This window comes from Undibacterium sp. Ji50W (genome assembly GCF_049340445.1).
Taxonomy (GTDB): Bacteria; Pseudomonadota; Gammaproteobacteria; order Burkholderiales; family Burkholderiaceae_D; genus Undibacterium.
Genome location: NZ_JBMPOX010000010.1, coordinates 1 through 57,671, shown reverse-complemented (window position 1 = coordinate 57,671; position 57,671 = coordinate 1). Strand labels below are relative to the sequence as shown.

The 57,671-nt window shown below is 50.9% G+C and carries 47 protein-coding genes (1 of these 47 running past the window's edge); 20 read left to right on the top strand and 27 right to left on the bottom strand.

Translation table 11 applies throughout. From position 1 onward, the window contains the following. On the top strand, positions 1–2,334 hold the 3' portion of the coding sequence (locus ACO0K9_RS15505; protein WP_422986445.1) for a sugar-binding domain-containing protein. Its footprint begins 636 nt before the window's first position; only the last 2,334 of its 2,970 coding nucleotides appear in the window; its start codon lies off the left edge, out of view; it ends in the stop codon at positions 2,332–2,334. An 83-nt stretch (positions 2,335–2,417) separates the two neighbouring features. Further along, positions 2,418–4,301: a polysaccharide lyase family protein gene (locus tag ACO0K9_RS15500; RefSeq protein WP_422986443.1), complete on the top strand. Its 1,884-nt coding sequence runs from the start codon at positions 2,418–2,420 to the stop codon at positions 4,299–4,301. A gap of 79 nt (positions 4,302–4,380) precedes the next feature. Here the strand turns inward: ACO0K9_RS15500 and ACO0K9_RS15495 are convergent, their stop codons facing one another. Both ACO0K9_RS15495 and ACO0K9_RS15490 read right to left on the bottom strand, forming a co-directional pair. After that, positions 4,381–5,250, bottom strand: coding sequence for a HEAT repeat domain-containing protein (locus ACO0K9_RS15495; RefSeq protein WP_422986441.1), 870 nt, complete (start codon positions 5,248–5,250; stop codon positions 4,381–4,383). 24 nt (positions 5,251–5,274) lie between these two features. Further along, positions 5,275–7,311 (bottom strand): ATP-binding protein, encoded by a 2,037-nt coding sequence (locus tag ACO0K9_RS15490; protein WP_422986439.1) that lies wholly within the window; start codon positions 7,309–7,311, stop codon positions 5,275–5,277. Between the two features lie 221 nt (positions 7,312–7,532). On the opposite strand from ACO0K9_RS15490, the gene tviB reads away from it, so the two are divergent. Next, on the top strand, positions 7,533–8,807 hold the full coding sequence (tviB, locus tag ACO0K9_RS15485) for a Vi polysaccharide biosynthesis UDP-N-acetylglucosamine C-6 dehydrogenase TviB (RefSeq protein WP_422986437.1): 1,275 nt from the start codon (positions 7,533–7,535) through the stop codon (positions 8,805–8,807). 18 nt (positions 8,808–8,825) lie between these two features. Beyond that, a complete protein-coding gene (locus tag ACO0K9_RS15480) occupies positions 8,826–9,887 on the top strand; it encodes an NAD-dependent epimerase/dehydratase family protein (protein WP_422986435.1) in 1,062 nt (353 codons plus the stop codon). Between the two features lie 77 nt (positions 9,888–9,964). Here ACO0K9_RS15480 and ACO0K9_RS15475 read toward each other — a convergent pair whose 3' ends face one another. The 4 genes from ACO0K9_RS15475 to ACO0K9_RS15460 all read right to left on the bottom strand — a co-directional run bounded on the left by ACO0K9_RS15475 (position 9,965) and on the right by ACO0K9_RS15460 (position 13,842). Beyond that, a complete protein-coding gene (locus ACO0K9_RS15475; protein ID WP_422986433.1) occupies positions 9,965–10,420 on the bottom strand; it encodes a cache domain-containing protein in 456 nt (151 codons plus the stop codon). Positions 10,421–10,555: 135 nt separating this feature from the next. Then, positions 10,556–11,443 (bottom strand): alpha/beta fold hydrolase, encoded by an 888-nt coding sequence (locus tag ACO0K9_RS15470; RefSeq protein ID WP_422986431.1) that lies wholly within the window; start codon positions 11,441–11,443, stop codon positions 10,556–10,558. 253 nt (positions 11,444–11,696) lie between these two features. After that, on the bottom strand, positions 11,697–12,530 hold the full coding sequence (locus ACO0K9_RS15465; protein ID WP_422986429.1) for a hypothetical protein: 834 nt from the start codon (positions 12,528–12,530) through the stop codon (positions 11,697–11,699). A gap of 67 nt (positions 12,531–12,597) precedes the next feature. Then, positions 12,598–13,842: an MFS transporter gene (locus tag ACO0K9_RS15460; protein WP_422986427.1), complete on the bottom strand. Its 1,245-nt coding sequence runs from the start codon at positions 13,840–13,842 to the stop codon at positions 12,598–12,600. Positions 13,843–13,969: 127 nt separating this feature from the next. Between ACO0K9_RS15460 and ACO0K9_RS15455 the strand changes: the two genes are divergently transcribed. Beyond that, positions 13,970–14,872: a LysR substrate-binding domain-containing protein gene (locus ACO0K9_RS15455; RefSeq protein WP_422986425.1), complete on the top strand. Its 903-nt coding sequence runs from the start codon at positions 13,970–13,972 to the stop codon at positions 14,870–14,872. Between the two features lie 71 nt (positions 14,873–14,943). On the opposite strand, the gene ACO0K9_RS15450 is transcribed toward ACO0K9_RS15455, so the two are convergent. Then, positions 14,944–15,657 (bottom strand): SOS response-associated peptidase, encoded by a 714-nt coding sequence (locus tag ACO0K9_RS15450; RefSeq protein WP_422986423.1) that lies wholly within the window; start codon positions 15,655–15,657, stop codon positions 14,944–14,946. 239 nt (positions 15,658–15,896) lie between these two features. On the opposite strand from ACO0K9_RS15450, the gene ACO0K9_RS15445 reads away from it, so the two are divergent. Beyond that, on the top strand, positions 15,897–16,319 hold the full coding sequence (locus ACO0K9_RS15445) for an Ig-like domain-containing protein (protein ID WP_422986421.1): 423 nt from the start codon (positions 15,897–15,899) through the stop codon (positions 16,317–16,319). 84 nt (positions 16,320–16,403) lie between these two features. Here the strand turns inward: ACO0K9_RS15445 and ACO0K9_RS15440 are convergent, their stop codons facing one another. From ACO0K9_RS15440 to ACO0K9_RS15430, 3 genes are read right to left on the bottom strand one after another with little or no spacing between them, the layout of a single operon-like run. Then, on the bottom strand, positions 16,404–16,982 hold the full coding sequence (locus ACO0K9_RS15440) for a DUF4865 family protein (RefSeq protein ID WP_422986419.1): 579 nt from the start codon (positions 16,980–16,982) through the stop codon (positions 16,404–16,406). Between the two features lie 11 nt (positions 16,983–16,993). After that, positions 16,994–17,398, bottom strand: coding sequence for a tautomerase family protein (locus tag ACO0K9_RS15435; RefSeq protein WP_422986417.1), 405 nt, complete (start codon positions 17,396–17,398; stop codon positions 16,994–16,996). Between the two features lie 3 nt (positions 17,399–17,401). Beyond that, positions 17,402–17,755, bottom strand: coding sequence for a carboxymuconolactone decarboxylase family protein (locus ACO0K9_RS15430; protein WP_422986415.1), 354 nt, complete (start codon positions 17,753–17,755; stop codon positions 17,402–17,404). A 105-nt stretch (positions 17,756–17,860) separates the two neighbouring features. Between ACO0K9_RS15430 and ACO0K9_RS15425 the strand changes: the two genes are divergently transcribed. Further along, positions 17,861–18,760, top strand: coding sequence for a LysR substrate-binding domain-containing protein (locus ACO0K9_RS15425; protein ID WP_422986413.1), 900 nt, complete (start codon positions 17,861–17,863; stop codon positions 18,758–18,760). A gap of 125 nt (positions 18,761–18,885) precedes the next feature. On the opposite strand, the gene ACO0K9_RS15420 is transcribed toward ACO0K9_RS15425, so the two are convergent. From ACO0K9_RS15420 to ACO0K9_RS15390, 7 genes are all read right to left on the bottom strand, one after another. Then, a complete protein-coding gene (locus ACO0K9_RS15420) occupies positions 18,886–20,028 on the bottom strand; it encodes a DUF1624 domain-containing protein (protein WP_422986411.1) in 1,143 nt (380 codons plus the stop codon). Between the two features lie 238 nt (positions 20,029–20,266). Next, the gene (locus ACO0K9_RS15415) at positions 20,267–20,440 is read right to left on the bottom strand and encodes a hypothetical protein (RefSeq protein ID WP_422986409.1); all 174 of its coding nucleotides are present in this window, start codon (positions 20,438–20,440) and stop codon (positions 20,267–20,269) included. Positions 20,441–20,443: 3 nt separating this feature from the next. Then, on the bottom strand, positions 20,444–21,652 hold the full coding sequence (locus ACO0K9_RS15410) for an RtcB family protein (protein ID WP_422986407.1): 1,209 nt from the start codon (positions 21,650–21,652) through the stop codon (positions 20,444–20,446). Positions 21,653–22,102: 450 nt separating this feature from the next. Next, on the bottom strand, positions 22,103–23,149 hold the full coding sequence (gene rtcA, locus ACO0K9_RS15405; protein ID WP_422986405.1) for an RNA 3'-terminal phosphate cyclase: 1,047 nt from the start codon (positions 23,147–23,149) through the stop codon (positions 22,103–22,105). Positions 23,150–23,391: 242 nt separating this feature from the next. Continuing rightward, entirely contained in the window at positions 23,392–24,627 is a 1,236-nt protein-coding gene (locus ACO0K9_RS15400) for an RtcB family protein (RefSeq protein WP_422986404.1), read from the bottom strand. Positions 24,628–24,975: 348 nt separating this feature from the next. Then, entirely contained in the window at positions 24,976–25,407 is a 432-nt protein-coding gene (locus ACO0K9_RS15395) for a zinc-ribbon domain containing protein (protein ID WP_422986402.1), read from the bottom strand. Positions 25,408–26,036: 629 nt separating this feature from the next. Further along, positions 26,037–27,542: a vWA domain-containing protein gene (locus ACO0K9_RS15390; protein WP_422986400.1), complete on the bottom strand. Its 1,506-nt coding sequence runs from the start codon at positions 27,540–27,542 to the stop codon at positions 26,037–26,039. A 727-nt stretch (positions 27,543–28,269) separates the two neighbouring features. Here ACO0K9_RS15390 and rtcR point away from each other — a divergent pair. Further along, positions 28,270–29,883 (top strand): RNA repair transcriptional activator RtcR, encoded by a 1,614-nt coding sequence (rtcR, locus tag ACO0K9_RS15385; RefSeq protein ID WP_422986398.1) that lies wholly within the window; start codon positions 28,270–28,272, stop codon positions 29,881–29,883. A gap of 9 nt (positions 29,884–29,892) precedes the next feature. Here the strand turns inward: rtcR and ACO0K9_RS15380 are convergent, their stop codons facing one another. After that, a complete protein-coding gene (locus ACO0K9_RS15380) occupies positions 29,893–30,813 on the bottom strand; it encodes a GNAT family N-acetyltransferase (RefSeq protein ID WP_422986396.1) in 921 nt (306 codons plus the stop codon). 202 nt (positions 30,814–31,015) lie between these two features. On the opposite strand from ACO0K9_RS15380, the gene ACO0K9_RS15375 reads away from it, so the two are divergent. The 3 genes from ACO0K9_RS15375 (at position 31,016) to ACO0K9_RS15365 (ending at position 35,664) form a co-directional block, all read left to right on the top strand. Next, on the top strand, positions 31,016–31,342 hold the full coding sequence (locus ACO0K9_RS15375; RefSeq protein ID WP_422986394.1) for a hypothetical protein: 327 nt from the start codon (positions 31,016–31,018) through the stop codon (positions 31,340–31,342). Positions 31,343–31,506: 164 nt separating this feature from the next. Further along, on the top strand, positions 31,507–32,733 hold the full coding sequence (locus tag ACO0K9_RS15370) for a Yip1 family protein (RefSeq protein WP_422986392.1): 1,227 nt from the start codon (positions 31,507–31,509) through the stop codon (positions 32,731–32,733). Positions 32,734–33,258: 525 nt separating this feature from the next. Then, positions 33,259–35,664 (top strand): tetratricopeptide repeat protein, encoded by a 2,406-nt coding sequence (locus ACO0K9_RS15365; protein ID WP_422986390.1) that lies wholly within the window; start codon positions 33,259–33,261, stop codon positions 35,662–35,664. A gap of 46 nt (positions 35,665–35,710) precedes the next feature. On the opposite strand, the gene ACO0K9_RS15360 is transcribed toward ACO0K9_RS15365, so the two are convergent. From ACO0K9_RS15360 to ACO0K9_RS15350, 3 genes are all read right to left on the bottom strand, one after another. Then, the gene (locus ACO0K9_RS15360) at positions 35,711–36,151 is read right to left on the bottom strand and encodes a BON domain-containing protein (protein ID WP_422986388.1); all 441 of its coding nucleotides are present in this window, start codon (positions 36,149–36,151) and stop codon (positions 35,711–35,713) included. 36 nt (positions 36,152–36,187) lie between these two features. Continuing rightward, positions 36,188–36,766, bottom strand: a complete 579-nt coding sequence (locus ACO0K9_RS15355; protein ID WP_422986386.1) for a sterol desaturase family protein — start codon at positions 36,764–36,766, stop codon at positions 36,188–36,190. 113 nt (positions 36,767–36,879) lie between these two features. Continuing rightward, the gene (locus ACO0K9_RS15350) at positions 36,880–37,518 is read right to left on the bottom strand and encodes a Crp/Fnr family transcriptional regulator (protein WP_422986384.1); all 639 of its coding nucleotides are present in this window, start codon (positions 37,516–37,518) and stop codon (positions 36,880–36,882) included. Between the two features lie 626 nt (positions 37,519–38,144). Here ACO0K9_RS15350 and ACO0K9_RS15345 point away from each other — a divergent pair. Beyond that, entirely contained in the window at positions 38,145–39,185 is a 1,041-nt protein-coding gene (locus tag ACO0K9_RS15345) for an OmpA family protein (RefSeq protein WP_422986382.1), read from the top strand. A gap of 269 nt (positions 39,186–39,454) precedes the next feature. Here ACO0K9_RS15345 and ACO0K9_RS15340 read toward each other — a convergent pair whose 3' ends face one another. Then, the gene (locus ACO0K9_RS15340) at positions 39,455–39,766 is read right to left on the bottom strand and encodes a BON domain-containing protein (protein WP_422986380.1); all 312 of its coding nucleotides are present in this window, start codon (positions 39,764–39,766) and stop codon (positions 39,455–39,457) included. A gap of 103 nt (positions 39,767–39,869) precedes the next feature. Further along, a complete protein-coding gene (locus ACO0K9_RS15335; RefSeq protein WP_422986378.1) occupies positions 39,870–40,412 on the bottom strand; it encodes a hypothetical protein in 543 nt (180 codons plus the stop codon). A gap of 396 nt (positions 40,413–40,808) precedes the next feature. Here ACO0K9_RS15335 and ACO0K9_RS15330 point away from each other — a divergent pair, with 396 nt between their 5' ends. From ACO0K9_RS15330 to cls, 6 genes are all read left to right on the top strand, one after another. After that, a complete protein-coding gene (locus ACO0K9_RS15330; RefSeq protein ID WP_422986376.1) occupies positions 40,809–40,991 on the top strand; it encodes a CsbD family protein in 183 nt (60 codons plus the stop codon). Positions 40,992–41,041: 50 nt separating this feature from the next. After that, positions 41,042–41,575 (top strand): hypothetical protein, encoded by a 534-nt coding sequence (locus ACO0K9_RS15325; protein ID WP_422986374.1) that lies wholly within the window; start codon positions 41,042–41,044, stop codon positions 41,573–41,575. A 105-nt stretch (positions 41,576–41,680) separates the two neighbouring features. After that, complete coding sequence (locus ACO0K9_RS15320) at positions 41,681–41,980, top strand: hypothetical protein (protein WP_422986372.1); 300 nt, start codon at positions 41,681–41,683, stop codon at positions 41,978–41,980. A 162-nt stretch (positions 41,981–42,142) separates the two neighbouring features. Further along, the gene (locus ACO0K9_RS15315; RefSeq protein WP_422986370.1) at positions 42,143–42,295 is read left to right on the top strand and encodes a DUF3309 family protein; all 153 of its coding nucleotides are present in this window, start codon (positions 42,143–42,145) and stop codon (positions 42,293–42,295) included. Positions 42,296–42,435: 140 nt separating this feature from the next. After that, positions 42,436–42,765, top strand: a complete 330-nt coding sequence (locus ACO0K9_RS15310) for a hypothetical protein (protein ID WP_422986368.1) — start codon at positions 42,436–42,438, stop codon at positions 42,763–42,765. A 115-nt stretch (positions 42,766–42,880) separates the two neighbouring features. Continuing rightward, a complete protein-coding gene (cls, locus tag ACO0K9_RS15305) occupies positions 42,881–44,278 on the top strand; it encodes a cardiolipin synthase (protein ID WP_422986366.1) in 1,398 nt (465 codons plus the stop codon). 33 nt (positions 44,279–44,311) lie between these two features. Here cls and ACO0K9_RS15300 read toward each other — a convergent pair whose 3' ends face one another. The 3 genes from ACO0K9_RS15300 to ACO0K9_RS15290 form a co-directional block, all read right to left on the bottom strand. Next, complete coding sequence (locus tag ACO0K9_RS15300) at positions 44,312–44,887, bottom strand: BON domain-containing protein (RefSeq protein ID WP_422986364.1); 576 nt, start codon at positions 44,885–44,887, stop codon at positions 44,312–44,314. A gap of 103 nt (positions 44,888–44,990) precedes the next feature. Continuing rightward, the gene (locus ACO0K9_RS15295) at positions 44,991–45,899 is read right to left on the bottom strand and encodes an OmpA family protein (RefSeq protein WP_422986362.1); all 909 of its coding nucleotides are present in this window, start codon (positions 45,897–45,899) and stop codon (positions 44,991–44,993) included. 65 nt (positions 45,900–45,964) lie between these two features. Further along, positions 45,965–46,342: a DUF4398 domain-containing protein gene (locus tag ACO0K9_RS15290; protein ID WP_422986360.1), complete on the bottom strand. Its 378-nt coding sequence runs from the start codon at positions 46,340–46,342 to the stop codon at positions 45,965–45,967. Positions 46,343–46,760: 418 nt separating this feature from the next. On the opposite strand from ACO0K9_RS15290, the gene ACO0K9_RS15285 reads away from it, so the two are divergent. Next, positions 46,761–55,442 carry a GH36-type glycosyl hydrolase domain-containing protein gene (locus ACO0K9_RS15285; protein ID WP_422986358.1) on the top strand — a complete coding sequence of 2,894 codons (8,682 nt, stop codon included), beginning with the start codon at positions 46,761–46,763 and terminating at the stop codon, positions 55,440–55,442. Between the two features lie 137 nt (positions 55,443–55,579). Here the strand turns inward: ACO0K9_RS15285 and ACO0K9_RS15280 are convergent, their stop codons facing one another. After that, positions 55,580–56,383: a beta/gamma crystallin-related protein gene (locus tag ACO0K9_RS15280; RefSeq protein ID WP_422986356.1), complete on the bottom strand. Its 804-nt coding sequence runs from the start codon at positions 56,381–56,383 to the stop codon at positions 55,580–55,582. Positions 56,384–57,153: 770 nt separating this feature from the next. Here ACO0K9_RS15280 and ACO0K9_RS15275 point away from each other — a divergent pair. Then, positions 57,154–57,441 (top strand): hypothetical protein, encoded by a 288-nt coding sequence (locus ACO0K9_RS15275; protein ID WP_422986354.1) that lies wholly within the window; start codon positions 57,154–57,156, stop codon positions 57,439–57,441. The last annotated feature ends 230 nt before the right edge of the window (positions 57,442–57,671 follow it).

Genomic DNA, 57,671 nt, shown 5'->3' with positions numbered 1-57,671 from the left:
CATGCGGTATCGGATGCAGAGGGATCGACCTGGAACGGTATGGTTGGTCGCATTGAATTGTCCGCCACCTCGCCGGTGTGGATAGCGGATGCCCAGGTTTTCCCCAATGTGGCTGGCAAATCGGCGCAGATTCGTGTCGAGGTGGGTAATCTGACAGGCAAGGATGGCAGCGGCATGCTGTCGGCTGGCGGCGTAACGACACCGATACGCTGGGCAGCCAATGGTGGCAAAGCCTCGTTCGAGGTGGCGCTGCCCAATTCCACACCCTGGTCAGAATTCACACCGGTGCTGCAACACCTGCGCCTGACACTCACGGGGCAGGATGCTGACGATAGCCGTGAACTGACTTTCGGCATGCGCGAGATCAGGACAGATGGCAACCAGATTCTGCTGAATGGCGAACAGTTTCATCTGCGTGCTACGCATGATGGTGGTGGTTTCCCGCTGACTGGTTATCCCGCCATGGATGTGGAAACCTGGAAGAACATCATTGGCATCTGCAAGGAATGGGGGCTGAATGGCATGCGCTTTCATTCCTGGTGCCCGCCCGAGGCTGCCTTCGTTGCGGCGGATGAACTGGGGTTTTATTTTCAGGCGGAATGCGGCATGTGGAATGCCTTCGATGCCGGACACCAGATGCTTGATCTGCTCAACGATGAAACGGCCCGCTTGCTAAAAGCCTATGGCAATCACCCTTCCCTGCTGATGCTGGGTGCAAGCAATGAACCAGCCGGGGCTTATCATACAGAACTGCCAATATGGGATAAAAAATGGCGGGAAACCGACCCGCGACGACTGTATTGCGATGGCACTGGCCGCTGGTCAGCACCACCAGCCGGGCCGGGCACAGCTTTCGCTGCCGATTTTTTAACCCCTGGTGGCGGTGCCCGCGGGCCTATGGGCTGGTTTGGCGGCGACTACGAAGAAGCACTCAACAAGTTAAGGCTGGGCGTGAAGGTGCCTTGCATAGCACACGAAACCGGCCAGTTTTGCGCTTACCCGAACTTTAGTGTGATCACCAAATTTTCTGGCAAGCAGGCCAGCTATGCGGCTTTCCCCAAAGGCGTGAGCAAAGGTAGCCAGGCATATATGCACCCCGGCAATTACATCATCATGCGTGACTCTGCCGAAGCGCATGGACTGCTGGCAAGAAACAAGGAATTCGCCCACGCTTCTGGCCGCTTCCAGGTCGCCTGCTATAAGGAAGAGATAGAGGCCAACTTGCGTACGCCATCGTATTCCGGCTATCAACTGCTGGATCTGCACGATTATCTTGGACAAGGTGGCGCACTGATCGGCTTGCTGGATGCTTTCTGGGAACAGAAAGGCTATGTGACTGCGGCAGAATTCCGTCAATACAGTGGTGCCACGGTGCCCCTGGTCAGGCTGAAGAAACGCCTGTTCACGACAGACAATACATTGAGCGCGACTGCCGAACTGATGCACTTTGGGCCGCAGGCACTTTCTGCCGTCAAACCTGTGTGGCGCATCATTGATAGCACCGGCAAAGCGGTACTGTCTGGGGCACTGCCAGTGCGCGATGTCCCACGCGGCAAAAATATTGCGCTTGGTATCATCAATGCCGAACTGGCAGCTTTACCGGCACCTGCGTCATACCGGCTGGAAGTGGAACTTTCGGGGACATCATTCCGCAATCAATGGTCGTTCTGGCTATATCCCACTAATCCCACTAATCCCACTGATCCCGCTGCGGTTCCTGCCGGGGCCAATGGTGTGCTGGTGACCACTTCATGGGACGAAGCAAAGGCTGCCTTGTCTACCGGCGGTAAGGTGCTGTTTCTATCCGGCAGCCCGGAACCAGCTTCGCCCGAGCTGGCACTAAGCCGTACACCGATTTTCTGGAACCGGCTGATGAACCCCAAACGCACCTGGATGCTGGGGCTGTGGTGCGACACCCATCATGCGGCATTGAAACAATACCCGACGGAAGCGCACTGCGATTGGCAGTGGGTAGAATTGCTGACCCACACCACGGCGATGAATATCGATAAGCTGCCGCAGGCCTTGTCACCCGTCGTACTTCCTATTGATGACTGGAACCGGAATTTGCGCCTGGCCATGCTGTTTGAATGCGCGGTGGGCAAGGGTAAATTGATGATCACGTCTTTCGACCTGTCAGAAAAAGGCCTGGCGCGACAATCAGGTGCGGCGTCCTTGCGTAAATCTTTACTCGACCATATGGGATCGGCAGCTTTCCAGCCTGCCGTGCAGATCGGCATGGCCGAAATGGAAGCCTGGATGCCACTTCGCTATGTCGCACCGCCGATGATGATCAGCCCACCGGCTACTGGCGATGTGGCAGATCCGGGTTAAACTGTGGTTAAACTAAAGCTGCCATATGCCTGAACTACTGTAATAATCTGTGCAAACAAATCCATTTAACTGAAGCTATCTCCATGAAAAATCTTCGCCTTGCTATTGTCACCGCATGTATTCTTGCCACCAGTTTGTGTTACGCCAATGTACCGGGCGGTGGTAACGGCAGTGGCCCTGATGTGTCACTGAAGGACAATGGCGACAGCTTTGTTCTCGACAACGGCATCGTCGCAATCAATATCAACAAGACTGATGCCACCATCAACAGCTTTACCTATCAGGGCATGAATCTGTTTGGTGGCGGTGACAAGGGTGGCAAGTTTTACTGGAGCTGGAACGCACCAGCCTATGAAGGGCCACATGGCACGGCCACCCTGATGGTGGACCCGCGTTCCAACAATGGCGACTATGCTGAAGTGAAGATACATAGCCCCTGGTCGGGGAAATCGTCCAATGCGGCGATGGACGTTGATGTGTATTACAGCCTGAAACGCGGTGCACAAGGCTATTACGTGACCGCCATGCTGGATCACCCGGCATCCTACCCCAACACTGATGTTGGCGAATGGCGTTCGAATGCGTATGTCAGCCCGGTGTTCGACTGGCTGAGTGTGGATCATTTGCGCCAAAAGAAGATGCCAACCATGGCTGACATGGCTGCCGCCGAAAGCGTGCCAGGTGCCCCTAAAGAAGTGACAAGGCTGACGACCGGCATCTACGCCGGTGAGTTTGAATGCAAATATTCTTACAGCGCAGACCTGGGTAACCTCGATGTCTGGGGCTGGAGCAGTACCAGCAAACGCATCGGCATCTGGATGACCGTACCCAGCCACGAGTATTACAACGGTGGCCCCATGAAGCGGGAACTGACTGTGCATATGAACCACACCCTGCTGAACATGCTCAATGGCACGCACTACGGCATGGGTAACCAGTTGACCATGGCTGCTGGCAGCACCTTCAAAAAGACCTACGGCCCCTATTTTATCTACGCCAACAGTTACCAGGGCAACCCTGCTGATCTGCTGCCAAAAGTGGTCGACGCCCTGTGGCAAGACGCAAAAGCACAGGCAGCGGCTGAACAGTCCGCCTGGCCATATAGCTGGTTCAAAAATCCCGACTATGCACAGGAATCTGAACGCGGCACCGTCAAAGGCATCTTACAAGTAAGTGATAGTGGCAACCCGGCTGCATCCTCGGCAGGAGCGTGGATAGGCCTGGCACCAGACGACCAGGGTACCGACTTCCAGCTACAGGGCCGAACCTATCAGTTCTGGGTCAAGACCGATGCCAACGGCCAATTCAGCATTCCGCATGTTGTGCCTGGTACCTATCATTTATGGGCCTTTGGTGCTGGCAATATCAGCACCTACAAGAAAGCCAATGTCGAAGTGCGCGCTGGCAGCACGCAAGACCTGGGTACGGTAGTGTGGAAACCGTCACGTGTCGCCCCTACGGTATGGGAAATAGGCGTGCCAGACCGCGACTCACAGGAATTCCGCAACGGTGCCTTCAATTATTCCCTATGGGCGACGTATATCAAACCCGACTTCTTCACCGGACTGACCTATACCGTCGGCAAAAGTGACTGGCACAAGGACTGGAATTACGCACAGTTTGGCAACGCGCCGTGGACCATCAATTTCACACTGACCGAAGCACCCACCAAAGATGCGCCAGCATCGCTTTACATAGGGCTGGCATCGTCAGAAACCACGCTGGTGGTCAGGCTCAACGGAACACAGATAGGCAGCTACCAGGCCCCCGTGCCTAGCCACCCTGCAGTCCGCCTGGGCAGCCACGGTGCATTCGCAGAAACCCGTATGGCGATTCCCCCTGACCTGCTAAAGCCAGGTGCAAATTCGATTGTGATCACGCAAAAAACAGGAAGAGGAAACACCGGCACCACGCAATACGATTACCTGAGGCTGGAAGCTGCGGGGACCAGGTTGGCACCGCAGTGATTCATTTATTAGCAGTGGCAATGCATTGAGAATAATGAAATGGGGCAAACATAATATTGCCCCATTTTTTATTTGGTGACTAATAGGTATCCAAGCGCTGCTTTGCAATGTCAACCACTTCTTCAAAAGGTGACTGTAACAAATGGTGAAGGCATTGCCTTATAAGATCAGGACGATCAGAGGCAACACTTTCCAGAGCGTCAATTAAACCGTATGCGCGTTCTGCGTCATAAGCAGGCATCTCTTCACTGCACAGATAATTTGCTATCACTTGCTGTGCCTGTTCTGCTTTGGTATTGAGCATGCCAATAGCAACGCAGGCCTCATAGGCACTCATACTTCGTTTTTCTACCATCTGGCATAAGCTGTCGATCACTGCTGGCGATTTATCGCCAATCGCCGCCAGACAGTTTGCAATCAACACGCCCATATCCGACCATCCTGTCAACTTATCCTGCTGAATGTACTGGGAAGCAAGGTGCAAAATTTGTGGTACTTCCTGTTGAGCAGGTTCACCTATGGTTTCCAAGGCCGAAAGCGCTGCTTCAGAAACACGCCAATCAAAGCCTTCATGATCAAACAAGAGCGCACCTATACGGCCAATTGTGACCGCATCTTTCACCCCCAGCAAGGCAAGAGAAACTGCCGCATTTCCGCGTATGAACCAGTATTCGCTTTGCAGGCAAGGCCTGAGTATGGCGATCGCTTTTTCGGCCAAATCATGACACTTGGCCAGGCCAATAATCGCCTGACTCCATACAGCTATACTATTCTCGTCACTAGCAGTTGAAGTACCGGGCTGTGCCGCCTTGCAAATTAATTCCTGCAAGGTCAAGGGCAAATCCTGCTGAAAGTCGCTTAACAGTTTCAGCCAACTGGCTTTCTGTTCAAGATCGTAGCCATCAAATTGATGAACAACGTCTGTCATCCAAGGGTAAGTTTGACTCATGATGTGCGCGGCGTAACTTAGTCTTTACATCTGATCATCCCGCCGCCGTTCACTGGCTGGCAAGGTGACCCAGAAAACGGTGCGGATACCGGGTTCGGATTCGAAACCGATTTCGCCACCCATTTTTTCTACCAGGTTTTTGGTGATGTTCAAGCCCAGGCCGGCACCACCCAGGTTTTTTTCGCCATGCTCTTCAGCCTGGGCAAATTTTCCAAAAATACGTGAACGAAACATTTCGGGAATGCCAGCACCGTGGTCTTCGACTTCTACTCGGTAATGTTCTTCTACTCTTGTAATCCGGATGCTGATTTTTTCATTCACTGGCGAATATTTGGCAGCATTCGACAAGAGGTTGGCAAATATCTGCATGATGCGGTCGGGGTCGCCCATGGCCCAGGCGAATTTGGGATGCTGCTCAAGCACCAGATAACTTTGGTGCGATTGGGCATAGCTGGCATTTGCCTCGATGGCCTGCATGGCCAGGGCAACCAGGTCTACGCGCTGGATTTCAAACTTCATGTAACCAGAGGCCATTTTTTCGATATCCAGAATATCGTTGACCAGGCTCACCAGGCGTTTGCTATTGTTGTGGGCGATGCGTACCAGTTGCAGGGCCTTGGGTGACAATTCCGTGATGGTGCCAGATTCCAGCAAGCCCAAGGCACCGCGAATCGACGTAATCGGGGTGCGCAGTTCATGGCTGACAGTAGAGACAAAGGCAGCTTTGATCGTGTCAACCTGTTTGCGCTCAGAGATATCACGGGCGATAGTGGATGCGCCGACAATCTGTTGCTCGCCATCGCGCACGGGCGACATCACTACCGATAGCTGGACCTGGCTACCGTCCTTGCGACGCCCGGTGGATTCAAAGTGGCTGACTGGTTCACCCCTGACTATGCTGCCGATGCGGTTCTCGGCAAGCTCAGCCTGCTCATCTGCGTATAGCATAGTGGCTGGCAAGCCTATGGTTTCACTGGCGGTATAGCCAAACAGTTTTGCGGCCCCGGCATTCCAACTGGTAATCACACCTGCCAGGGTTGCACCGACGATGGCATCTCCCGAACTGTCGATGATGGCTGATAATTGCGACAGGCTTGCAGCGGCCTCCATTTTCCGGCTGAACTGGCGGACAATCACACTGCCAAAAATCATCAGCATAATCACCAGCACACCATTACCAATGACTTGCACGATGGCACTGGAACGCCAGCCTTCCAGTATCTCATCCCTGGATAAGGCGGCGACAGCAATCAGGGGGAACTGGTCAAGATGGCTGTAACCAACCACGCGTTCAACCTTATCGAGGCGGGAAGTAACGGCAAAGGTACCGGATTTTGCGACCGAGATTTGCTGGCGGAAAATGGGATTGCTGCTGTAATTTTTACCTATGGCCGTCAGCATCATGGGACGGCGCAAGACCAGGGTGCCATCTTCAGTCAGCATGGCGATGGAACCCTTTTTACCCAGGTTGATGCTATTGAAGTATTTCAGGAAGAACTCTACGTTGATATGGGCAAGTACGATGCCGGCAAAATCACCGTTGGCATGATTAAAACGGCGCGACATCATGAATACCCAACTACCGTCATTCAGCACCTGTGCCGATTTACCGATGTACCATTCGACATTGGCATGGTCACGGTGGTAGATAAAATTGGCGCTTTCCAGCTCACTGATCTGGGTAAATTCTGCTGCGGTGGATACCTGTACCCTGCCTTTTGCATCGGTGACTGACAGCTGTTTTAACTGGGGCAGGCTTTCACGCTGGCGGCTCAAGGACAAAGCCAGTTTCTCGGCATGGCTAGCCAGCACTTCATCCTGCTCCAGCCGATCCACCAAAGAAATGAGTGTGGCATTCACGGCCTTTAAGGTGTCGCCAGAATGCTGGGACATGGCATGTGCCAGATTGCCTGCTGCCACTTCACCCGCACGCAGGGCCATGTCATGCGTCTTCCACATTTGCCAGACATTGTTACCGACAAGTACTCCACAAACCAGCACGACAAACAGAGACATGGCTAACTTGATGGATAGTCGCTTGGGCGGGAAAATTTTCTTCATACGGTATCAAGAAGGCAATAAAAGAAGGCGACCTGTTGGCAATAGGCTGTCATTGTAAGGTGCAAGCCTGGAAATCGGCGTAAAGCGATCACTTTTTCCTACCCTTGCGCGATACGTCCGGTGGCAAAAACGCTAACTTGCACATGAACCCGCACAAAAAGCCTGCTTTCACGCATAATGCAATAAACAACATGCATAGTGCCAAGAACCAAATGTCCGTCATGAAATTAACTGATATAAAACTTGCCGTCGTCGGATTGGGCTATGTGGGCCTGCCGCTTGCGGTCGAATTTGGTAAAAAACGCCCGGTACTGGGCTTTGATATCAATACCAAACGCGTGCAGCAATTGCAGGCAGGTTATGACCATACGCTGGAAACGGAAGAAGCCGAGCTAAAAGCTGCCAGCCATTTAAGTTTCACGACCGATGCTGCGCTGCTGGCAGAATGCAATTGCTTCATTATTACCGTGCCGACACCAATCAATATCCACAAACAGCCAGATCTGTCGCCGCTGTTGATGGCAAGTGAGCTGGTGGGCAAGGCATTGACTGCCGGTGCCCTGGTAATATTTGAATCGACGGTTTACCCCGGCTGTACTGAAGAAGATTGCGTGCCTGTGCTGGAGCGTTTTTCTGGCATGACATTCAACCAGGAATTTTACTGCGGCTACAGCCCGGAACGCATCAACCCAGGCGACAAGGAACACCGGGTCACAACGATCAGGAAAGTGGTTTCTGGTTCTACGCCAGAAATCGCGGATCTGGTGGATGCCCTGTACTCTGAAATCATCATCGCCGGTACCCACAGGGCACCATCAATCAAGGTGGCGGAAGCAGCAAAAGTCATAGAAAATACCCAGCGCGACTTGAATATTGCGCTGATCAATGAACTGGCGCTGATCTTCAACAAGATGGGTATCGATACCGAAGCGGTGTTGCAGGCTGCTGGCAGCAAATGGAATTTCTTGCCGTTTCGCCCCGGCCTGGTCGGTGGCCACTGCATAGGCGTGGACCCGTATTACCTGACCCATAAGGCTGAAAGCATAGGCTATCACCCTGAAATCATCCTCGCCGGGCGACGTTTGAATGATGGCATGGGGGCTTATGTGGCTTCGCAATTTGTGAAGGGCATGACCAAGCGCAGGATACAGGTGGATGGCGCCAATATTCTGGTGATGGGCCTGGCGTTCAAAGAAAACTGCCCTGACCTGCGCAATACCCGCGTGATTGATATCGTCACCGAATTAAGGGATTACCATTGCGAAGTGGATGTGTATGACCCCTGGATCAGTGCTGAAGATGCACAAAGAGAATATCAACTGACACCGGTGACACAGCCCAAGGCACATGCCTATGACGGCATCATCGTCGCGGTGGCGCATCAGCAATTCCGTGAACTGGGCGTGGAAGCAATACGCCAGTTTGGCAAACCCGGACATGTTTTGTATGACCTGAAATATCTGTTCCCGGTTGACGCCACAGATTTACGTCTTTAAGCCAGCATAATAAGTAATATGAGTACCATTAAGACACTGCAGACACTGCAAACACTGGAAGCACAACTCCTGAGCCAGCCCAGGCACTGGCTGATTACCGGCGTTGCCGGCTTCATCGGCAGCAATTTGCTGGAGCATTTGCTGAAGCTGAATCAAAAGGTGAGGGGGCTGGATAACTTTGCCACCGGCTTCCAGAGAAACCTGGATGAAGTACGCAGCCTGGTCAGCACAGAACAGTGGAATAATTTCCACTTCATCCTGGGGGATATACGTCAACTGCCAGACTGTCAGCAAGCCTGTGCCGGCGTCGATTATGTATTGCATCAGGCTGCGCTGGGTTCTGTCCCGCGCAGCATCAATGACCCCATCACCACCAACGCCACCAATATTGACGGCTTTCTCAATATGCTGGTGGCAGCCAGGGATGCACAGGTAGCCAGCTTTACCTATGCGGCCAGCAGCTCTACCTATGGCGACCACCCTGATCTGCCCAAGCTCGAACATAAAATCGGTAACCCTCTGTCACCCTATGCCGTCACCAAACTGGTGAATGAGTTGTATGCAGATGTGTTTTACAAAACCTATCAGTTCAAGGCCACGGGTCTGCGTTATTTCAATGTGTTTGGCAAGCGGCAAAACCCGAACGGGGCCTATGCCGCCGTCATACCCAAATGGGTTGCCGCCATGATGAATGGGGAAGCTATTTTCATTAACGGCGATGGTGAAACCAGCCGTGATTTTTGCTACATACGCAATGCCATCGAAGCCAACCTGCTGGCTGCACTGGCAAATGATGAAGCTCGAGGCGAAGTCTACAATGTTGCCCTGGGTGACCGGACCACGCTGAACCAGTTGTTTGACGCCATCAAACAAACCCTGAATAAGAATGGCGTCACTTATGAGCAGGCAGCGCATTACCGCGATTTTCGTGCGGGGGATGTCAGGCATAGCCAGGCCAATGTGGACAAGGCCAGGACTTTGTTAGGCTACCGGGCGCAGTATAAAATTGCGGATGGAATCAAGGAAGCGATTCCCTGGTATGTTGCAGCCCAGCGCGCCGGTTTTCTGGATTTGGAATAAACGCTGTCAAGCAATGTATTTCAGGTTTGAAATGGCTACGCGTACCGCGTAGCCAGACAGTTTTATTTGCTATGGCCTTATTTGCCTTTATAGATGCCCGCTTCCAATATCACATCACCGTTGCGCACATAATAGGTTGACTTGTTTTCCAGCTCTTTGGTGACCGGATTATTGTAGCGGTAATCGACCCAGCCCTTGCCTTTGGTTTTTGCACCTTCAACGATTTCCTTGCGAAACATCTTTCCATCAGCATCTGGCAAAACCAGCATGTTCTTGCCCACCAGCTTGGGATTTACCGGGTGAGCCAGCGTGGTTCCATCCAAGGCCCGCACATAGAGATACACATCTCCTCTGATAAATTCAGGATTTTTATTATTGACTTCCTTGATCAGTGCTTCGACACTGTTTTTCTTGATATAGGCCAGGCCTTTTTCAACCATATCTATCGCATCAGAAGGGCTGTCTGCCGCCATTGCGCCAGAAACAAACAGGCTGGTCAGTAATGCCAGAACAAACTTTAAATACTGTTTCATGAATGTCTCCGGGAAGGTGAAACAACCAGTGTAGGCAGCAATCAGTGTAGCCAGTAATCAGTGTAGACAGCAATACTAGCTTGCACAAGCTGCACTGCCGCACGGACACATGCCCCCCGAAGCCCTGCCTCAGTTTTAATTAAGAAAGCCTTTGACTTCAGCCTGGAATTGTTCAGGTTGATCCCACATGATGAAGTGGGCACTGGATGGAATGCGCTTGAGCGTGACATCTTTCACACTCGCATAAGCTCCCTTGTAAAACATGTCTATCTGCGCTTCAGTAAGCGGCACCCCGTTAGGCAGCACATACAGGACTGTGGTGGGTGCCAGAATATTTTTCAGTTCCGGTGTCAGGTCGGTGATGATCAGTTCGTGATACGAGCGGGCAGATACATCAGGATCACTCTTTTGCGTATCGTCAAGTGCACCTGGGCGCATGGCAAGCGTATTGATCATGCTGTTGATAGTGGCTTCTGTTCTTTTTGCACGTGCTACCGGTTCGGCATTACGCATTTTGACCAGCAAATCATCTGCCACCGGCTTGATACTTTGCGCAGTAGTACCTGGCGGTCCAAACAGCGCCCCCATGAAAGGAAACATATCCACCACCATCAACTTGCTGATGGCTTGCGGATGCCTTGCAGCCACCATCATGCCTATCGAGCCTCCCATGGAATGCCCGATAAGGACAGGCTTTTGCAAACCCTGCTGCTGGATATAACGCGCGATTTCTTCCGCCACTGGCGCCGCCACAGCACCTTCGGTATTGCCTCCTTTTGCCTGACCGGCAAACCCGGATACCTGTACCAGGTGATAGCGATAGCCAGGCACCGCCTTGACCAGCTCAGCCCAGACGCGCGGTGAAGAGCTCAGGCCGGGCACCAGAATAACGTCCCTGCCCTCACCTTCTGTTTTGACGCTGATGCGATCCGAGCTGAAATCAGCCGCCGAAGCAAGCAAAGGAGTAAGGGTAACGCAACTTACCGCAACTGCGGTAGCCAGCAAACGACGTCGGGTAAACATAGGGGCAGCTCCACAAAGAAAAAAGTAGTGTAGCAGAGAGTGCCTGAAGTGCAAGCTATCGTACAAGCAATCTTGCAAGATTGCTTAACAATACTTATTACTACCGCTATCAATAGATTCTCATGAATATTCTACCGACAACGCACCCCTGTCACCAGATCCGCCACGACAAGCCACATTGCAAGCAGACAGGCACGCAATACATGGTCAATTTGTATGTCTTCGTTTTACATCCCACGAAATTGAATCCAGGTTAAATACAGGAAATTCTCACATTTTCGAACCTGGACCGTAAACGTGTCGTTTGCTGCTCGTCCAGATATATTCCATCCAACCAGATATTCTTCAACGAAGGAAATTTTTCCAGCTTTTGAATTAATTCAGCAGCATTGAAGGAGGGTATATCATCAAAATTACCAAGGGACAAATATTCCAGATGTGGCAAGCCGGTCAGCATGTCCAGATCATCAATGGTGATGTTTGTAGCCCATAAATCCAGCGCCTTCACTTGGACCATGCCGGACAGGTAGGCAAGACCTGCACCTGTGATCTTGGTAGCCCCAATATCCAATGTGTGTATTTGCGTGCTGACGCTGATAGCTTCGGCCATGGCATCATCGAATTCAGTAGACTCGATATCCAAGGAGGACAGAGAAGGATGCGCCAGTACTTTGGCAATAACGCGAGACGACAGCGTCGCTCCCTGTATTCCGACTTCTTCCAAAGATGCGCAATTGAGCACTTCTAAAACATCTTCTTCAGACAAATAGTGGTTCGCTCGAAAAATCTCCAGACTTGATGCATCTGCAAAATGTTCCAATCTCCCTGGTGACTTAATTGCCAATATGTCGAGTACACGCAAGCCGGGAATTCGTACTACATTGCGCATGGCACTACGGGTCACATCACACCAAAGCCATAGTTGTTCCACCGATTGTAAAGTAGGTAAAGGGCGGGTCAACTCAACTGTCAGCGTCGATGATTTCGTAATTTTAAGTTCGTGTATTGGTCCTTTGGCACGCAGGCCACGGATATCGGCAAGCGTGATCTTGCCGCTCAATTCAACGTCGATGTCGCTCTTGTTCAATCGTCTTTTCGCCTTCTAAAGTGACCCCATGTTAGTTCGTGACATGTTAGCACAACATAAAATTATTTCACGCCGCCACCACCGGCAACACCTTACGCAAGCGCAAAGTAATCATCAGCCCGACACTGAGCAGCCCACCCAACAACATGACTACACCTTGCCAGCCGTGTGATGCCCAAATGACGCCTGTGTATGAACCTATCAGGCTGGAACCCAGGTAATAAAAACACAGGTACAAGGCCGATGCGACTGCCTTATGGGCCTGGGCGCGACGGGCGACCCAGCTACTGGCGACGGAATGTGAGGCAAAGAAACCAAAAGTAAACAGGGCGACGCCAGGAACCATGATGAATAATGAATTGGATAAAGTCAGCAGCAAACCACTGATCATCACCAGCAAGACCAGCCACAGCACACTGCGGCGACCGATGCGGTCAACCAGACGGCCCACCCAGACTGAACTGCCCATTCCCAGCACATACATCAGGGCGATGGCACCGGCTGTACTTTGGCTAAAGCCAAATGGTGCACCCTGCAGGCGATAGCCGATATAGTTATACATACTGACAAAACAGCCGGTCAGCATGAAGGCCAGACAGAACAACATGCACAAGCCACTGTCTGACAGATGCATGCGCAAGCCCTTGTTGATGGTGCCCCAGACATCTTTTGCTGACTTGAAGTTACGTGCAAGCGGCAGGCTGCGCCAGAATTCCCACGCAGCATAGATGCCAGCCGCACCCATTGCCGCCATGGCCGTGCGCCATGAAAAATAATCGCTGAGTACCGCTGTCAACAAACGCCCTACCATCCCCCCCATGGCACTGCCGGCAATGTACAGACCAACGGCCAGGCCCATGGAGGTGGCTTCTATTTCTTCCCCCAGATAAGCCACCGCTACCGCGGGCATGCCACCCAGGGCGAAGCCCAACAAGCCGCGCAAGACCAGCAATTGCGAAAAATCTTCTGTCAACGCGCACAAGAGCGTGGCGATTGCAGCCAGGGCCAGCGCCGTCACCATCATGGGCTTGCGGCCTATGCGTTCACTGATGGCGCTGCTGATCAGCAAGGACAGGGCCAGCGACAATGTGGAGATGGACAAGACCCAACTGCTTTGGGCGGGTGTCAGGTGGAATTGCACAGCCAGCAAGGGCATCAGCGGTTGTATGCTGTACAACAAGGAAAAAGTGGAAAAGCCGCCAAACACCATGGCACGATTGATGCGACTGAATGCAGGGGTACCTGCAGCGATACGACTTACTTGCTTGATCTGGCTGATCTGCTGAGGATTATTGCTGCTTGCGACCGTCATGATGCTGTACCTGGACTATCAAAGAGTCGCCATCTTATATTTGCGCTTTTATAGTGTCCAATATATATTAAAGTACTTAGTAATACTTTTTTTAGATAACTAATTAGATAACTACTCAGATAACAATATGGAACTGCGCCATCTCAGGTATTTCATCGCTGTCGCGGAGGAGTTGCACTTTACCCGCGCAGCAGAACGCCTGCACATAGGCCAGCCACCATTAAGCCATGCCATACAGATGCTGGAAGCCGATGTCGGTGCGCAGTTGTTTGAACGCAGCAAACGCTGGGTGCGTCTGACAGAAGCCGGCAAGCTGTTTTTACAGGATGCGCGGCATATACTGGCCTTGTCCGAACAGGCCAGTGAAACGGCACGCCGTGCGCAACGCGGCGAAACCGGCGAGCTGCGCATAGGCTTTACCTTCTCCACCCCTTTCACACCCTTGTTTGCTGCCGTCATCAATAGCTACCGCGAACAGTATCCGGATGTGACGCTGACACTGCGTGAAATGGCGACGAATAAACAGCTGGAAGCGATTAGCCAGCATGGCCTGGATGTCGGCTTCATCCGCCCCCCCGAAGGCGGCGAACTGGCGCGCGGTGTTTCTTCACCACTGCGCTTCAAGGCCCTGCGTGAAGATCCGTTAGTGGTGGTACTACCTACAACCCATGCGCTGGCGAAAAAGAAAAAAATCCCGATGAAGGACCTCGCACAACTGCCCTTCATCATGTACCCACCCAGCGCCGGCACCGGCATTTACCCGCACATTTTGCGCCTGTGCCACGCGGCTGGTTTTGCCCCCAGGGTGACACAGGAAGCCAATGATGCATCCACCATCATCGGCCTGGTAGCAGCTGGTTGCGGCATATCCATACTGCCCGGCTCGTTTTACACCATCCACTTCGACGGTATCTGCTACCGGCCCGTCGCTGATGCCGGTGCCACCACATCACTACTGCTCGCGCAACGCAAGAATGAGATGTCTCCGCTGGTGACCGCGTTTGTCGGGTTGGCGGCGGAACTAGCCTGATGAATCGCATAGTTTTGCAGAAGCGACTCTGCGATTTTTGATGGATATCACATCACAATCTGCTGCCATTTTCAATCAAACAAATCCATCGTCGTCGGCACGATGATTGTTGGCTTTGTCGTCTTTTTTGGTTTGACGGCTTTCACCACTTTCTCTTTCGGCGCTACTTCGGTGTGCATGTACTCAGCCGGATAAGGGCGTAAAAATGCACGTGCGAATTCGGGGTCGCGGCAAGACAGCCATTCGTCAAAGTCTTCTGGTGGCACGATGACCAGCGAACGTTTTTCTTCACCTGGTTTGTGGAAGCGGCTCATCAGGGGGTGTTCGTCAGCATTGATGGTGATCTGGGTGAACGAATAACTGACGCTGCCGTCCGGCTCTGGCCATTCCTTGAACAAGCCGGCCACGGCAAAATCTGTCGTGTCTTTCAGCCCTATACGCCAGCGTTCGGCCACACCATTTTCGTAGTTGGGTTCAAAAAAGTGCTGCATGGGGACCAGGCATAATTTGCCGGTCTGCCATGAGGGTGCATAACTGCGTAATGCGCCCAGGGTTTCTGCACGTGCATTCATGGTGGAAAAACGTTTCACACCAGGCGCTATCTTTGACTTGGGTATCATACTGTACTGACCCAGCAATGCCTGGCGCTGCCCTCTGGCATCATGCAAGATGAAAGGTGCGTCATAATCTTGCCAGGTCTCGCCTTCCCAGTCTGCAAGCGGATTACTGCTCACGTCAAAGTAACCAAGCCCTGTTTTGGTGGAAGGGGTGAAATTGATGCACATACCAACAATCTTTCATGAGGTTTTGTCCAGGCTACCACGGGTATCCAGATAACAACATAACAGCACAGATGTCCTGTGAAGAAAAGCCTTATCTTATACCAGGGTGGAAGAATCTACCGCAGCAGCAGGTGCTGCCTTGACAAGTCTGCCATTCTTGCAAAGTATGCGCATCAAGACTTATATGCGATACTTATAGACACTATTCCCCTTGGGGATTGCCATTACCAGAAAGACGATTGATGATTTTTTACGACATGCCGCAAGATGCAGGTGCCCATGCATCACCACCTGCCATCATTGCCAAAGCCACAGAAAAAAAAGACGTTGCCAAGACCCTGACCATAGGGGGATTTATCGCGGCGGACGCCAAGCAAAAATTTGTTACCTGGGATGTGGCCAAAGTCGCCTGTGATGAATTGCGCTCTGCTGGCTGGTTTCGTGAACCTGCCTACAAAAAGAAAGCCCCCGTTTGCCAGGTAAAACTGGTGGAACAAAAACCTGAACACGGCAAGCTGGAGCAGCTTGCCAGCGGCAGTTATCAATATACGCCAGCCAAGGGTTTTTTCGGCGTAGACAAGGCGCAGTTCATCGTGGATGCTGAAGGAAAGAAAGTACGCCTGATGTGGTCTACTTCAGTGTTGGAGAGTGAGCCGAAGAAATAATCGGCTTCAAACATAGTGCCCTACACAGCGGGGAGATTGCAGGCCATCAAACATGTCCCTCCCCCACATCCACACTAATCCTGCCTATCGCCCCGGTGCTGACACATGTCCCACGTCATAGCACTGCACGTCTGCCGGCAAACCCACAGCCAGGGCAGCACTGGTATCTGACCATAATGTGAAGCACACCAGCGTCCATTCATCCGGATCAAAAGCCACCAGCACTGCCAACGCGCCATCTTGTTGACTGGCAGTTTTTACACTGGCAATTTCAACTTCCCGCAATGTACCCAGGGCACTATAAGGTGCAACGGGAATGACCTGGCGGGTCGCAAACCTGGCGCTGCGGACCTTGTCATCCACATGGCTATGCCATACAGCCCAGTGTTTGACTGCAGGCCAGCCAAAGGCTTGCGAGACCGCCGCAAAACCGTCACCGCAAAGAAAATTGCTCATGCCTTCACTGCCATCCCACAGATAAAACGGGGCGTATACATTGTGCATGGATGGCGTGCTCACGCCGTGTTTGCTGGCATGCAGATAGGCTTTAAAAACCAGGCCAGGGAAGTTGTCCAGCATATGGCCCTTGCTGGCGATACGCTGGCGCACGATATCCATATTGTAGTCAGCTGGCAAAACAAAGTTGTATTGCATGGCAATCATATGAAAGCTCCTTAAGCCCTGGATGCGAATGCGGGCACACCGTCATACATCAGGCCTCCGCCAAACGACCAATCCTCTGCCGCGCTGGTGCTGATGATGACCATGACATCTTGCGGCTGCAAGCCCGGTGACTGCGCCAGCAGGCTGACGAGGCGCTGGTAAAACGCCTGTCTGGTAGCGATGCTGCGCACGCGCGCGACGTTGATCTGGATCAGCACAAAATCAGCCGATCTGGGGCCACCCAGGTAATGACGGTCAAAGATCAATTCATTCGCGTCATGCTGATGAATGATTTGGAAGCGGTCCGTAGGCGGTACTTCAAAAGCGTCGACCAGGGCTTGATGCAAGCCATCAGACAGGGCTTGCAGATAAGCGGGCGATTTGCCCTTTAACAAAGACAGGCGGCTCATGGGCATGATTTATTCCTTCGTGGTGGATGAGGCAGGTTGCGCAGATTGCAGGGGCGACAACTGGCGCAGTGCAGTGACGGCAGACGCTGCACATGGCCAGCCAGCATAAAATGCAAGGTGAGTGATTACTTCCACCAATTCTGCATGGGTCACGCCATTGTCGATGGCGCGGCGCAGATGAAAGGGTAATTGCTCACTACGGTTCAGGGCGATCAATGTGGCGACAATGATCAGGCTACGTTCACGGCTGGGCAAGCCCGGTCTTTGCCACACATCGTCAAACAAGACCTGGTCAGTCAGTTCAGCCAGTTTGGGGGCGATGTCGCCCATTAATTCACGGGCGATGGTACTTGCTGCTCGCATGCTGTGGCTCCTGAAGCGTGATTGACAGCATCACGATACCGGACTATCTTCATCCATAAAATCAGATAATTTCAAACCAATAGTTCATAAAAACAGGATTATCATATGAGTAAGATCACCTTCGACCTGGATGTCATGCGCACTTTCGTGACAGGCATAGAGCTGGGCAGTTTTGCCAAGGCCGCAGACAGGCTGGGGCGATCGACTTCTGCCGTCAGCGCACAGCTCAAGAAATTGGAAGAGCAGGTTGGCACCCCCATCTTGCGCAAAGCCGGGCGCGGCATGCTACCCACTGCGGCCGGCGAAACCCTGCTGGCGTATGGACGCCGCCTGCTGGAATTGAATGACGAAGCCGCAGCAGCCGTGCGTGGCGTTGAGCTGGAAGGCTGGATCAGGCTGGGCATGCCCGAAGACTTTGGTGAGCGCATACTCACTGAGGTGCTGGGCCGCTTTGCCCGCGCCCATCCCAAAGTCAGGATAGAAGCCAAAATCGCCCGTAATACCACGTTGCTGGACCTCATTATCAGCGGCCAGCTGGACCTGGCCCTGACCTGGGATGGCGGCATCACCACTCCACATAGCGAGCACTTGCGCAGCTATCCCATGCACTGGATAGGCGCAGCAGACCCATATCTTCAAGCAAGCAATACGGCTGCAGAACCTTTGCCCCTGGTTGCCTTTGAAGCCCCCTGCCTGATGCGCAGTTGCGCTACCGCTGCACTGGATCGTGCCCACATCCCCTGGCGCCTGGCCTTCACCAGCCCCAGTCTCAGCGGCATCTGGGCCGCTGTCGCCGCCGGTTTGGGAATAACCGTACGCACAGAAATCGGCCTGCCAGCCAACTTGCGCATCATCGACAATCCGGCACTCCCGGAACTGCCAATGCTGGGCTTGAGCTTACATCGCATGGAAGCAGAGCCGGATATGGCTATCCAAAGATTGCGGGAGATTATTCTGGAGGCATTGCAGGCAGATGGCATGGGACTAAAACGTCTGGCGGCATGAATGCATTTCCATTCAACGCAGAAAACGGCAAGCTAACGAACCAAGGCCCTGTGCCCACCGCCTGTCATCTTTCATGCCACTGCCTGAGCAACAATTCACAGGCAACCAACTTTGACAAACTAACCTCACTGCGTCGATGTGACCTGCATGCCGGGGCCTGACTTCTGACGATTCCTGTTCCACCAGTTGGTCAGCCCCCACATCAACACCAGTACTACTATCCAGGCCACATAACAGATCAGCAAAGACGGTTCATAATCAGGAATAACCACGCCTTTGCTGCGAAAATCAATCTGCTGTCCGTAACGTGTCTGCATATATATCCAGCCCAGCACATGGATCAGGGCAATATGAACCAGATAAAAAAACATGGGCGACTTGCCAAACAACATCAGCGTTGGCCAGGGGCGTTGTACATAACGTTCCAGCAATCCCAGTGCGGCCAACCCTATACTTAGGGTAATGCATAGGTACAACAATGAAGGCGGATATTTATGCACCTTCACAAAGGACATCAGGTCAAACAAGAAGTTTTTCCCTTGCGCACTCCACGGGTCGGGGTCGCCATAAAAATTACCGCTGCGTAAAATGATGAAACTGAATAACAAGACTGCTGCCGCTGCAAACAAGAGATGCTGTCTGCGTCTTGCATCCCACAGCATGACGGGGCCAATCGCATAACCGCCTGCCATCAAGCCTATCCACGGCATGAGGGGGTAGGCAAAATAAATGCCGACATCCCCCACCAGAGGGTAATACCCGCCCTGATGCCAGGCCATGAAAAGTACGCCACTATCCTTGCCATGCAAGGCATCCAGCAGATTGTGCGGCAAGATCAGGGCCATAGCGCAAACGATCAAGGCCCAGCGTGGCAGCCAGATCAGGCCAGCCAATACCATCATGGCGACACCTATGGCCCATATCACTTGCAAAATGAAAGTCGTGAAACCGAATTGCCAACTAAAGCTGACCCAGGTCCATTCCAGCAATACCAGCAGGGCTCCACGGCTTAACAGATAGCGCGACATGTCTTTCTTGTCTCTGTGCTGGCTGCGTAAAAATGCCGACATACCGGCCAGCATGACAAAAATGGGGGCGCACAAATGTGTGATCCAGCGCGTCCAGTACAAACCCGGAGAACCGAGTTGCAAATCCAGCGGATCGAAAGCCGTCGGGGCAAAAAAATCGCGGGTATGGTCCAGCGCCATCAGCACAATCACCAGTCCGCGCAATAAATCGATAGCCTGCAGGCGCGATTGCTTGTTCATGAGATATTTTCCCGTTTTCAAGGAAGCATGGTTATGTCTTTTTGATGCACAGATTTTACCGATGTCCGCTGGAAAACCACAAAGGATTTCCCATTCTTTCATGCCAAATCGGGTCAGACTGTTCCTTTTATGCCTATCCTGGCCATGCCAGAAAATTGTCGACAAGAAAAAGCCCTCTATCTTGTCCAGACAGAGGGCTGATTCAATCCACTACGGAAATCAGTGCATGGCAAGCCAATCAGTCGCCATCCACATCTTTCGCGCGTCCGCTCAATACCTTGTGCAGACTTTGCTTTGCTTTCCTGCGTTCTGCGCGTTCGACACGGTAGCTGCCATGGGCACCGGCCTGGCGTTGCTTTGCCAATACAGCCAGGGGGTTCCTGGGTTTGGGTAATTTAATACGGATTTTCATCTTTTACCCTTTCACACAAACAACCTGGCGCAGCGTATGCACTACTTCTACCAGGTCATGCTGATGTGCCATCACCTGGTCGATATCTTTATACGCTGCCGGAATTTCATCCACCACACCACCATCCTTGCGACATTCTATACCAGCAGTTTGTGCTGCCAGATCGAAGCGGTTGAATTTGCGCTTGGCTTCAGTACGGCTCATCCTGCGCCCTGCCCCGTGTGAACATGAACAGAAAGATTCAGGATTACCCTTGCCTCTGACAATATAACTGCGCGCCCCCATGCTGCCAGGAATGATGCCCATTTCGCCTGCGCGGGCAGAAATCGCACCCTTGCGTGTAATGAACAGCTTTTCATTTGCATGGGTTTCCTGTGACACATAATTGTGATGGCAATTGATCGCCTCGCCATCCAGTTTGAAGCTGGTCACCTGCTGTGCCAACACATCCAGCGCACGCCGCATCATTTCGCTACGGTTGACGAGGGCATAGTCCTGCGCCCAGTCAACTGCTTCGACATAATCGTCAAACAGTTCAGAGCCTTCGCTGAAATAGGATAAATCCTTGTCCGGCAAATGAATCTGATGTCTTAGCATATCCTTCTTTGCTGCGGAAATGAAATAACGTCCTATGACATTTCCTATACCGCGTGAACCGGAATGCAGCATGATCCAGACGCGCTGCTCTTCATCAATACAGATTTCGATGAAATGGTTGCCACCACCCAGTGTGCCCAACTGACAGATCCAGGTTTGAGCAAACTTGTGCTGCATTTTCATGATGCCCTTGTGTCTGGCCACTATCCTGTCCAGCCTGTCATTCAAGGGCCTGCCAACACGGGCATGGGCCGAACCACGTACCTTGTTCCATTCATGCTGTTCAAACCCGACAGGAATGGAAGCTTCCAGCGCACTGCGCAGTTTGGCCAGATTGTCAGGCAACTGGCTGGCCGTCAACGTCGTGCGCACGGCATTCATGCCGCAACCGATATCCACACCGACGGCAGCAGGAATAATCGCCGACCGGGTTGGTATCACACTCCCCACCGTTGCGCCTATACCGGCATGCACGTCAGGCATGGCAGCCACATGGGGGTGAACAATGGGCAGGTTGGCGATATTCAGCAACTGCTGCAAGGCAGTGTGATCAATATCGTCTGTAAAAATATGCACAGGGACACGTCCCTTATGCAAACTCTTTGCTATAGGCATACATATTCTTTCTATGATGCCGGTGTTTTTCTTTGCTATATCATGCTATATCAAGCAATATTTTCTGATACCCATATGCTTTTCTTTGGGATGAGCAAAGCCCGCCCCGCCATGGAATCATTCCATGACAGTGCTGCTTGCTCAAACCACCATACAGGTCCGGAAATTGAAAAACCCCGACGAGTTTCCTCACCGGGGTTTTCGAAAAAAACGACCGGCTCGGGTAGGCTGTGCCTTAACCCCGAGCGTCGCGCACAGGGCTAAGAATCTTGATTGTTGTTAGCCGTATTCCGTGGCATGGTCGTTCCTTTCTTTGAATTGGGGTTGATAAAAAATCGAATTGCAAAACTGCTGCATCTCGAAGAACTTCTATTCTGCATGAAAAGAAATCGCTATGTCAATCAATTTAATGCAGCTTACGATTCCGTCCACATAGAACACATCATTTTTTCAGAGCACGTTCTCAACTGGCGAATGCATACAGCACAGGAAAGCGCGTTCCTCGACCGAGAATTCAGTAAGCACAGCTAAAAACTTGCTGATTACCTCGGCATTAGTCTTTGCATGGTCGGACACCTGACTCGTAGTAAAACTGCCGCCACCGGCCAAGGCAAACAACAACATGATCTGATCTGCTAAATGTTCGCCCACTGCTGCACCAGACGCAACGTACTCACGCAATTCCTGTACTGTTCTTTTGGCGACATTTTCTGCCTTGACTGCTTTTTCTCCGAAGCCACAAAACACCTCGGTGACATGCTGATGTTCGAGCGTAATCAGCAACACATTGCCTGGCCCCTGATCATTGCTCAGACCTCGGATCAACAACTGATCTTGCGACCAACCCATGTCGCTGCCCACGCATTGCAGTTCGCGCTTGGCTACGTCTGCCGGCACGCCAGCAATAAAACTTTCGGCATAGCCTTTAAGTCTTTCGCCACGCTCCAGCATATCCAGTTTTTTCAACCGCTTGCAAGGCGAGATTCTGGCGATGATTTCACCGCCCCCTGCCGGGAAAAAGCCATAACGCTTCAGTTCAAAACTGACTTCAGCGCCCATCTGTTGCAGCACACGGCCATAGGCTTTTTGCAAAAACTGTGCGGGCGGTGCCATGTCGTTGTGGGTACCACCTGTGATACGGATAGTGCTTGGCGCATCCGCATACAGCAAGGCTGGCACCAGGGTCTGCAACACCAGGGTACAACTGCCGGCACTGCCTATGGCAAACTGATAATCACCGCCACGTATTGTCGATGGAATAAATTCCAGCATCGTCGAACCCAGTTGCGTACCCGTCACCTGGGCGCCACTGATGCCAGCCGCTGCCTGCACGGCCACCAGATGCTGACGCAACAGGCCGGGCTTGGCACGCCCGGCACGGATATTCACGATGCGGAACGGCTGACCGGTAATCATAGACAGGCTGAGGGAAGTACGCAAAATCTGGCCACCACCTTCACCCAAAGAGCCATCCAGCTCTATCATTTTTTTGTTCATTATTTTTATTTTCAAATCAAAATCAAGACCTCTCAACACAGAGGCACAGAGGAAGGAAAGGCTGCTTGCAAGCAGCCTCCGTTACGCAGGCGTGCGGCATGCCGCACAAATTCCCTGCTACACCACAGAGAAAAACATGAGAAGATTCAGTTTTCTCCAATTGGAGTGAATTTTCATTCCAAAGGTTTTCTCTTTTTCTTCTCTGTGTCTCTGTGCCTCTGTGGTTAATGGTCTTACGTAAATCAACCCTTAACGCACACAACCTGCTTCAATGTATGCACTATTTCCACCAGTGCGCTTTGGGCATGCATCACGGCGTCGATGTCTTTATATGCCATAGGAATTTCATCAATCACATCGGCATCTTTACGGCATTCCACACCTTCGGTTGCGGCGATCTGATCGGCGACGGTATACAGTCTTTTGGCTGCGGTACGGCTCATGGTACGACCTGCACCGTGGCTACAGCTGTTAAAACTTTCTTCATTCCCTTTACCGCGCACGATGAAACTTTTTGCTCCCATGGAACCTGGGATAATTCCCAATTCGCCAGCACGCGCAGACACTGCACCTTTACGGGTTACCAGCACATCTTTACCAAAGTGATGCTCTTTCTGTACATAGTTATGGTGACAATTCACCGCTTCCACATGGGTTTCAAACGGTTTGCTGATCACCGTACGCACAGCGGCAATCAAGTTTTGCATCATCACTTCACGATTCAAGCGCGCAAATTTTTGCGCCCACCCTACGGCTTCGATGTAATCATTGTAATGCTGGGTACCTTCCGGCAAATAAGCCAGGTCCTGATCTGGCAGGTTGATGAAATGGGTACGCATATCCTGCTTGGCCATTTCAATGAAATGGCTACCGATCGCATTACCTACACCACGTGAACCGGAATGCAGCATGAACCATACGGCATTCGCTTCATCCAGGCAAACCTCAACGAAGTGGTTACCGCTACCCAAAGTTCCCAGGTGACGGTAGTTGTTGGTGTTTTTCAAACGCGGGGTTTTCAAACAGATTTCATCGAAACCCTCTTTCAACTGTGCCCAGGCGGTATCCACTGCGCTTGGCGGGCTTTCCCATGCACCTTTATCACGGCCTTTGAAGCTACGGGTCTTGGGCGACATACCATGCGGTATGGCTTTTTCTATTGCAGTACGCAAAGGGCCCAGGTTATCTGGCAAATCATTGGCATGCAAAGTGGTTTTGGCAGCCATCATCCCGCAACCGATATCCACACCGACAGCAGCAGGGATCACGGCACCCAGGGTAGGTATCACGCTACCGATGGTAGAACCTTTACCCAAATGCACATCCGGCATCACGGCAATATGTTTGTAGATGAAAGGCATACGCGCGGTATTCGCCAATTGCTTTTTGGCTTCATCCTCAACCGGAACCCCTTTGGTCCACATTTTGATAGGACGACCATTTTCGTATTGCATTACATCATAATCTTCGTGTTTCATATTTTCTCTTTTTATTCTCAATTTCTTGGGCGGCGACAAGGGATGATGAAACGTCTGTGGTCACCCACAAGCGCTCTACCACTGAGCTACACGGCATCAATGACACCGTGATGGGGATCGAACCCATGACCTCTTCGTTCTTAGCGATGTAGTTTCATCAGCATTCGCCTAAACTTTTACTCACTACAAAAACTATTCCATTTTCAATGACTTGCGGCGACAAGGAGTCGTGAAACGGACGGCCTGGAGACTCTTGCAAGAGTCAGTACCCAGGCTACACCAGACCAGTCATGCATCTGTTCACCACCTTAGGACCGTTGAATGTTCACCAGCATTCGCCTGAAAACTTCAATATTTGTACTTTGCTGCCAGGCCACTCAAATGAATTTCCCTGGCTAACTTCTTTCTTTGTTGCTCTTTCTTCCTGCAAGGACGGCACCGCACAGCTAAACTATTAATATCGCCCTGCATGATTTCATACCACCACTTCTGCTGCTTGCCCGTCCATATCTGGGCACATCCACAGTCACGACAATTAAAGGCATGGTCCACATAAAACAAGGGGAGCAAACTGTAAGTATTATTGTGTCTTAATATTTCACGATCAGCCATAACCGCTCCGGCAGGTGCGGGCATTGCATAGATATCAAAACTTTTTTTCACAGGCATGCGGGCACGCCGCTTTTCCATGATTTCTGTTCGCTTTTGTTTTCCGCTTTTCATCACATCAGCACTGTTAAATAAAACCCCGACAAGTATTACCAGGACCTTCTGACCCATCCTTGCGGTGTGGACCAGATTGGAGTCGAACCAATGTATACCGATGTAATCCTGATTGCATTCGGGTAAAACCTTATTGAACAAGTGTAAGACAAGAGTTTGAAGTGACCGCTGCATTTTCGAAATGTAGTCACGTCTGCATTCTTACATTGTTCAAAACCTTTACAACTAAATATAGCTAAAATTCCTTTGAACCACCCTCTGACAATAATTGCTGTGAACATAGCAAATGTAGTCACATGAGCATTCAGATGGTATTCAAGAAAACGACACACTGATATTTATTGAATACAGCATGGCAAGGGTAAAGCGTGATTGTCATCCTATATGTAATCACGCCAGCATTCATGCCGTATTCAAAACCTGTACTGCGACATTTGACTACCGTGTTGAGAAGCACTGTACGACAAGGTCCGCCTGCGATTGATTTGGATGTAATCGCCTGCGCATTCGTACAATACTTCAAACTCAACGCCATTTTCAAATGGTCCTTGAAGCCCAGCATGACAAGAATTAAAAGTGATTTTACAGTTTCGAGATGTAATCACATTTGCATTCACGGCGGGTTCAAAAACGTTTACTACCAGGCCTGGCAAAGTCTCAACTACACAGACCTCGCCAGAGGTTCTCTAAATATCAATTGCCTTTACTTCACCTACCCAATGCTCTGCACTCAACTGACCGGCCGCAAACGCAGCGATGATCTTGAAAACGGCATCAGAAAAACCACCGACATTCAATACATCATCTCTTTCGGCTGCCTGGCTAGTGCCATACGGCGCAATGTCTATACAAACCAGTTTCGCTTGTGGATTACGTTTTTTAAACGCATTCCATTCAATCATGGTTGCTGTTGAACGGCTGCGGCCTGCATCCATCCAAGATTCATTGTCAGACACAAAGATCACTAGATCGGCCTTGGCGTTTTCTTTGTTCAACTTCACCAGTGGCGCACTGCAGTTGGTTCCACCACCACCTATCGCTGCCAGTTTTTGCGCATTCGTCATCACGCTGTCACGTGGATTCAAATCGCATTTCACGACCTGGTTTTCAAATGGCAGCACCAGTGTAGACGGGTTCTTGCGCAACATGGCTGCCGCAACCAGGGCTGCCAGGTCTATGCAACGGACGGCTGTCGTTGCAGAACCACGCTGACCGCTGACTGGTGAAGACATGGAACCAGACACGTCAGCACACACCACAATCTGACCAAGTATTTCTGGCACATTGCTCAAGGCGATTTCCATCGCATCCTGCAAGGCATTCTTGATTGGCAATGGCACGCCTTCATTGGCTGCCTTGTATGCCGCCATCAACTGGTAAGGAAACACCTTGGCTTTGGCAATAGCTTCTGCATTACGCAATTTGTCGGCAATCAAGTCAACCATGCCCGGCAATTCATAGACGCCATGACGGCCAAAGGTATTCAAGTTCATACGCAACATCTGCCAGCCGGCCTGGCGGGCAATTTGCGCCCAGTCTTCTGTCGTCAATTCCATCGCTGTCAGCATCTGGAAAGGCACGTCCGGCAAAGCCAGGCTACGGTCTTTCTTGTATGCTTCAAACGCTGCCACGACGGGTGGCAAGGCTTCGGCCTTGTATGGCTTGCCTATCAACCAGGCAAAGAAAGCTTCACGCCATGCTTCGACTGGTTTTGGGTGCACCATCTTTACCACGTCGGCCAGGGATGGTGCTGTACCTACGGCTGCCGCCAGCAATTCTTTTTCACTTGCGGTGTTCAACCAGGTTTGTACCAATTTCTTTGGACGTGAACCTAAAGACTTACGACCGATAGCACCTGAACGCAAGATTTGCACAAAGTTACGCAGCATCTTGCCGTTGTTCATCACCCTTTTAAAGGTGCGCGGCAATTCGACTGCGTTGCGCATGGTCAACGCTGCGACCAGCAAAGCCGGCATGTCTTTCATGTAGCCACGTTCACGGCAGTAAATAGCCGTCTGTGCGACAAACAGCGGTGACACTTCTTTTGTCAAATCCAATACCGTTGCCAGTTGCGCTTCTGCACTGGCATAGTAAGTCGCGTTCAAGCAACCTGTTGCTGCATATTGCGCCAGCTTGTGTTCAGGCGTGAACCTGTAGGCAGGCACACCTGAAAAATTTGTTGTGTCAGTCACTGGCAAAAATGTGTTTGCGAATGATGTTTTTAAAGTTTGGAACAATTGTGTATTAACCATTTCATTTCCTCTATTTTCAGGACTTACACAAAACCGCCCCAACTGCGTTGCAGCTCCTAGCCGTACTCTCGTACTGTCTTCGTCGCAGCGCCTTGCTGGGACAATTTTGTGTAAGTCCTGTAACTATCTCTTGGTGGACACGACGGGATTCGAACCCGCAAAACGTGGCAACCAGAGCATTACTTCCGGCTGCTGTGACGATTGGAAACGCACGCCAGTTGACACCCTTACGGGGAGCGGCAACCTGCATCTGCAACCTTGCTCATCACAACACTTGGAACCGTTTACGATCTTACTGCGCGGGCGTGATCGGGGCTCATGCGCTGCTCAAAATGCTCATGTACTTAGAGTACATTCCGCTTTTTGCGCTGCTCTTCACTCCCGCTGACGCTCGCTCGCTACAGATCGTAATCAGGTTCTTAGACCACATCTGGTTTTATCCAGACCACCCAGTCATCATCGTTTTCGGTGGTGGCACTCCCTTCATGCCTGCATGCCCTTCCACTACGGTATTGCAATGGCCGTGCCAGCTTTCCGAAATCCCCATGAAATTTTAATAAGTAATTGATTTATATAAGTATTTTTAATCATCATCCACTTTCATTCTTTTCACTCTTTATCCATAAATAAACTATAATTATCTTTATAGATAAATATTTATCCAAATATGAAACCAAAAAACAAGGTAGTGATAGGATTTATTGGCACTCAGCTAGACAACGGCAAAGGCAGTGGCCGCTGGGAGAAGTGGCGACCTACGGTAGCGCTGACGCAGCGCGACGATATTGCCATTGACCGCATAGAATTGCTGCACAGTGGCCAGCATGATGCATTGATAGGGCAATTGAGAAACGATATTGCTGCCACCTCGCCGACCACGACATTACGCACGCATCAGTTGGCGATACAAGATCCCTGGGATTTTGAAGAGGTGTATGCCAGCCTGTTTGATTTTGCCAGGTCATATCGCTTCGATACCGATACTGAGGAATACTGGATACATATCACCACCGGCACGCACGTGGCACAAATCTGCCTGTTCCTGATGACAGAGGCTAACTATTTGCCCGGCAAGCTATTGCAGACCTCGCCGCCACGTCGACAGATCAAGGGCAATACCGGTGAAATAGCCCTGATTGATCTGGACCTGTCACGCTATAACCAGATTGCCCAGCGCTTTACCCGCGAAAAAGAAGAAGGCGTGGCATTTTTAAAGTCTGGCATTGCTACCCGCAATGCGCGCTTCAATACCATGATTGATGAGATTGAACGGGTTGCCATCAAATCCCGTGCACCTATCTTGCTGATGGGCCCAACCGGTGCCGGTAAATCATTCCTGGCGAAGCGGGTGTTTGAATTAAAAAAAGCCAGGCACAAGCTGGAAGGGAAATTTGTCGAAGTCAATTGCGCCACGCTGCGCGGTGACGGTGCCGGCTCCACCCTGTTTGGTCATATCAAGGGTGCATTTACCGGTGCCATGTCAGATCGCCCCGGCTTGCTGAGAGCGGCGCACAAGGGCTTGTTATTCCTGGATGAAATCGGTGAACTGGGCCTGGATGAACAAGCGATGCTGCTAAAAGCCGTGGAAGAAAAACGGTTCTTGCCGGTAGGGGGCGACCATGAAGTACAAAGCGATTTCCAGTTGGTGGCGGGCACCAACCGCGAGCTTGGCAAGGAAGTCGCTGCCGGTCGCTTCCGCGAAGACCTGTTTGCCCGTATCAACTTATGGACCTATGAATTGCCGGGCCTGAGTGAACGGGCCGAAGATATTGCGCCGAACATGGATTACCAGTTGGCGCAGTTCAGTAACGAGCATGGACAAATGGTGCGCTTCAATAAAGAGGCCCGGGATCGCTACATGGCCTTTGCCACCTCCGCGCAAGCTATATGGACAGGTAATTTCCGCGACCTGTCGGCATCCGTCACCCGCATGGCAACCCTGGCCGATGCGGGTCGTATCAATGACCATATAGTAGAAGATGAAATCAAGCGCCTGCAACGCCTGTGGTCGCATGCCGGGAATAAGGATGGTATTGCATCAGAAATTGACTTGCACACCTACCTCGATACGCAACAAATTTCCGCACTGGATTTATTCGATACCGTGCAGCTCAAGGCGGTACTGGGCATCTGCCTGCACAGTAAATCGCTGTCAGAAGCAGGCCGGAAACTGTTTGCCGCCTCACGCAGCACAAAAGCCAACCCGAATGATGCCGACAGGCTGAAAAAATACCTGCATAAATTCGGTTTAAGCTGGGCAACACTGAATCAGCCGACATAGGCATCCGTGCTAATTATGCCGGTCAATGATGACGTATTCGTTATCCGTGGAACAGAAAAACACAAACCCTCTGCGGGTCAGCATTTTCATCATCTTGGAATCCGGCTTGCAAGCAGCAAACAAGCGGCGATTTTTAAAATGCATACAGAAAAAGTCTGTCATGGCCGAGCCTATACCCAGCCCCAGATAATCATCTTTCACTACCATGGCATGCAATTCGCGCTCCGACCCATTCATGCTGTCCAGACCATACAGCATGAAAAAGCCGGCAACCCGACCGTTGATAATGGATACCCAAAATTCGACGGACACTTTTTGCTTCCCGCCTATCCAGACATCCCGTATCGTCTGTCCCTCAACAATGCCCTGTCTGAATGCCTTGGCAAGCGTCTTTTGCAGCACCGTATTGGACAACTCTTCCGACAAGCCGCCACTCCTGGCACCGCAGACGGCAACCTCGACGATTTCGTCAGCATCCTCTGGCAGAGCGCGCCTGATGCTAGCCTTGATACGTTTTTGCCGACGCAGATGACGCAGATGGGTTTCAAGGAAATCCGCATACCTGGACTGGCGCTGACTGATTCTCTGGATGACTATTACCAGTACAGCGATGGCAGCAAACAGCACAAAACTCTGCGCGATATCAAAGATTATCAAGCTATAACTGCCTGCCGGGAAAGTCTGGCTGAACACTTGCACCCGGGCCAGGCTGCACAAGCTGACAAAGAAGATGGTCCACCGCCGCGACAACAGGCTGGCACTCATCGCCACCGGGAAAACATAGAACGGCGCAAAAAAAGTCAGTTGCCCGGTGTATTCGTCCAGCCAATAAATCAGGCTGACCACCAGTAACAGGCACAGCACTAGCCAGCGTTTATCCAGTGTGATAACTCTGTTTTTTACAACCGTAAGGAAAAGCTGAGGTGACATGACACTTCTAAAAGAGGGGTAAGATTTGTCGCAAGAATGAATCCACACAGGCATACACGGCTTGCAAGACAATCAATGGCAAATATGCCACATTTCCCTAAAAAAAGACGTTTCAAATTGTTACCGATGTAACAATACCACTTGCTAATATGATATTTATTTCATGCTAACGAAGCGAACCATCGGCTTAAGGAAAATGTCGGTGTGGAATGCAGCCCTTTTGCACTATCAAGGTCTACTTCTGTTTTATCTCTTGCTGGCGTCTGTGTCATCCATACCGTCCCTGATCCTTGGCTCACCCTGCGCAGCTAAACCCGCCATGACACCGTCTGATGGCGACATGGCGACATGGCGCTATGTTTTTTACTTAGATTTTCCCTTCTCATACTTAAACAACCCACTTCAGCAACACTCAAGACAAAATCAACACCAAATCATGATTGAAAATGCCGGATGGCAATTAAAATACATTATTATTTTTATATTAATGACGATTTATTACCTGTATTTCACGTCTAAATACCGATAACTGCAACAAACCATCCTGGTTTAATGATTAACTTGCAAGAAACTGTAATTAAATTTGCCAGTTAGTCAAAAGCTAAGTAGCATCTTTTTCGCTCCATTGTTTTCCACTACAAGTACTAGTTCAACACGACCTAGCGCCATACTCTACTTATCGAAGGAAAATCCATGAACCTGATTGAACGTGCGAAAAACATCACGCTGACCCCGCAAACAGAATGGCCAGTCATTGCAGAAGAAAGTACCACTACGGCGAGTCTCTACCAGCACTACATTGCGCCACTGTCTGCTATCCCAGCGCTTGCCAGTTTCATCGGCATGACTTTCATCGGCATGAGCCTGCCCTTTATCGGTACAGTACGCACCCCTATCCTGATCGGTATCACGACGCTGGTACTGAATTTTGTACTGGGCTTGGTCGCTACTTATTTGATCTCCCTCATCATCAACGCGCTGGCCCCCAATTTTGGCGGCGAAAAAAATCCCATGCAGGCGCTCAAGGTCACTGCTTATGCATTTACACCAGCATGGGTAGCCGGAATATTGAACATCATTCCCTCACTGGGCATGCTCGGCCTGATCGCCGCGTTCTATAGCGTTTATGTCCTGTACCTGGGCTTGCCTGTGCTGATGAAAGCCCCCAAGGAAAAAACCGCTGCCTACACCGCTGTATCGGTGATTTGCTCCATCGTCCTGATGGTGGTGATAGCTACCGTGGTTGGTGCGGTCGGCGGTGCGTCCCTGTTTGGTTCAGGGGCATTGCGCTCGATATCCAAGTCAGAAGAAGCCAATGGCGCTCTGGGTGAATTGGCAAAAATGGGTAAGCAGATGGAAGAGGCCAACAAAAAAATGGAAGCCGCAAAAAAATCGGGCGATCCGCAAGCTGAAGCGAAAGCAGCCACCGAAGCCCTGGGTACCGTCATGGGTGCCGGCAGCCAGGCTGAAGTGGTCGATAAAGACAAGCTGAAAGCCTTGCTGCCAGATGCCATAGGCGGCTTGAAACGCAGCAGCCTGGAAGGGGAAAAATCAGCCATGGGTGAATTCAAAATCTCCAAAGCGGATGCGCGCTATACCGACGACAGCAACCGCCAGATCCAGGTATCAGTGACCGATACCGGCGGCAGCAAGATGTTCGGTGCCATGTTTGCCTGGGGCATGATGGAACAGGATAAGGAAACCGATGGCGGTTACGAAAAAATGGGCAAGGTCAATGGCCGCCCCACCCATGAACGATTCCAAAAAGATGGTTCCTCTGGCGAATACAGCTTGCTGGTAGCAGGCCGTTTCATTGTTGAAACCCGTGGCCAGAATGTCGATATGGCAGCAATCAAGGCTGCCTCTGCCGCAGTCGGGTATGACAAGCTGGAAGCGATGAAGAACGACGGCGCAAAATAAAGCTTGCTAGTGTAATGTTGCACGCAGATTGCCGCTTATAAAATCGCGAATTTTTCGTTGAGACAAGGAAAAAACCGCAGCAATACAGAGGTATTGCGAGGATTTTTGACGCAGTATCGGCGGAAAAGGCGCATTTTATAAGTGGCAAGAAGTGTGCAGCACTACACTAGGGTACCTATGGCGGCACCCCGAAGGTGTCGCCAGTATCAGCATGATCAGATTATCTTCTGATATTGCCTGAAATCAGAATATATCCCCGCCACACTCTCCACACACGACGATTGCCAGTCTCGCCAGAACGTATATCCTGATTTGCCCACCTAAGCCGTATGGGCCAGGTTTTCGGTATCAAATACAGTCATGCCGCCTTTCCAAAAAGCAAAATGACGTGGATGCAGGTTATACTATTTGCCGACATGGATTGAAGCCTTTATCTGAAATATCAACTTAACCACGCTGCGATATTCCGCAACAAAACCACCCAAACGTCAATCAACATTAATCTTGCATACATAGACAAAGACGATGCTGAACAAGATCAAACAACTTTTTTCCGGCAAAAAAACAATTCCTGATCCAGCGCCATTGCCGACACTGGCACCAGCCGGCTTGCATTCAGTGGCCGCAGAAAAAGACGCCGCCGAACACAAAAAACAAGGTGATCTCTATCTTGCTGATGGAAACCTTACCGCCGCCGAAGCCAGCTACCGCCAGGCAATTGCGCTTGATTCTGGTCTGGCAAAGGTGCACAGTAATCTTGGCTTTGTGATTAAAGAACAGGGCCGCATGGAAGAAGCAGAACCGTATCTGCAAAAGGCGCTGAGTCTTGATCCATCCATCTCGGATGCCCATTATTTTCTGGCTGGCCTGTATCAAGCACAGGGAAAAGCTGCGCTTGCAAAAGCCAACTACGAAAAAGTCATTGCACTGGCACCGGACTTCGAACTCGCTTACCGGGAACTGTGTTTCTTGCTATTCCAGACCGGTCAGATGGAAGAAGCCAGGCAGGTCGTCATCAAGGCACTCGCAATCAGTCCGCAGTCTATTGAATTGCACTCTTACCTGGGGAATATCGATTACGAAAGCAATCAATTTTCTTCGGCAGCAGAAAATTTTAAAAATGCCCTGCGCATTCAGCCAGACAACGCCGACATCCTGACCAATCTTGGTCACGCCCTGTTCAAGATGAATGACCTCGACCAGGCTGTTGCCACGCTGAAAAAAGCGACCGCCACCAATCCCGATTTGCCACATGCTTATCTTTGTTTGGGTAGTGCACTGTACGGCCAGGGTAAATTTGCCGAAGCGATTGCCAGCTTTGAACGTTCGATTTCGATCCATCCCCAGAATATTGAAGCCTATGAAAATCTGGCCTTGAGCTTCATTGCCCAGGATCAGCCGGACAAAGCCATTGCCGCCTGGAGAAAAGTACTGGCAATGAATCCGAATCTTGCGCACATACACAATAATATGGGCGCTGCATCACATGACTTGGGAAAATTTGATGCGGCATTGCAAAGCTGCCGCGAAGCCTTAAGAATCCAGCCTGATTTTGCTGACGCGCTGTATAACCTTGGCAATGTCCAGCATAAACTGAGGCAATACCATGACGCCATCGCCAGCTATCAGAAAGCACTGACCATTACCCCAGATTCTGCGGATACGCTCAACAACCTGGCAATCGTTTACAAGGATGCAGGGCAACTGGACGAGTCGATCAAGTATTGTCGCCAGGCGCTGGTAATCGACCCCGAGCTGGCAGCGGCCTACAGTAACCTCGGCAGCGCCTTGCATGCCCTTGGCCAACTCGACGAAGCGGTAGCCAACTGTCGCCGAGCGTTAGCACTCAAACCGGATATGGCGGAAGCCTACAACAACCTAGGCATGGCACTGAAGGACAGCGAACAGCTGGACGAAGCCCAAGAAAGTTATCAACAGGCACTGAAGTTTGCTCCAGACATGACCAATGCATCATTCAATCTTGGATTACTGTTACTTGCCAAGGGCCACTATGCAAAAGCCTGGTCTTATCATGAATATCGCTACGATAATCGCACCCAACAATCCAACACCATGATGCCGGATGTCCCGTTTCCTCAATGGAAGGGTGAATCACTGAACGGAAAATCGCTGGTGATCTGGCCTGAGCAGGGTTTCGGTGATTACATCCAGTTTATCCGCTACATCAAATTGCTGAAACAAGGCGGTGCCGCCAAAATCAGCATCTTCTGTAAGCAACCACTCAAGGCATTGCTGGAAACCGCTGAAGGTGTGGACAACATCCTGACGGATGGCGATACCTTGCCAGTACATGATTACTGGTGTTTTGCACTCAGTCTGCCCTTCCATTTCAATACCACACTGGAGAGTATTCCTTCCACCTTCCCCTACCTGAAAGTCTTGCCAGAGAGAGTGGAAAAATGGCGAAGCCGCATACCGGATGCGGGTTTCAAAGTTGGCCTGGTATGGAAGGGTAGCGAAGGGCATAAAAACGACAGGAACCGCTCATTGCCCGGCCTGGCAACGCTGACCCCTCTGTGGCAGCTCCCCCACATCAGCTTTGTCAGTCTGCAAAAAGGCCAGGGTGAGACGGAAGCCTTACAGCCAGCGGCCAATCAGCCTATCCTGCCGCTAGGTATGGATATCAAAGATTTTGCCGATACGGCAGCCATCGTCAATGCGCTGGATCTGATTATTTGTGTTGACACAGCCGTTGCCCATATTGCTGGGGCACTCGGCAAACCATGCTGGGTATTACTGCCCAGAATTGGCAGCGACTGGCGCTGGATGCGCCAACGTGAAGATACACCGTGGTACCCGAATACCATGCGCCTGTTCAGGCAAGCTGAACACGGCGATTGGGATGCAGTTATCAGCCGCATTCAAGGTCAACTGCAAGAGCTGCCCGCCTATACCGCCACAGTATCCTGATCTTGCAAAGGAAATCAGCTCTGGAACTTATTTCATATTGCGTGTTTCAGGGCTTGATTTTTAATTGGTTACACAAACCGCGTAAACCGGTCAAACCGGCAACCCCATGCATCAATTCATTGCGCTGAAATTCCCATTCCAGCGTACCACTTAAAGTCACATTGGAATTTTCGACGGTGAAACTGATCTTGTCCTGGTTCAGATAATCGCTGACTTGAATCAGCCGCTCAAGCGCTTGACCAATATCCCTGTCTGTTCTTGCAGCACTAATCGACAGATGAACTTCCACTTCCGTATTCAATGCGATCACGCCGAAAACCCGCATGACTGCCAGTTCCGCGCATTGCTTCTCGAAAAAACTGGCAACCTTGCCACCGAGTTCAACCACGCCATGTTTCACCGTAACCGCGAAATCGGCTGCGGTAATGCCAGTTTCCCAGGCCAAGCCGGCCTGGACATCCAGCTGTATTTCATTATCCGATCTCATACGCCATGCTCCTGGCTCATTAAAAGACAAGCTGTGCTACTTATTGCTATCTTTGATCTTGACGCGTTCAATGACATTGCTGTGAAAGACGTCGTCCCAAAAACTGGTGGTGACACCAAAGAAAACGGGATGTGTATCCAGATGATGATGGCGGGCATGCTGTATTTTTCTTCGCTTCAGCCATGAAGAATCAGCCTGCCAATGATGTGTTGCATGATGGGTGATAGTGTAAAACAGATAGCCCGTGGTTAGCCCCAACGTCAAAGCACTGGCCCGTAACACGTCGCCCAACAACAATGCGGGCGAAAAAACAAAGAACACAATCAAGGTAATACTTAAAATCGTAGGTGTGCCGATCAGGGCGGTGGGGCGCGCATGATGCGTTTGATGCCAGCGCCTGAAAGGTTGCAAGCCATGCAGTATAAAACGATGCAAGAGATATTCGATCAGCGAAGCAGCAATCAACCCTATGCCAAGCAATGCCAGCATCTGCCAGGGATGTGAAAAAGGCGCAGACCATCCCAAAAAGATTGTCAGGCAAGATACCGCTACGCCATATAAAATAAAATCAGTCAGGTAAGCTGCCTTGCTATGTTCCAAAGAGAAAAACGCCATGCTTATGCCATCCGGTTCAGTAATTGATTCATGTCTGAAAAGATAGGCTGATTAGAAAGGATAGTCAGTACGCTGACGTACATAATTTGTGTGCCAGGAAAATCCGTTCGCTGTCAACGTTTGGAATGCGTGAAAGATTTGGAGGCCCCATGTCCGATGATACGTTGAAAGCACGAGCAGGATACCGACAGCAAACCGCTTGCATCAATGACACTGACCTTGCCGCGACTGTATGAAATCAGTTCACGTTTTTGTAAAACGCTGGCGGCCTTGGTGACACCCACCCGCCGTACCCCTAGGGCCAGGGCCAGATACTCGTGGGTAATAAAGAAATGATCTGACTGTAGCCGCTCCCGCATGATCAGTAAGGACCTGGCAAGACGCGCTTCCAGCAAATGAAAATGGCTGCACACTGCTATCTGACTGGCTTCGGCATACAACATTTCAGCATAAGAAAAACACATTTCCTGTATGGCCCTGCTATGTTCCCGCGCCTGACCGAATTCGGCGGCACTGATACAATCCGCGCTACCTGATTGTTGCACGATTACCCGCAAGCCAGAATGTTGATGACTTGCCAGCCCGGAATAACCTAGCATCCCTTCCCGCCCCAACAAAGCAATTTCCAGTACCTGCTGTTCTTTAACTTCTGCCATCAGAGACAGCAAACAGTCATTCGGAAAATAAACAGTATCCATTTTTTCGTCATGACGGTACAACACCGTGCCTACCACAAATGCGTGTGTATGCATCTTTGTTGCCAACACCTTTTGTTCCGCCGCAGGCAACCTGGCCAGCAAATGATTTTTAGAAGGCAATATCACAAGCAGCCCGATCAACTTTTTTTCGATTATTTTTCAGGAAAAAATGCTTTGTGCTATGCACTGTCAAAATACTCGCTTTCTGCATGGAAAAACCAGATTTCAAATCCATCATTATTCTGTCTCCATTTGCACTATATCTATCAACGCGCAGCATGTATAACCTACCCGGCCCGTTCTGATACCTGCATTTCACACCTGCAATTGAAATGCCACCCAAGACAAAATAAACGCTAACCGCAAAAGCGTATGTGCGCTATGCCACGTAATAACAGATTTAATAAGAGCTCACTTCATCCATGATGATGGCACTCCATTGTGCGACCCGGTTATGCAAAAATTTCCTGGCCTGTCAGTCTTCAGCAACAAGATATGGAAGCGTGCGCTGGCGCACTGATGGAATATTGCCTTTCATTTATTCTTGCCGCAGCTTAAAGAGTACGCAAGTCAAAACACTGCCTGATTCAGCACGCATACAGGTCGGCTAGTCTCATGTATTCAATGGCACTTTTTCAGATATTCCTCTTCCCCGCTATTCCTACACCAGAAAGAACATAATGAAACACTTACGTATACTACCTTGCGCTATCGCCAGTATTTTTTGCACGGGCAGTGCTATCGCAGCTGACTACAATCCATCCTGGTACGTCGGTACCAGTATTCACGCAGCAGAAACAGATGAAACATTTGGCGCTGGCAATCGTGGTTATGGTGTCGGTCTGCGCGTAGGCAAACCGCTGGATGAAATGTGGGATGTGCAACTGGGTGCCAGCTATACCCGCTCCAGTGATGGTGACAGACGCTATCAGCAAAATACCCTTGGGGTCGATGTGCTGTATTTATTCTCGCGCAATGCCATACGTCCTTACCTGGTCATGGGTGTGGCTGCAGAACGTGACAGGACAAATAATCGCTTCAGGCAGGCAGACAGCACTTCTCCTTCTGCCAGCGCCGGACTTGGTGTTCAACTGGTACTGAATGATCAGTGGACAGCTCAGGCTGAATGGCGCAAGGTGCATGGCTACCTGCATGGCAATGACTTCGGTTTCAGTCAGGCCAGCAATTCGCAACTGTCCGTAGGCCTGAACTATAGCTTTGATAAACCTGCAGCACCAGTACGCGTAGCAACCTATACAGCACCGCCGGTATATGAGCCTGCTGCAGTGGTAGTACAGGCACCACCACCACCAGCGCCAACCCCGCCGCCAGCACCACGATATGAAAAAATTACACTGTCAGCGACAGAACTCTTCGCTTTCAACAGCGCTCAATTAAGTACACCGCAACCAAAACTGGACAATATTGCTGCCGCACTCAATAGCAATATGCAGATCAATCAGATCGTCATCACCGGCTATGCGGATCGCATAGGGTCAAATCAATACAATCTGAAACTGTCTGAAAAACGTGCCGTTTCGGTCAAGGATTATCTGCTCGGAAAAGGTGTGGCAAGCGAACGCATGAGCGCCAATGGTAAGGGTGAAAGCAATCCTGTGGTTGAATGCAGCAACAAGAAAAGGGCCGATTTGATCGTATGCCTGGAACCGAACCGCCGCGTCGAAATAGAACAGTTTTCATTTGATCAGCGTACCAGATAAGCTCATGTGAACATCTGCCTGAGCATGATGTAGTGATAAAAGGAGCCCAGGCTCCTTTTTCTTTGACTGCATCGAACAGCGGGCAATCTGCCACACCCGCGCTCAGATCTTGTGCAATTGAGGAACTAAAGACGAGGGTGAAAAGCACCCAAAGTGACAAAAAAAAACAGCCATATGGCTGCTTGCTCCGGTTTCAGAAAAACCCCGCTCTTCCTTGTACAGGAAGAGCGGGACTTGTCTCACAGCTGATTTGAAACCGTATTTCAATCTTATTTCAAACGCATATCGTTCTTGACGGAACGAACACCTTTAACGCCGCGGGCAATGCTGACCGCTTTGTCGATGTTGGCATTAGAAGTAACGAAGCCGCTGAGCTGTACTGTACCTTTAAAGGTTTCGACATTGATCTCCATCGATTTCAAGCTAGGTTCATTCAGTATTTCAGCTTTGACTTTGGTGGTGATGACGGAGTCATCGATATATTCTCCTGTACCTTCACGTGTAGGAGTGGCTGCACAGCCGGCGACGGCCAGCAATGATGCAGAGAGTATTAATGTGATGACGCGTTGAGTGATTTTCATTTTTGACTTTCAGAATGATAGAGGTGAATTTAAAAAACAACAAAGAATAAAGGACAGGTGTCAGTGGACTGCAACAGTTCACCTCTTGCCCTTCAGATCAGAATTACTTACCGAATTTCGTTTTTGCTGCCGTGACGCAATTGTCTTTTCCTGCACCGGCCAGGGCATCGCATTTTTCAATGGCGACCTTGTATTCAGCATTGCGTTTGTCGTCGTTGGCGTCCACGCGTGCTTCAATCACTTTTTTGTCTGCCTTGGCATTGGCAACCGCAGCGATCTTGTCCGAACTGGCTTGTTTGACACAAACATCTTTTTCATTACCGGTCGCGCTGCCGCACTTGGCTTTTGCTACATCGTAGTCAGCATCCGCAATATCCTTGGCGGCACTGGTACGTGCAGCCAGGGTATTTTTGTATTCTGCAGTGGCATTTTCTTCTGTATGCACCCGCGCAGATTTGGCTTCCGCAATACACACATCTTTCGGATTGCCGGCGATAGTGTCACACCTAGCTCTGGCAAGTTTGTATTCCGTCGCAGCCGCATCTTTCGCTGCGGTATAAGTAGCAGATTTTTCTGACGTAGCAGACCAGGCTGCGCTGGAAAATGCAGCCGACAACACCATTAACATGGCCAATTTCTTGTTCATTTTTTGTCCTCTTTAGAGTGAATATCCAGTGAACATGATCTACGGGATATAAATAACGCGTCGGAGAAGTCCGATGCCAAATTGTGCTATTGGACATAGTTCACTTCTGTACGGTATCGAACATAGATCTGTTTATTTTTACAAAACCTGTTTTTTCAAAAAACCATGGCTGTTGTTTTGTGCGGCAACGCACAGACCCGACTAGGGAAACCCAATAACTTCGATATATGTGGAGTGGCAGATAAAAGATGAACAAACGTTTTCATGCAGGACGGGCTAGTCGATCAAAACTGACGAATAATTTTTTACTACACGCCATCGCACTATTTTTTTGGAATTCTGTCATTCATTTCTCTTCCAGAATAGGCAACACCACCTCAACCAAGGAAACAAGTTATGAACAAAAATCAAATCAAGGGCACAGCCAAAAACATTGCCGGTAAAGTGCAAGAAAACACCGGTAAATTGGTCGGCAACAAAGAACAGGAAATAAAAGGCCAACGGAAGCAAATCGAAGGAAAAATTGAAAAACCCTTAGGTGATGCGCAAGAAGCCATCAAAGATATCGTCAAACAATAAGTTGTTGAACTTCGGGATACCAAGATAGTCCTCTCATTGGAGAAACGGTCATGAACACAAGCACTGAAAATATGCAGTCTTTTGATGACGCGTCTGAAGAAATGATGACGCCACCCGTGCAATTCAAACGCCCTTCCACCAGGCGTGGTGATATCAGAAAAAATTCTGGTTGGAAACGGGAAACAAGCAAAGAGCAAAACAATCAATCCGTCTCCTGGGTATTGGAAAGTGAACTGGTATCGAATATGTCGGCCGGCAGTTCCATGGGTATGGCGGTGGGTGGCACCCTGGGCATGATCAATGCCACGCTGGCTGTCTTGATATCGCCATTTGTCATACCTGGAATCAATCTGCTCATCACACAACCTATTGGGGCAGCAGTCGCGGGAGCCCTATTCGGCGTTATCTTGGGTGGGTTGGTAGGTGCCTTGCTCGGTTGGGGTATTTCCGATGTCAGGTTACAACAATTTGAACGAGACCTAGAAACAAAGCAACATTACTCACCTTCGTCCACCAGTACGATGAATGAAGAACATCTTGCGGAAGAATGGAAAAACCAGCGCGGTGAATACGCCCGCATGTAGGTCCAGATGTGGCCACATAAGCCCACATAGTCCTATAAAAGGCCAATGCACAAGCAAATCAGTTGTCTTACGGAAGACCGACTACCGACAGGAAGGGGAGAGATCATGAAAGCCAAGCGAGAAGCGTACATAGCCAGCATCAAGACCCAACTTGACGAATTGAATGTCAACCTGGCAGAGATAGAAACCAAGATAGCCAGCACCACCGCAGCAGCGCATGCGCAATATGCAGAAGAAATGATGAAACTGCACAAGCAATCGCAACAGGTTCAAGATAAATTGGCCGAAGTCAAAGTGGCCAGCGAAGAAACCTGGGAAGGCATGATCAACAGCACCGAAAAAGTCAGGGATGCGTTTATCAATTCATTTCGTTTCTTCAAGGAACAGTTGAAAGACAAACCATGATCTGCGGTTTAGGGCAAGGGCAAGGGCAAGGTCAAGCTCAAAGCCAAGACTACGGGCAGGAAAAGTAATTACCACCTGGATAAACCGAGCTTTTTTTCAGCATGACCATTTGCAATTTTAAAATTTTATTGACCATATCCTGTGGCCAATATGGAGATCTTGATGAGCACTATTCTTCTTGTTGTATTGATTCTGGTACTGATCGGCCTGTTTCCCTCATGGCCGCATAGCAAATCCTGGGGTTACGGTCCCAGTGGCATCACCAGCCTTGTCGTCATCGTACTCATCGTACTGCTGCTGACGGGCCGGATATAACTCAATTAAGGGCTTACGCAAAATCGTGCTGGCAAGGCGTCAGCGACGACGACAGTACTAAAGTACGGCTAGGAGCTGCAACGCAGGCAGGGCGGTTTTTCGTAAGTCCTATCAATGATTCTTCACTCAATGGAGCTAGTATGGAAACGAATACAAAAATCAATGTTATACGTGCACTGATCTTGATGGCACTACTCGGTACCGCAATACTGATGAGTGCGGCGCACGGTGCCGAACAGAATGAAGTGACGCAGCAAGGCGATCCGGCCCGCTGGTATCAGGAAGAAATGACACCGATGGCCTATTTCAAGACGCTGAAAAAAGAAGCAGAAGCGGTATATCAAGAATCTTCCGGTGCATGCAAACAAATGGAAAAAAAGCAGGTAGGCCCGTGCCTGCGTGCTGCCAAAGAAACCTTGCAACAGGATATGGCTGCGGCATATAGCAAATCCGGTATCAAGATGCGTTGATACGCAGAACTCGTTCACACCGGTTCACGTCCAGGCTCCTTGACATAAGCAATACTAACTTGATGCAAACAGGCGCAACATGCGCCTGAACTTCCTTTGATGACAGGAAAACAGCATGGCGCGTCACATCCACTCTATCCGCTTAGCTGTCCCACTGGCCGTGGTGCTGGTTTTAAATGCCTGCGCGACGCTGCCGGAAGTCAATTACCTGGATGCGTCCGATGTTGATACTGTTGGCAACAACAAAACTGTCCCTACTGTCAAAAACGCGAACGGCGTATTAAGCAACAAAAAGACTGTCGCCCTGATGCATCAACGCTGGAAAAATTTCAGCCCGGACCAGGCCGCCCTGGTGGCACAGGAAGAATCTGTCACTGGCAGTCCACTGATATCAGGCAACCAAGTCACGCTGCTATTCGACGGGCCACAAACCATGGCTGCCATGATGGAAGCCATCAAAAAAGCAAAAAGCCATATCCATCTGGAAACCTATATTTTTGACCAGGATGAATTGGGAATAGCATTTTCTGATCTGCTCATTGCACAGCAACAAGCTGGCGTGCAGGTCAGTATCATCTATGACAGTGTGGGGACGATAGGCACACCACAAAGCTTCTTCGACAAAATGCAGGCTGCCGGCATACAAATGCTGGCGTTTAATCCCATCAATCCAGGCAAATTACACGGCCCCTGGGAACCAAACCGGCGTGATCACCGAAAAATCCTGATCGTTGATGGTGAAGTTGCGTTCACAGGCGGTGTCAACATCAGCGCTAGCTATGCCAACAGTTCCCTGTTTCGTTCAAAGAATAAAAACCCGGCTGCGGTAGGATGGCGTGATACGCATATCAGGATAGAAGGCCCGGCGGTGGCTGCATTGCAGTGGGTATTTCTGGACACCTGGACCAATACCGGTGACGTGGCTCTGCCAGAAAAAACCTATTTCCCGCCATTACAAAACCGGGGTAACAAGATGGTCAGGGTGCTGGCCAGCGAACCTGAGGGTAATCCGGCAATTTATAAAGCTTACATGCTGGCTATACAGGAAGCCAGCACGTCGATTCATATTACTTCAGCTTACTTTGTTCCTGACGCCCAGATCCTGCGGGCCTTGATCGCTGCCGCAAAGCGGGGTGTGGATGTCAAAATCATTATGCCAGGCGTCACCGATAGCGGGTTGGTGTTCCATGCGGGACAATCCTTTTATACCGAGATGCTGAAAGCGGGGATCAAGATTTATGAATTGCAGATTGCCGTCTTGCACGCAAAAACCGCTGTCATTGACCAGGTATGGTCGACGGTCGGTTCAACCAATATTGATACCCGCAGTTTTTTGCATAACAAGGAAGTCAATGTCGTCGTGATTGATACAGAATTTGCGTTGTCCATGGAAAATGCGTTCAATGAAGACTTGCGACTGTCCCGCGAAATACAGATGGAGCAATGGCAACAACGGCCCGTGACGACCAAATTGAAGGAATGGCTGGCAAGACGCTTTGAGTATTGGCTTTAAGCATTGCCCGGTCAAACTGCACCGGGCACAGAGCTACTTTTTGATGGCCAGATTATTGACCACACTGGTAACCCCTGAAACGCCTTTGGCAATACTGATGGCGCGCTGCGACTGGGCATCGCTATCAACAAAACCGCTGAGCTGAACCTCGCCCTTGCGCGTGACGACAGAGACATCCATACTTTTCATCTGTGCATCACTCAGCAGTGCTGCTTTCACGCCAGTTGTAATAACACTGTCATCAATCTTGTTGCCGACGGTCTGCACGCCTTCTTTCAGGCTCATTTTATTATCAACTTTTTTGACTCCCTCGATCGTCAGTGCCACGACCACGCTGCGATCGATCTGGGCCTGATTGTCGGCGAATCCACTGAGCAGGACTTCACCTTTGCGGGTTTCTATTTTCACGTCCATACTTTTTACCGTATCATCTGCCATCAAGGCGGTTTTGACCTTGGTGGTAATGACAGAGTCGTCAATTTCAACGCCTATGGTGGTCGCGGCATTGGGTCCATTGGTATCTGCGCCTTTATTACAGGCCATCAGCGTCAATAACAGGCTGACAGAAATAGCAGGCAGAATATATTTGGTTTGGCAAAAATTTGTCATCATTCCTCCTAGTAGACTATTGCGGGATTAAGCTGGCGCTGCTGCATTCCCCTATAGCGGATTTGGCACGTACTTATAGGGGAATGTATCAGTGGACGGTAAATTAACGCGGAGTAGTCTTGCCATTAGCGTCTGACAAAACAATTTCAACGCGGCGATTCAACTGGCGGTTTTGCGCGCTGTCATTTTCTGCTGCCGGATAAGCCTCGCCATAACCACGTGTGGCAATGCGGTCACGTGCTACGCCCATCAATACCAGTGCACTACGCACAGCACCGGCACGTCGTTCTGACAGGTCCTGGTTATGTGCTTTAGAACCGGTGTTATCGGTGTAACCTTCTACCAGCACCGTTCTTTGCATATTACTTTGCAAGACATCAGCCAGTTTCTGCGTCGTACGCATACCGTCTGGTGTCAATTTAGCCTGATCGATACCAAACAGTACGTCACCCAGGGTGATGATGATGCCACGTTCGGTGGTCTTGGCCTTCAAATCTGCCAACTGGGCTTCCAGCGCTGCATTCCGGCCTTGCATCTCATTGGCTTTCGCTTGTTCATCCAAGCTGCGTTTTTGGGCATCGCTTGCTTCGGCTTGTGCTATTTGCGCAGCCAGCCTGGCTTGCTCTGCCTGTGCTTTTGCCTGGTCGGCTTCATTGGTTCGCTGATCCAGACGTATCTGGTCACGTGTTTTTGCAGCCGCAGCGACACTGGCTTCTGCCATTTTCTGTTTGGTCAATTCCTGCGCCACTCCTATCTTCTGCTTCGCCAGATAAGCAAGGCGATCTATTTTTTCCGAACTTTCATCGTTCTTTGCAGCGGTATTGGCGTCATCCATCGCTACAGTTGCCTGACGCATTTCCAATGGTGCAAGGGTAATTATATTGGGATTATTTTGTGCTGCCTGATAATCCATGCGCGTTTGGTCCAGCAAGCTGGTGGTCTTTGGCATGCTGCTACAGGCAGCGAGTACAAGGGTCGTCAGCAATGCTGCTGGCAAGAATATTTTCTTCATGATGGTTTCCTGAGTAATTGGTAGTGAAAAACTGCGAGAGTGGTTATACGTCGCCGGGCTGCTTACTATTTATTGGTATTGGCGCGGTTCAGTTCTTCCCGCAAGACACGGATATCGTCCTGTAAAGCATTGGCTGCTTTTTCTGCCTTGGCAGAATTTGCCTTACCTTGTGCCAGCTTGGCATCAGCCTGTGCCTGGGCGGCAAGATCACTTGCCAGTTTGTAGTCTTTGGCTTGCATGGCTTTATTTGCCAGTGCCATCTTTTCACGTGCCGAATTCATCTCGACAGGCGCAAATTCGGTGCCGCCCGCAACGGCAGCGTTATCTACCGCTTCTTTGGATACTGCCACTTCTGCAGTAGCAGGTGTCTTCATGCTGCTGCAACCAAGCAATACAGTCATTGCGAATGCACCACTGATGCAGTATTTGAAATTTTTATTCATCATTCTCTCCATTAAATATCGACGTATCAATCAGGTGTTCTGTGCTTGTAGCTTATCGTTATAGACCTGGTGCCTGCCCGGGTCTGTACGCTGGCGCACATTCCTGAGCCACGTCATTCATGCCATGCAATGTTCGGTAGCGCACTTACAGAAAAAGGGCTTGCCTATAGCATTCAGATAACACCCATACACAGCATGAGCAACTTCCATTCGCTCCCTTACCCAGGCTGTCTGCCATATCAACTCAAGCAGGAAGACCAGGCATATCGCATACAGGACGGGCAACGTCTGAATAGCTGAGGCTTCTGCAAAACAGAAAGAAGTGAGTGCTTTGAAATCAGCAAAAACAATGCTTTCCGCCAGCCTGCGCTATTTGAAAAATAGTTGGAAAAATGGGCAAATGCGACTGGGTTCGTACATGACTACCAGTGCCGCAGAATTACCCTTGCGGGCAGATCTGTACAGTGCCCTGCAAATGGAACAGCACGGCCGCATACTTGCCAACAGCCATAAGCTGAGTTCAGTATTCGGCCGGGATCAACTACTGTCACGACTGGCTGACAATCAACTTATCATCATGAACACCTGCAGTCTGCTGACCGAAGCCGTCAAGGATGGCCAGCAGGTGACGCCCGCAGCAGCATGGCTGCTCGACAATTTTTATCTGATCGAAGAACAGATACGTACTGCCAAGCGTCACTTACCAAAAAATTACAGCAAAGAGCTGCCACGCTTGCTGCGCGGCAGTGCTGCCGGCAGGCCACGCGTCTATGATATTGCGCTGGAGACTATCTCGCATGGGGATGGCCGGGTTGATCCGGAAAATCTGAGTCGTTTCATCAGCGCCTACCAACTGGTTTCTGTCCTGAAGCTGGGTGAACTATGGGCTATCCCCATCATGTTGCGTCTGGCCCTGATAGAAAATCTGCGGCGCGTCGCCACCCGCCTGACCAATACCCACAAAGACCGCGATCTGGCAGCATCCTGGGCGGACAGAATGACAGAGACTGCCGACAATGATCCCAGCAACCTGATATTGCTGGTGGCGGACATGTCGCGTTCACACCCGCCTTTGGAAAGTTCTTTCGTGGCTGAGATGGTCAGGCGCCTGCAAGGTCAGGGGCCGGCGTTGGCCCTGCCCTTGAACTGGCTGTCACAGCGTTTGGCAGAAACCGGCCAGACCATAGAACAATTGGTGCATCAGGAATCGCAACAACAGGCTGCCGACCAGATTTCCATCAGCAATAGCATAGGCAGTTTGCGGTTTCTTACCGCCATGGACTGGCGTGAATTTGTAGAAAACATGAGTGTCGTTGACCGCTGTCTGCGTGACGACCCTGCCGGTATCTATGGCAAGATGGATTTCGCTACCCGTGATCTGTACCGGCACGCTGTCGAAAAAATTGCCAAACGCAGTACCCTGTCCGAATCCGAAATTGCCAGCAATGCCATCCGTTATGCGCATGAATACGCAGTAAAAAAAGGAAGTGCTGACCGCAGCGCCCATGTAGGTTATTTCCTGATCGGCAAAGGTGTGGCAGAACTGGAACGCTCGGCCGCCATCCACCTGCCCTTGCCAGAATTAATACAACATGCAGGACGAGAATCAGCATTCAGCATCTACATAGGCAGCATCGCCATTGTGAGTTTGCTGACTACCGGCCTGCTATTTGGCCTTGCCAGGCAATATGCTGCCAATGTCTACATATTGGTGGTGTTTACCCTGGTCAGCCTGTTGGCCAGCAGCCAGTTTGCCCTGAGTATGGTGAACTGGGTCATCACACTGATTGCTCTGCCGCGCCCACTGCCGCGCATGGATTTCTCAAAGGGCATACCGGTCGAATTCAGTACCCTGGTTGTCGTTCCATCGCTGCTGATCGATCTGGAAAATATTGATAATTTGTGTGATGCCATGGAAATACGTTTTTTGGCGAACAGTGACGCCAATCTGCGTTTTTGCCTGCTAACTGATTTTACGGATGCCAATCAGGAACATCTACCTGACGACGCCCGCCTGCTGGATCGCATAATCCAGAATACGATGGAATTGAATCGTAAATATCCGCGCCCTAACGGAGATCATTTCCTGGCCATGCACAGGCCCAGAGTATGGAATCCGCAAGAAAAAATCTGGATGGCGTATGAGAGAAAGCGCGGAAAACTGGGTGCCCTGAATAGCTATCTGCGTGGCGGTGGCGACCAGGCCTTTACCTGCATTATAGGTAACGCCAGTGGTCTGGAGCACATGAAGTATGTCATCACGCTGGACACCGATACTGAACTCCCGCGCGATACGGCCCGAAAATTTGCAGCAGCCATGGCACATCCCTTGAACCGTGCCAGCTACGATGAAGATAAAAAGAGAGTTGTCGAAGGCTACGGCATTTTGCAACCACGGGTGGCAGTCAGCCTGCCGGAAAAAGATGCCTCTTTCTATGAATTATTATGCAGCGGTGAAGCAGGTATCGACCCGTATACACGCAGCGTATCGGATGTCTATCAGGACGTGTTTGGAGAAGGTTCCTTCGTAGGCAAAGGTATTTACGATATTGATATCTTTGAGCATGCGCTGAAAGACCGCATGCCGGAAAACCGCATTCTGAGCCATGATCTGCTGGAAGGCTGCTACGCCCGCGCCGGTTTGCTCAGCGATGTGCAACTGTATGAAGAATATCCATCTTCCTATCTGGCCGATATCAGGCGCAGACATCGCTGGATACGTGGTGACTGGCAAGTCGCTTCGTGGCTGTTGCCCAAAGTCCCTGGCATGGGAAAAACCCGGCATCCCAATGCGCTGTCCCCGCTGTCACGCTGGAAGCTGCTGGACAATTTGAGACGCAGCCTGGTACCGATTGCACTGACCATATTTTTCATCATTGGCTGGAGTGCCATCAGCCATGCATGGTTATGGAATGCGGCGATCATGGGCTTTCTGTTAGTCCCATCGCTCAGCGCTTTTTTCCTGAGCCTGTTTCAACAGCCTGACGACGTCTTCTTTCGTCAGCATTTGCTGTCACTGATCCGTTCAACCAGGCAGCATTTTGTCCAGGCCTTTCTGAACCTTGTATTCTTGCCTTTTGAAGCCTGGACAAATGCCGATGCGATTATTCGTACCCAATGGCGGGTAGTAGTCAGTCGCCGTCATTTGCTGGAATGGAGTCCCTCTGTCATCAGCAACCACCAGAACGGCAACGATATATGGGGTTGCATACGTCGCATGTGGGTGGCACCTGTGCTGTCCCTGCTGGTATTCACCGGATTAATGCTGGAAAGAAGTACTGCCCTGGCAGCGGCCTTGCCCTTTTTGCTGCTTTGGGCAGGTTCACCACTGCTGGCTTATCGCATCAGCCGTACCCAGACCAGGCCCGATACCCATCTGTCTGCGTCGCAAACCACTTTTCTGCATGTCCTGTCACGCAAGACCTGGCTTTTCTTTGAAACACATGTCGATGCCGAAGATAACTGGCTACCCCCTGACAATGTGCAATTTCAACCAGTTGCTGTCACCGCACACCGCACCTCGCCAACGAATATGGGATTGTCTTTGCTGGCCAACCTGATCGCCTATGATTTCGGCTACATACCGGCTGGGCAGCTGTTGCAGCGCACACAAAATACCTTTGGCAGCCTGGCCAAACTGGAGCGTTTCCAGGGTCATTTTTATAATTGGTATGACACCAAGACCCTGAGCCCGCTGCTGCCACTGTATATATCCACGGTGGATAGTGGCAATCTTGCTGGGCATTTGTTGACATTGCGACCCGGCCTGCGCGAGCTGATAGATGCCCCTATCTGTCAACCCAGGATATTTTGCGGCTTGCGCGATACATTCCATCTCTTGAGCCAGCAGCTCAATGGTGAAGTGCCAGAGCAACTGAGCAGTTTTGCAGCAGATCTGGATATCCTGTGCCTGACCTCTGCCCAATCCATGACTGTCATCCATGACTGCCTGCGCAGATTGACCTCCCATGCTGATGTTTATTTCAGTCATCTGAATCTGGCCAGCGATACGCCTATCCACATCTGGGCATCTGCATTAAGCAAACAATGTCATGCACAACTGGATGAAATCATCTTTCTGGCCCCCTGGGTCAGTTTGCCGAATCCGGCCAAATGGATGCAGGCCTACCCGGAACTGGATGTCATTCCCAGCTTGCAGACGCTGGCGAAACTGGTCGATACCATGTCACCGCTGGAAAAAGACAGTCTTGCCGTCAATCAGCCCACAGAGATGGAGCGTTCAAATAACAGCCTGGCTATGCTGGTCAGCGAAGCCAGTCAGCGCGCTGCCACACGTATCCTGCAAATTCAGCAATTGGTACTGCAGACTGGTGAATTTGCCCGGATGGAGTATGACTTCCTGTATGACGCCACGACGCACTTGCTGACTATCGGTTACAACGTGCATGAAAGACGACGGGATGCAGGCTGCTATGACCTGCTAGCGTCAGAAGCCAGGCTGGCGACATTTGTCGCCATTGCGCAAGGGCAGATTCCACAGGAAAGCTGGTTTGCACTGGGAAGACAGTTGACCATCGCTGGCGGTGAACCCATCCTGCTGTCATGGAGTGGTTCGATGTTTGAATACCTGATGCCACTGCTGGTCATGCCAAATTTCCAGAATACCCTACTGGAACAGACCTATCGCTCGGTGGTGCAGCGACAGATAGAATATGGGCAGCAGCGCAATGTTCCCTGGGGCATTTCCGAATCGGGTTACAACACTTTCGATGCACAGTTAAATTATCAGTATCGCGCATTCGGTGTGCCAGGCCTGGGCTTCAAACGCGGCCTGGGTGATGATCTGGTGATTGCACCTTATGCATCGATGATGGCGCTGATGGTGGTACCAGAACAGGCCTGCAGCAACCTGGAACAATTATCCAGCCAGGGCTTTGAAGGAAAATTCGGCTTTTTTGAAGCAATAGACTACACGCCTTCACGCCTGCCACGTGGCCAGGCATACACGGTTATCCGTTCTTTCATGGCCCATCATCAGGGTATGGGATTATTGTCGCTGGCCTACCTGCTGCTGGACCGTCCTTTGCAAAGACGCTTTGAATCAGATCCGTTTTTCCAGGCGACCATGTCGCTGCTGCATGAAAGGGTGCCGAAAGCCAGCGCCACTTATTCAAATACGACAGAACTGGCCGATATCCGTACTGGCCATGCTGGTCAGGAAATGCCTTTACGGATACTCCATCACGTCAACACCAGGACACCCGAAGTCCAGCTGTTGTCCAATGGTCGCTACCACGTCATGATCAGCAACACCGGTGGCAGTTATAGCCGCTGGAATGATTTGGCCGTCACCCGCTGGGCCGAAGACAGCACGCGTGATCATTGGGGTACTTTCTGTTACGTCAGGGACGTGGAGAGCGGACGCTATTGGTCTACTGCCTTCCAGCCATGCCTGGTGACATCACCGAATTACGAAGTCATTTTCTCGGAAGGTCGGGCAGAATTCCGTCGCAGCGACAACAACCTCGACATGCACACCGAAATTGTGGTGTCACCGGAAGATGATATCGAATTACGCCGCACCCGTATTGTCAACCGTTCACGCAGTCGCCGGACCATAGACTTTACTACCTATGCAGAAGTGGTACTGGCACCCGCCGCCGCCGATGCGATGCACCCTGCTTTCAGCAAGCTGTTTGTGGAAACCAAGATCTTGCCGGCGCAGCATGCGATAGTATGCGCGCGCCGCCCGCGCTCGGTCGATGAAAAAGTACCCAGTATGTTCCACCTGATAGCGCTGCATGGCGCGGGGATGGACAAACTGTCCTATGAAACCGATCGCGCAAAATTCATAGGGCGTGGCAACACACTGGAAAAACCAGATGCAATGCGCATCGGCAGACTGTCTGGCAGCCAGGGTTCCGTGCTGGACCCGGTGGTTGCCATCCGCTGCCAGATCACACTGGAAGCAGAACAGATCATCACCATTGATGTGGTCACCGGTATCGCTGAAAACCGCGATCTCTGCCTGGCATTAATCGAGAAATATCAGGATCAGCATCTGGCTGACCGGGTGATAGAACTGTCATGGACCCATAGCCAGGTGGTCTTGCGACAATTGAATGCCACCGAAACCGATGCCCAACTGTATGGCAGGCTGGCTAATTCGGTCATTTATGTCAATCCCTTGCTGCGCGCAGATGCCAGCGTATTGATACGCAATCTGCGTGGTCAGTCAGGCTTATGGAGTTATGCCATCTCGGGCGACCTTCCTATCGTGCTGCTGCAAATCAACCATCAGGATAATATAGAACTGGTACGGCAACTGGTGCAGGCGCATGCGTATTGGCGCTCCAAAGGACTGGCGGTGGATCTGGTGATCTGGAATGAAGATCATGCCAACTACAGACAGGCATTGCAGGACCAGATTATCGGCCTGATCTCTTCTGTGATCGGTACCCATGCAATAGAGAGACCCGGTGGTATTTTTGTACGCCTGGTAGAACAGATTTCCAACGAAGACAAAATCCTGTTTCAATCAGTTGCCCGTGTCATACTCAGTGATAACCGGGGTACGCTGGCAGAACAATTGAACCGCCGTGATCTGCTGGAAGTACGGGTACCCAAGCTGGCACCGACCAGGTCTGCGTCGTATGACATTACCCATGCCACAACTGCTCAGGAAGCAGCGAGAGAGCTTTTACATGCCGACAATGGACTTGGTGGTTTTTCTAAAGATGGCCGGGAATATGTCATCACCACCAGTGCAGCCCGGACCACACCGGCCCCCTGGGTCAATGTATTGGCCAACCCACATTTTGGCAGCGTCATCTCGGAAAGTGGCCAGGCTTATACCTGGGCTGAAAATGCGCATGAATTCCGTCTTACCCCATGGAACAATGATCCGGTCTGCGATAGCAGTGGCGAAGCTTTCTATCTGCGCGACGAAGATACCGGCGCCATCTGGTCACCGACTGCCCTACCCTGCCGCGGCAGTGGCGAATACACCACGCGGCACGGTTTTGGATACAGCATCTTCACCCACGTAGAGCATGCTGTCCAGACTGAACTGACGGTCTTTGTTGCCCTCGATTGCGCCATCAAATACAGCATCCTGCGGGTACAGAATCTCTCGGAAGAACAAAGAAACCTGTCCGCCACCGGCTATGTGGAATGGGTACTGGGTGATCTGCGCCCCAAATCAGCCATGCATATCGTTACCGGCATTGATCCTGCCAGCGGTTGCCTGGTGGCACGCAATCCCTACAATACCGAATTCCATGGTCGTACTGCCTTCTTTGATATCGACAGCAATAACCGCAGTTATACCGGTGACCGTAATGAATTCATAGGACGCAATGGTCATCTGCAGCAACCGGCAGCATTGGAAAGAGTACGCCTGTCCGGTAAAACAGGGGCCGGCCTTGATCCCTGTGGCGCTTTACAACTTGCTTTCGAACTAAACCCTGGCCAGGAAAAAGTCATGGTCTTCATGCTGGGCATGGCCAATGCCTCGCAAGCCAATATCACCCCGCTGATACTCGAACGTCGCGGCATCGTGGCAGCAGAACAGGCTTTGGCCAAAGTGCATCAGTATTGGCGCGACACCCTGGGTGCGGTGCAGGTCAATACGCCGGATCAGGGTTTGAACATACTGGCCAATGGCTGGCTGCTATACCAGACCATCGCCTGCCGCTTGTGGGCACGCAGTGGTTATTACCAGTCAGGTGGCGCATTTGGCTTCCGCGACCAGTTGCAGGACAGCATGGCGCTGGTACATACGCAACAAAAACTGGCCAGGGAACAATTGCTACTGTCCGCCGCCCATCAGTTCAGCGAAGGCGATGTACAGCACTGGTGGCACCCACCTTCAGACCGTGGGGTACGCACCCACTGTTCGGACGATTATCTGTGGCTGCCACTGGCGGTGGCGCGTTATGTGATCGCCAGCGGTGATCGCGGCATTTTGAACGAACAAATCTTTTATATCGAAGCACGGGCGGTGAATCAGGATGAAGATTCCTATTATGATTTGCCGATCCGGTCCGCGCAATCTGCCAGCCTGTACTCGCATTGCGTGAAGGCGATACAGCACGGGCTGCGCTTTGGCAGCCACGGCCTGCCCTTGATCGGTTCCTGTGACTGGAACGATGGCATGGACAAGGTAGGCCATCTGGGTAAAGGTGAAAGTGTCTGGCTGGCATTCTTCCTGCATCAGGTATTGACGCGCTTTGCCGACATCGCACGCCAGCAGCAAGATCACGATTTTGCTGCCCAGTGCAAAGACCAGGCCGGGCTACTCTCTAAAAACATTGATGAACATGCCTGGGACGGTGACTGGTACCGGCGTGCCTATTTCGATGATGGCAGTGCATTGGGTTCGGCACACAATGTGGAATGCCAGATCGATTCGATTTCGCAAAGCTGGGCTGTGCTGTCCGGGGCTGCCGATCCCCAACGGGCATTGCATGCCATGCAGGCAGTTGATCAACGATTGGTGCGTCGCCAGGACCAGATCATACAATTGCTGCAACCGGCCTTTGACCATTCTGGCCAAAATCCCGGCTACATCCGTGGCTATGTCCCCGGCGTGCGCGAAAATGGCGGTCAATACACCCATGCTGCCATCTGGACCGCCATGGCCTTCGCCAAAATGGGGGATGCAGTGCGTGCATGGGATGCTTTTCAAATCATCAATCCCATTAACCATGGCAATTCTGTGCCTGCCATCGCCCGCTACAAGGTGGAACCGTATGTGGTGGCGGCCGACGTGTATGCGGCAGAACCGCATATCGGCCGCGGTGGCTGGACCTGGTACACCGGCTCTGCCGGCTGGATGTATACCTTCATCATGGAATCGCTGCTGGGGCTCAAACGCGAAGGTAATCATCTGTCCTTCACCCCCTGCGTACCGGCTGACTGGAAAGACTTCAGCATGCGCTATCAATATCTGAACACGACTTACCAGATCAATATCAAGCTGCGGGACGTTGCGTATGGACAAACCATGCTATACGTAGACGGTGCCGCCATGGCGAATTTATCAATGAATCTGCTGGACGATAAGCTGGAACACAGGGTGGAACTGGATTATGTGCGTACTACTGAAAAAGCCTCATCAGTGATCCCGACTAATTGACGGAAAATGCCAGCCTTGCAAAGGCCGGCATTTTTTATCATTACCGGGAATAAAAACAGGCCGTATGCTATTGCAAGCATACGGCCTTGGTGTCATCCATCACCCGTGATGGGTGCACTAGTAATCAAACGCCAGGATTACAACCTCGGGTCACCATTGCGATTGACAGCAATGGTTGAACCCGGAGGCGAACTCATTTGTACACGGTGCTCTACACCACGGTAGTTATAAGTGACATCCCAATATTCAGGCTTGTTGTTGGCCGTGGTTTCACAGCGGCGTACATCACGCTCGTAATTGCTGCCGTTATTACGACCGACATTGGCACCCAGTGCACCGCCAGCTACTGCACCACCGGCTGTGGCCAGATCACGACCTGTACCACCACCTACCTGATGACCAAGAATGCCACCTATCAAGGCACCGGCAATGGCACCACCAACATTCGGATCACTACGTTCGGCCTGCACTTGCTGGCGTTCTATCCAGCAACGCTCACTTGGCGGGCCAACCACGGCGCGTACCGATGTGACAGGTGCTTCGTACATGCTTTCATTCGGACGACGACGGTATTCATAGTTGGGGGCACTCATGGGTGCCGGCGCTTCATTTTCATAACGGCCATTGCCTCTCAGAGGCCGCACGGATGAGATGCGATTATTCATGCCCATGCCTGACAGGGTATCGTAACTGCCTTGGCGCAACACCATGCAACGACCGCCAAAATTGGCGTCATCACAGACTTCCCAGCGCCCGCTCGTCACAACCACCGAGGAGGCCAGGTCATTGAAACCGCTGTTGCGAAAATTAGACTGCTGTCCGTTGACATTAAAAGTCCGGCCACGAAAGCCCTCCCCCTCGTAAAAAGTGATTTGAGCACTCGCATGTGCAGCCAGAAGCAGGCCAGATAAACCACATATCAACTGTATTTGCTGTTTCATTTATTTCTCCAGGGTAGAAGTCAAGACAAGAATTAACACCATACAGGTGCGTTCCGCCAGATTTGAAAGAGAGCCTTATCGGCATGGAAAATTATCCAGACGCAAACGCCATGCACATCAGAATCTTCTGAAACCTCTTTGTTGTCTGTTCGCTGGCGTACATATCAGTGGACTGTCACAAGTGGACGAGATTTTTATCCCCCTGCTGATCAACAAGAATCGAAGCCGGATACCAGTCAGGGCCAATAAATTTATTGTCATTAAGTTATGGATGCAATTCACAAACTGTGCATTTTCTTCGTGCAATTCATGAAGGGCGGTTCTCCCCGCCTAAGTTATAGCGCACCTGGTAGCCGGGCAAAGGTACAATTGATCAAGGCTCTTGGCGGCTAGTCGACCGATCAAATGACTGCACAATGGATTTTTGACTTGTATCTATGCACTACGCCAAGCGCTGTATCTATCGTGCTAGCTTCATCTGTCGCAAAATCTGAGCCGTTAAACCATTAACCCAGTCTGCAAGGCAATAATATCGTGTCAGAACCTGTTGACGATCTGTAGCGAGCTAGCGTTTGCGCATCAGCGGGGTAAGGGTAACAAAAACGCAGCGCAAAAAGCGGAATGTACTCTAAGTACATGAGCATTTTGAGCAGCGCATGAGCTCCGATCACGCACGCACAGTAAGATCGCAAACAGGTTCTCAGATAGCGTATCGGCGTCAGGCAAACGATAGACAGAATTTCTCCATCCATTCCAAAAGAAAGCACACCATGATCAAACTGAAAAAACTGATGCAGGCACTGTTGATTACTTCCATCGTTGCCGCAGGTAGCGCCAGTGCCGCAGACACAACTGCCGCGACTGAAAAAGATCCTGTACGCTCGACCTTGCTCGAAAGCAAGGAGAAAAACAAGGGAGTCACCGTCCATACCAACGGCAATAACATCGCCATGGTCGTCACTGGGCTGGACGACAAGTATGTCATCGGACGCAACCAGCAAGCCAGCCGCATCATCATCCGGCTTGATCGCATTGATGGTATATCCGCAGCATTCTGACCCCTTGCGTCGATAGTAATGTTACTTATCAGTGGACTGTATCAGGAAATACCGGCATGCCATGCGGGAGCCAGGCCGTCATTTTGCTAACGCCTGGTATCATCGGTGTGTGTCAAGGTAGTTGTCGCCTCAATTTAAATTAAGCAGCCTTCATGTACGCCTTTTCTTCTACACGAGCCTTCTCTGGATTGAGATAGACGCTGTCCCCCAGTGACCAGTTCCGTGTTTCT

Coding starts and splice junctions, on each gene's coding strand:
- ACO0K9_RS15500 (WP_422986443.1), top strand. CDS start 2,418: ATGAAAAATCTTCGCCTTGCTATTGTCACCGCATGTATTCTTGCCACC.
- ACO0K9_RS15495 (WP_422986441.1), bottom strand. CDS start 5,250: ATGAGTCAAACTTACCCTTGGATGACAGACGTTGTTCATCAATTTGAT.
- ACO0K9_RS15490 (WP_422986439.1), bottom strand. CDS start 7,311: ATGAAGAAAATTTTCCCGCCCAAGCGACTATCCATCAAGTTAGCCATG.
- tviB (WP_422986437.1), top strand. CDS start 7,533: ATGAAATTAACTGATATAAAACTTGCCGTCGTCGGATTGGGCTATGTG.
- ACO0K9_RS15480 (WP_422986435.1), top strand. CDS start 8,826: ATGAGTACCATTAAGACACTGCAGACACTGCAAACACTGGAAGCACAA.
- ACO0K9_RS15475 (WP_422986433.1), bottom strand. CDS start 10,420: ATGAAACAGTATTTAAAGTTTGTTCTGGCATTACTGACCAGCCTGTTT.
- ACO0K9_RS15470 (WP_422986431.1), bottom strand. CDS start 11,443: ATGTTTACCCGACGTCGTTTGCTGGCTACCGCAGTTGCGGTAAGTTGC.
- ACO0K9_RS15460 (WP_422986427.1), bottom strand. CDS start 13,842: ATGACGGTCGCAAGCAGCAATAATCCTCAGCAGATCAGCCAGATCAAG.
- ACO0K9_RS15455 (WP_422986425.1), top strand. CDS start 13,970: ATGGAACTGCGCCATCTCAGGTATTTCATCGCTGTCGCGGAGGAGTTG.
- ACO0K9_RS15450 (WP_422986423.1), bottom strand. CDS start 15,657: ATGTGCATCAATTTCACCCCTTCCACCAAAACAGGGCTTGGTTACTTT.
- ACO0K9_RS15445 (WP_422986421.1), top strand. CDS start 15,897: ATGATTTTTTACGACATGCCGCAAGATGCAGGTGCCCATGCATCACCA.
- ACO0K9_RS15440 (WP_422986419.1), bottom strand. CDS start 16,982: ATGATTGCCATGCAATACAACTTTGTTTTGCCAGCTGACTACAATATG.
- ACO0K9_RS15435 (WP_422986417.1), bottom strand. CDS start 17,398: ATGCCCATGAGCCGCCTGTCTTTGTTAAAGGGCAAATCGCCCGCTTAT.
- ACO0K9_RS15430 (WP_422986415.1), bottom strand. CDS start 17,755: ATGCGAGCAGCAAGTACCATCGCCCGTGAATTAATGGGCGACATCGCC.
- ACO0K9_RS15425 (WP_422986413.1), top strand. CDS start 17,861: ATGAGTAAGATCACCTTCGACCTGGATGTCATGCGCACTTTCGTGACA.
- ACO0K9_RS15420 (WP_422986411.1), bottom strand. CDS start 20,028: ATGAACAAGCAATCGCGCCTGCAGGCTATCGATTTATTGCGCGGACTG.
- ACO0K9_RS15415 (WP_422986409.1), bottom strand. CDS start 20,440: ATGAAAATCCGTATTAAATTACCCAAACCCAGGAACCCCCTGGCTGTA.
- ACO0K9_RS15410 (WP_422986407.1), bottom strand. CDS start 21,652: ATGCCTATAGCAAAGAGTTTGCATAAGGGACGTGTCCCTGTGCATATT.
- rtcA (WP_422986405.1), bottom strand. CDS start 23,149: ATGAACAAAAAAATGATAGAGCTGGATGGCTCTTTGGGTGAAGGTGGT.
- ACO0K9_RS15400 (WP_422986404.1), bottom strand. CDS start 24,627: ATGAAACACGAAGATTATGATGTAATGCAATACGAAAATGGTCGTCCT.
- ACO0K9_RS15395 (WP_422986402.1), bottom strand. CDS start 25,407: ATGGGTCAGAAGGTCCTGGTAATACTTGTCGGGGTTTTATTTAACAGT.
- rtcR (WP_422986398.1), top strand. CDS start 28,270: ATGAAACCAAAAAACAAGGTAGTGATAGGATTTATTGGCACTCAGCTA.
- ACO0K9_RS15380 (WP_422986396.1), bottom strand. CDS start 30,813: ATGTCACCTCAGCTTTTCCTTACGGTTGTAAAAAACAGAGTTATCACA.
- ACO0K9_RS15370 (WP_422986392.1), top strand. CDS start 31,507: ATGAACCTGATTGAACGTGCGAAAAACATCACGCTGACCCCGCAAACA.
- ACO0K9_RS15365 (WP_422986390.1), top strand. CDS start 33,259: ATGCTGAACAAGATCAAACAACTTTTTTCCGGCAAAAAAACAATTCCT.
- ACO0K9_RS15360 (WP_422986388.1), bottom strand. CDS start 36,151: ATGAGATCGGATAATGAAATACAGCTGGATGTCCAGGCCGGCTTGGCC.
- ACO0K9_RS15355 (WP_422986386.1), bottom strand. CDS start 36,766: ATGGCGTTTTTCTCTTTGGAACATAGCAAGGCAGCTTACCTGACTGAT.
- ACO0K9_RS15350 (WP_422986384.1), bottom strand. CDS start 37,518: ATGCATACACACGCATTTGTGGTAGGCACGGTGTTGTACCGTCATGAC.
- ACO0K9_RS15345 (WP_422986382.1), top strand. CDS start 38,145: ATGAAACACTTACGTATACTACCTTGCGCTATCGCCAGTATTTTTTGC.
- ACO0K9_RS15340 (WP_422986380.1), bottom strand. CDS start 39,766: ATGAAAATCACTCAACGCGTCATCACATTAATACTCTCTGCATCATTG.
- ACO0K9_RS15335 (WP_422986378.1), bottom strand. CDS start 40,412: ATGAACAAGAAATTGGCCATGTTAATGGTGTTGTCGGCTGCATTTTCC.
- ACO0K9_RS15330 (WP_422986376.1), top strand. CDS start 40,809: ATGAACAAAAATCAAATCAAGGGCACAGCCAAAAACATTGCCGGTAAA.
- ACO0K9_RS15325 (WP_422986374.1), top strand. CDS start 41,042: ATGAACACAAGCACTGAAAATATGCAGTCTTTTGATGACGCGTCTGAA.
- ACO0K9_RS15320 (WP_422986372.1), top strand. CDS start 41,681: ATGAAAGCCAAGCGAGAAGCGTACATAGCCAGCATCAAGACCCAACTT.
- ACO0K9_RS15315 (WP_422986370.1), top strand. CDS start 42,143: ATGAGCACTATTCTTCTTGTTGTATTGATTCTGGTACTGATCGGCCTG.
- ACO0K9_RS15310 (WP_422986368.1), top strand. CDS start 42,436: ATGGAAACGAATACAAAAATCAATGTTATACGTGCACTGATCTTGATG.
- cls (WP_422986366.1), top strand. CDS start 42,881: ATGGCGCGTCACATCCACTCTATCCGCTTAGCTGTCCCACTGGCCGTG.
- ACO0K9_RS15300 (WP_422986364.1), bottom strand. CDS start 44,887: ATGACAAATTTTTGCCAAACCAAATATATTCTGCCTGCTATTTCTGTC.
- ACO0K9_RS15295 (WP_422986362.1), bottom strand. CDS start 45,899: ATGAAGAAAATATTCTTGCCAGCAGCATTGCTGACGACCCTTGTACTC.
- ACO0K9_RS15290 (WP_422986360.1), bottom strand. CDS start 46,342: ATGAATAAAAATTTCAAATACTGCATCAGTGGTGCATTCGCAATGACT.
- ACO0K9_RS15285 (WP_422986358.1), top strand. CDS start 46,761: ATGACTACCAGTGCCGCAGAATTACCCTTGCGGGCAGATCTGTACAGT.
- ACO0K9_RS15280 (WP_422986356.1), bottom strand. CDS start 56,383: ATGAAACAGCAAATACAGTTGATATGTGGTTTATCTGGCCTGCTTCTG.
- ACO0K9_RS15275 (WP_422986354.1), top strand. CDS start 57,154: ATGATCAAACTGAAAAAACTGATGCAGGCACTGTTGATTACTTCCATC.